Genomic DNA, 55,798 nt, shown 5'->3' on the forward strand with positions numbered 1-55,798 from the left:
GCCGCGCGGCTGGCGCGGGCCGAGGCGCAATATGCCGCCGCCCGCGCCGAAGGGCAGGCCGACGCCGCACAGGTCCGCAGCCGCGTCGCCGAGGCGCAGACCGCCGTCGCCGATGTGCAGACGCGGCTGGCGCAGCTCGAGATGCGCGCGGCTTTGCCCGGACGGCTCGACCTGCCGGACACGACCGCGCTCGAGGGCAGGTTCTTCGCCCGCGGCGACATCATCGGCCACGTCCTGCCCGAGGGCGTCCCGGTGGTGCGACTTGCGGTGCCGCAGACGCTGGCGGCGCTGGTGACACGGGAGACCCGCGACATTGCCCTGCGGTTCGCTGCCGCCCCCGACCGTGAGCTGCCCGCCGAGATCCTGCGCGTTGTGCCCGCGGGGGGTGACGTGCTGCCGTCGCCGGTGCTGGCTCTGGACGGCGGCGGCCCCTTTGCCACGCTGCCGGGGGGCGAGGGCCCGCTGCGCGCCGTGACGCAGCTTTTCCAGCTCGATCTGCGGCTGCCGGTGGACGCGCCGCGCCCGGCCTACGGCATGCGCGCGCATGTGCGCTTTGCCTTTGCGCCGAAGCCGCTGGCGGTGCGGATCGGGCGCGAGATACGGGCACTGTTCCTGAGGGCCTTCGATGTCTGACACGGCGCGTCCCTGGACCGCGCCGGACCGGGCCGACACCGCGGAACCCGAGCGCCGGCCGTCGGAGCCGCGCCGGTCGGACGAGGTGGTGCGAACGGCGCTGTCCTACCTGCGCCGCGCCAGCACGCGGCCCGGTCCGCTGACCTGGCTCGAGACCCGCGAGGTGCTGCGGCTGGGCAGATGCCTGGCGATGCTGGACGACGACGCGCTGGTCCGGACCGTCCGCGACCAGGCCCCGGCGCTGCTGGCGCGGGGCCTGCGGGGCCACCCGCTGCGGCTGGCGGCGGCGGGCGTGCGCGAGATGACCTTTCGCAAGCTGAGGATGCGCCACCATCCGGTGCAGGTCGCCGGCGGGCTGGCCCTGGCACGCGGGCGGATCGTCGAGATGGCCACCGGCGAGGGCAAGACCATCACCACGCTGATCCCGGCGGTGCTGGTGGCGCTGACCGGCACGCCGGTGCATGTGATCACCGTCAACAGCTACCTTGCTACGCGCGACGCCGAAACCCTGGCGCCGGTGCTCGACGCGCTGGGGCTAAGCCACGGGGTGATCACCGAGGCGACCGAACACCACTTGCGCCCGGGCATCTACGACAGCGACATCGTGTTCTCGACCAATTCCGACGTCGCCTTCGACTACCTGCGCGACCGGCTGGCGATGGGGCGCGAACGCTCGGCCCTGGCAAGCATCGCGCGGCGGACGCTGGGCGCCGGCGGCGGGCGCGATGCGGCGCGGATCGTCACGCGGGGCCTGGGCTTTGCGGTGATCGACGAGGTCGACAGCATCCTGATCGACGAGGCGCAGACGCCGCTGATCATCACCGCCGAACGTCCGGGCGGGGATGCGGCGCGGGCCGCGGACGAGGCGATGCTGGCGCTGGCCGCGACGCTGGAAGAGGGGCGGCACTACCGGCTCGACCGCAAGGCACGGTCGGTGCGCCTGCTGCCGCCCGTCGACGACATCCTCGCGGGGCTGGTGCCGCCGATCCCGGCGCTGATCCCCGAGGTGGCCCGGCGCGAGGCGATGGTGCAGGCGCTGTCGGCGATCCATCTCTACCAGCCCGACGAACACTACATCCTCACCGAGGATGGCCTGGCGCTGGTGGATGAATTCACCGGGCGGGTGATGGCCGACCGCCAGTGGCAGAGCGGGCTGCACCAGATGGTCGAGGCCAAGGAACGGGTGGAGCGGTCGGCCACCCGCGAGACGCTGGCGCAGATCACCTACCAGACCTTCTTTGCGCGTTACCTCTGGTTCGCGGGCATGACCGGCACGGCGGCAGAGGTGGCGCGGGAGTTGCGACTGAGCCACGGGCGCGCGGTGCTGCGCCTACCGACCCACCGGCGGGTGCGGCGGCGTCTGGCGCGCACCCGGCTTTATGGCGCGTCGGAGCGGCGGTGGGCCGCTGTGGCGCGGGATGCCGCGCGCATGGCGGCGCGGGGACGGCCGGTGCTTATCGGCACGCGGTCGGTCGCCGCCTCGGAAGACATCGCCGCCCGGCTTCGCGCCGCCGGAGAGTCGCCGGTGGTGCTCAATGCCCGCCAGGATGCGGACGAGGCCACTGTCGTCGCCGAAGCCGGGCAGCCCGGGCGGATCACGGTGGCCACCAACATGGCCGGGCGTGGCACCGATATCCCGGTGCCGGCAGAGGTCGAGCGCAAGGGCGGTCTGCATGTCATCGTGACCGAGTTCCACGGCTCGTCGCGCATCGACCGGCAGCTTATCGGCCGCACCGGGCGGCAGGGCCAGCGCGGCAGCGCCGCGGCCTATGTGTCGCTCGAGGATGCAGTGTTCCAGGACATGGCACCCGGCCTTGTGCGCCTTCTGGAACGGATCAGCCTGCGCTGGCCCGGACGCCTGCCGGGGCCACTGGCAGAACTTTTACGCAATGTGGCGCAGGCACGCTCCGAACGGCGGGGCCGCAAGCGCCGCGCCGACACGGTGCGCCGCGCGCGCCGGCAGCAGAAGGCGCTGGGGTTCCGGCCGGACAATATCTGAGGCGTCGGCAATCGGCGCCGGACTGGACTGTCAGACCACCAGTACCGGAACGTCCGTCAGGCTGGTGACCTTGTGGCTCACCGACCCCAGCATGTAGCTTTCCGACGCCCCCAGACCGCGCGACCCGAGCACGATCAGGTCGGAGGCCTGGTCGTCGGCAAAGGACACGATCGTGCGCGAGGTCTGCCCGCCCTTGATGAAGGCATGCACCTCGGGAACGCCCAGGTCGATGCACCGGGTCTTGGCGTATTCCGCCGCCTCGCGCGACGCCTCGCGCAGGGCGTCGTCGAGGCTCCCGCCCCGGTCGGTCGATCCGCGCACCATCGACAGGGACGCTTCGAGCATGGAGTGGTGCCGATAGACCGTCAGTACGGTCAGCGTGCCGCCGGTCAGCTTGCAGAGATCCGCCGCCTTGGTCAGCGCCGCATCCGCCCCCCTGGAGCCGTCGTAGGCCAGCAGGATCTTGTTGAACATCGCATCGCCTCCTCACTTGTCGAATGCCAGGTCGCGCAGGAACAGCGCGATCTGCGGGAAGAAGATCAGCAGCACCGCCACGGTCAGCAGCATGAGGATGAACGGCGGCGTGCCGCGCACGACCTCGGTATAAGGGCGTTTGAACACCGCGATGGCGGTGAAGATATCGCAGCCGAAGGGCGGTGTGGCGCTGCCGATGGCCACTTGCAGCGTGATGATCGTGCCGACCAGCACCGGGTCGAGGCCCACCGAATCCACCACCGGCGCGAAGATCGGCACAAGGATCAGGATCACCACGATCGGGTCGACGAACATGCAGCCGACGAAGAAGGCGATCGAGATCGTGAACAGCACGCCGTACTGCCCCATGTCGTCGATGCCGATGCCGCCGAGGATCTGCTGCGGGATCTGGGCAAAGCTGATGACGTAGGAAAATGCCGCCCCCGCGCCCACGAGGATGAACACGACCGCGGTGATGAGCCCTGTCGATTTGGCGGTCGAATACAGCTCTTTCAGGCTCATTTCGCGGAACACCACCATCTCGAGCAGCAGTGCGTACAGCACGCAGGCGGCCGCGGCTTCAGTGGGCGAAAAGACACCGCCGTAAATGCCGCCGACGATGATCACCGGAAACCCCAGCGGCCAGAGCGCGCGCTGGATGGCGCCGGCGCGGTCGCGCCAGGAGGTCTTCGGTTCGGTCGGCACGTTGTGCCGGATCGCGTAGATGTAGGAGTAGATCGAGAACATCACAAGGATCAGCAGGCCGGGCCCGATGCCGGCGATGAACAGTTCGGAAATCGACGTGCCGGACACCACGCCGTAGATGATCATGCCGATGGAGGGCGGGATCAGGAAGGCGATGTCGGAGGAGTTGACGACGAGCGCCAGCACGAAACTGTCCTTGTATCCCGCCTTGAGCATGCGCGGGCGGAGCGGCCCGCCGACGGCGACGACTGTCGCCTGGGTCGAGCCCGAGACGGCGCCGAAGAGTGTGCAGGCAGTGGCGGTCGACACCGCAAGCCCGCCTTTGAGATGCCCGACGAAGGCCATCACCAGGTCGATCAGCCGGTTTGCGGACTGACCGCGGGTCATGATGTCGGCGGCGAAGATGAACATCGGCACGGCGATCAGGCTCGCGGGCTGGATGCCTCCCAGGATCTGCTGCACCATCGTATCGAGCTGGCCGACCCCGCCGAAGAGCGACACGAAGCCGATCAGCGATCCCGCGATCAACGGCACCATCATCGGAAAGCCCAGAAGCAGCAGGACGATCATCACGGAAAAGATTGCGAGGGCCATGGGTCAGACCTCCTCTGCCGGGGTGTCGTCATACCCCTCGAGCGTGCTTGTCGAGAGCCAGATATCCTTGTGGATCATGTTCTTGATTGCTGTCAGCGCGTATTGCAGCCCGGTGAGGAAGAAGCCCAGCGGCGCCCAGACGATGATCCACCAGACTGGCACCTGCAGCGCCGGCAAGAGCCGCCCGCGCGACGCCTGGGCCAGCACGTAATCGACCGAGTACCAGGTCAGCAGGAACATCGCCGCGGCGGTGACCAGCGCGATGACGATCATCAGCAACTTGCGCATCGGCGGCGGCATGATGTCGAAGAAGGCCGACATGCGGATGTGCCGGCCATGCCGTGCGGCGTAGGAGATGCCCGCGAAGGTGATCAGAATGATCAGCGCGCGGTTCACTTCCTCGGAAAAGAACAGGCTCTGGCCCAGCATGAAGCGTCCGACGACGTTGGCCATGGTGTTGACCGCCATGGCAAGCACGCCCACCGCCAGCAGGATCGCCTCGATCCGGGCGATGGCCACGTCCACCACGCCCAGCACGCCGGGAAGGCCCGAGACATACTTGGAATCGTCGATGTCGTCTTCGTCGAGGGCCGGGGCCTGGGCGCGGGCCAGTACGTCGGGATCGACCTTCTCGTGGTCTTGCTGTTCCGATCGCATCGCCATTCTCCTTGTGATCTTCTTGGGCTGGCGGTGTACGCGGGCCATGCCAAAGCGGCCCGCGTTCAGGGTGGGTCATCACCTGCGGCGGCCGAAAACGGTGTACCGCAGGTGTGCAAACCGGTGGTTATTGCGACGAAACCGCTTCGAGGTCGGCCTTGAGCTGGTCGAGGATCGCCTGCGCCTGGTCGCCGCCGATCTCGAGGAACTCCTGCTCGACCGAGTCCGCCGTGTCCATGAACGGCTGGCGTTGCTCTTCGGTCAGGGTGGTGATCGTCATCGACGGCTTGGCTTCCTTGATCTTTTCAAGGGACTCTTCGGTCAGCCCGTCCTGGTAGTCGATGATGTAGTCGAAGGCCACGTCGATGGCATTGTCGACCACCGTCCTGTCCTCGTCGGACAGCCCGTCATAGAACTCCTTGTTGGCCATGACAGCGGTGGTGAAGTTGTTGTGGCCCGCGCGGGTGATGTGATCGGTCACCTCGTACATCTTGGTCGACTCGATGAAGAAGGCGGGGTTCTCCTGTCCCTGGATGATGCCGGTCTGCAGCGCGCCGTAGACCTCGCCCCAGGGCAGCGGCGTCGGCGTGGCGCCGAAGGCCTGGTAGCTTTCCACAAGCAGCGGGTTGGTCATCACGCGGAACTTGACCTCGTTGAGGTCCGCCGGCCCCTCGACCGGTTCGGTCGTGGTCATCATCACTTCGCCCTCGGGGAACATGGTCAGCAGTTCCAGACCCTGCTCGGCATAAAGCGGCGGGAACATCTCGTTTATGGCCTTCGATTCCTCGAAGAATGTCGCCAGAGTCTCTTCGTCCTGCGGCAGCAGGTAGGGCACAAAGAACACCTGCGCCTCGGGGATCAGCGCCCCGGTAAAGCCGGGCGACTGGTCGACGAACTGGAGGATGCCGGATTGCGTCTGTTCGAGGATCGAGTCGGATTCGCCCAGCGTGCCGAACGGGAAAAGCTGGACCGAGTGATCGGAATTGGCCTCGACCTCTTCCTTGAATTTCTGCGCGAACTTGCCCTGGACCTCTTCCAGTGCCTCTTCGAACGCGTAGCGCCATGTGTCTGCCATGACCGCGCCCGAACTCATCAACAGCGCCAGAACGCCGGTGGCCGCGAGTTTTGTGTAAGACATGTGATGCTCCTTGATTTTGACGCTTCGCTACAGCGCAGGCCGCGGCGAAGACCGATGCGTGCCGCGACTGCGGAATGTCCTCGCGGCTCTGTCCCAGCGTTTCGGGATGGCTATTTGAAGTCAATGCCAACCTGCAAATGCGTCAAATTCGCTGTCAGATCAGTACAAGCATCCGCATTTTTGCACGTTTGCCGGGCAAAACAGGGAAATTTTCCCTGTGCCAAGCTCGCCTTCCGAAAGCGCTTTTGTCCCGAAAGTCGCCTTTCGCGGGTCGGGCCGGCCGGCCTCGGTAGCGGAATTTAAAGACATGATGGTCTGCCCCTGCGCTCTCCGAAAGACGCAGCGCATGGAGCCGCGGAGCGAAAATCTCTCGACTCGTGGTGTGTCCGGCGCGTGATCGTAGACCACGCCGGACAGTTGGCGGAGGCCGGTGCAAGGTTCCCTGGAACCGGTTCGAAACGCTGCGCCGCGCCCCGGCAGGCGTCGTCGACCTGATCCGCCGCGTTCATTTCGATGGACGCATGCGCCTTGATCGTCGCGCGCGATGACGGGGCCGCGTGGCAAACGGGCGGCACGGTTATTGGCGCTGGGGCAATGCGATGGCATTGAACTCGCCGTCAGCCTGCGATGTCCCCGACGGGCTCTCCGGCTCGAAAAGCGGCCCCCGGCCGGACGTCAGTTCGATACCATCCAGACGGACCGCCTTCATGATCGGGTGGACATCGATCCGACATCAGGCCGCCAAGCGGCAACGCGGACGACGGCGCGGACTCACGCGAGATGCGCGCGCAGCATCCAGGCGAATTTTTCGTGGGTCTGACCGCGCGCGATGCACAGATCCTCGGTCAGCGTGTCGCCATGGCCTGCGGCAAGTTCACCGGCGCCGGCGATGGTTTCGGCCAGCGTTTCCTGCGCGTCCTTCATCAGGCGGATCATCTCTTCGGCCGTGGGCACGCCCGTCACTTCGGCGACCTTGGACCGCTTGAGCATCCCCGCGAGGGTGCCTTCGGCATGGGCGTCGAGCGCCTTGATCCGTTCGGCGAGATCGTCCTGAGCCACAAAATGGTCTTCGTAGATCTTCTGGAACAGGTCGTGCAGCGGACCGAAGGCCATGCCCGTCACGTTCCAGTGAAAATTCTGGGCCAGCATGGTGGTCACGGCGGTTTCTGCGACGCACTGGTTGAGCGCCTCGGCGATCTGGGCGGTGGCGTCGGTGGAAAGGGTCTGGGCGGTCTGGGTCAAGGGAGCCTCCTGCAACACGGAAAATCTGGCGCTGGCTGGCATCTGGCTGGCTTGCCATTTCTAAATAGGCCGCTGTTGTCGACGCGGCAAGCCACTTTAGAACTTTTCTAAATCCGAGAGAAACAGTCAGCCACGCCGCGCAGAAGGAACACCAGGTTCCGCCGTGCGTGGGTTGCGACGCGTGAGTGCAGCAGGAAGGTGGCGCTGGCCTCGTCCCCGGTCTTGAGGCTGCGCGCCAGGGCGATCAGCCACTTTTCATCGAACGAAGTTGCCGCCTCGCCGACCCGGTAGAGGACCGGGCGGCGGCCCAGGGCCTGCGACAGGCACCGGACCAGCACTTCGGAGGCAGCCTGGCGGGCGACGTCGCGGTTGCCGGACAGCGACGCGCAGGCGCCGAAAAGGTCGATGTATTCCTTGCACCGGCTGGTGCGGGCGGCATCGCGCAGGTGGTCGATCAAGGCGTGCCCCGATGTGGTGGCGGCGCGCGCGGGCGCGTCTTCGAATCCGATCGGGCGTACGGCTGCGGTCATCTGGTCCTGTCCTTGGTCGTGGGGTGGTCGATGGGCATCGCGATCAGGCGGCCTTGCCGCCGTCCAGCACCGTCAGGGCGACTTTCTTCTTCCGGCACCGCTTTTCGTAGGCCAGCTTCCAGTGGGTGTAGCGGCCCATCGCGGACTGCTGGGCGACGACAAGCTCCACGAAGGCTTCGCGGTGCTTGTCCTTCTTCAGCGCCTTGAACGTGGATTTCTGCGCCTTGGTCATGGAGCACCCGATGCAGTGTCCTTCGCGTTTGAACTTGCAGACGCTGATACAGGGGCTGGGAACTTTTGGCATGGCATCCTCGCTGGCGTTTCGGGCTCAGGTCCCGGTCTGGCTGGGGGCGTCGGTCAATGAAGGGTGCGGGGCTCGGGCGGCGGGCTGTCCTGTTGCAGACGCGGTGCCCTTTGCGCCACCTGCCGCATTGCCTTGCCGACGCGGGCCGCGAGCACCGCGATCGGTTCCGCGTGGCGCGCCGGGACAAGCAGGCTTGCGATCATCACCGCCTCCGCATGGTCGCCGCGCGCCGCCTCGCGGACCAGGGTCTGCAACAGCGCCTCGTCGGACCCGATGCAGGTGCAGCCGGGGCCATGGCGGACAAGCGGGCGGCGTGCGAAAGTGCAAAGGTCGGACAGCAGCCTCTCGAAGCCGCGCAGTGCGACGCGTCCCTCGGTGGCGCCGAGCGTCCGGGCAAAGCCGTTCCAGACCGCTGCCTGACCCTCCGGGCCGTCCATCCAGAACCGCATCGACAGGATCAGCTCGGCTTCCCAGGGCGCGATATCGGTCAGCCGCCCGACGACGCTGGCGCCAACGGTCTGCGCAACAGCCGTCATTTGGTCAGAATCAGCTTGCCGGCGCGGGTGATGCGCAGGGTATAGGTCTGGCCGTCCAGCACGATCTCGGCCTTGACGCCGTTGCGGATCAGCTCGCGCGCGTCGAAGGTCGCGGTGTCGTCGGACCGGTCCACGGAGGCGGGGGTCGGCAGGTTCTGCATCAGGCTCATCGTCCTTCTCCGGCCGAGCGCAGGCGGTCCCTTTGCAGGTCGATCAGGTGTTCGAGCGCGAAGCCGTCGATATGGGCGGGCTCGCCGGATACAAGCAGTTCGCGCCAGGTGTTGCTGGCCATCGCGGGGGCGCGTGTCTGTGTCTGGGCCTCGGGTGTCATCACGTTCTGCTCCTTTGTGTTGACGTCCGGGCTGCCTGTCACGGTGGCTGGGATCGCATCGCGTGGATGCACGAAATTTTCCGACTAAACGAGTCGGGATTTACCCCTGCTTAGATTATTCCGATATTTTTTGTCAAGAATGGAGGCGGTGCGACGCACCGGTGATCTGGGCGATCACGCCTCCCCGGATTGGTCGAGGAACCGCAGCCGGTTTCCGAACGGGTCCCAGACCACCATCTCTGCGCCCCAGGGCTGGGTTTCGACGCCGGGGCGCATGTTCGGGTAGGGCGGCAACGCGGCGTGCCAATCGCGCAGGCCGGTGACGAAAACGATGGCGGTCGAGCCGGGCGTGGCATCGCCGTGATGTTCGCTCAGGTGCAGGTGAAACGCCCCCAGCCTGAGAAAGGCGTAGAGGGGCGCGCCGGGGTGAAACCGGTGCTCTCCGGTCCAGTCGAATCCCAGCCAGTCCACGTAGAATTCCCGCGCCTTGGCTTCATCGAAGCTGCGGAAGACCGGCGCCGACCGGGTGACCTCGGGTGTCATGCGTTCTGCAGCGCGTCGATATGCTGGATCGCGGTGAAGCCTTCGAATTGCGGCGCGCCCTCGTGCAGCTTGCGCGTCTCGCCGGCGCGGGCATGAGAGGCGCGGAAAGCGTCGCTGGTCGTCCAGGCGCGGAAATGCTGCTCGGACTGCCAGACCGTGTGCGAGGCATAGAGGATGCGCCCGTCGGTCTCGGGGCCTTTCAGCATGTGGAAGGACACGAACCCGTCCATGTCCTGCAGCCGGCTTTCGCGCGACAGCCACAGCTCTTCGAAGTCGGCGGCGTTTTCCAGCGGCACGGTGAAGCGGTTCATCGCAAGGTACATCTTTGTCTCCTCAATTGGGTGTCAGGGAGTGGCAGGGATCGTCCCATTTCCAAACCGGGACGGTGCGAAGCTCGTCGAACAGAACATAAGTGTCTGCTTGAACAAAACCGAGAGCAGCATCCAGATTTCCGGTATCGGCATCGCGAGCGCATTGACCGCGGGTCCGGGTCGCGGATGCGCGGCGGCTGGCTCCTGCCATGGCACGGCGCGCCTCTCACGCAGTTGCCGCGTGCGGCAGGATATAAGGGATGTCCGCGGGCGGCGGCGCGGAGACGCGCAAGGCGCAGCCATAGGCGCGCGACAGGATGTCGTCGGTCAGCACCTCGCCCGGTGTACCGAAGGCAAGACACTGTCCCTCGGCCAGCACCGCGACGCGGTCGGCGAACAGCGCGGTCAGGTTGAGGTCATGCATGACAGCGATGACGCCGCCGCCGGCGCGGGCAAAGCTCCGGGCGATGTCCATGACCTGCAACTGATGCGCGATATCGAGGCTGGACACCGGTTCGTCCAGCAGCAGCCAGCGCGGCTGGCCGTCCGCGACCGGCGTCCAGACCTGCGCGAGGACCCGGGCCAGCATGACCCGCTGCGCCTCGCCCCCGGACAACTCCTGGAAGATCCGGTCGGCGTAATGGGCCAGCCCGACGCGGGCCAGCGCCCGCATCGGCACATCGGGGCTGTCTCCGGCGGTGCCCGATTGCAGGCCCAGCCGGACCACCTCGATCACGGTAAAGGGAAAGGCCAGCCGCGACGCCTGCGGCAGCACTGCGCGTTGCGCGGCGAGTTCCCAGGGTTTCATGGCGCCGATGTCCCGCCCGTTCAGGGTCACCGCGCCGTCGAAGGGCAGGGAGGCCGTGATCGCCCCGAGCAGGGTCGATTTGCCCGATCCGTTGGGGCCGACGATGGCGGTGACCTCGCCAGGCCGGGCGGTCAGGCTGACGCCGCGCAGCGCGGTGCGCCGGCCGTAGGAGACGCGGATGTCTTCGGCGATCAGGCTCATTTCTCGACCAGCCCCCGGCGTTTCAGGAGGATCCACAGGAAGACCGGCGCGCCAAGCACGGCGGTCACGATCCCGATGGGCAGTTCCGCGGGCGCGATGACCACGCGGGCGATCACGTCGGCGAGGACCAGCAGGATCGCGCCCAGCAGCGCCGAATTGAGCAGCAGCGTGCGATGATCCGGACCGGAGGCGAGGCGCAGCAGGTGCGGCACGACGATGCCGATGAAGCCGATCCCGCCCGAGACCGCGACGGCGGCGCCTGTGGCGCCCGCGACGGCGAGGATGGCGATGGACTTCATCCGCTGCACGTCGATGCCGATATGCGCCGCGGTCGCCTCGCCCAGGGCCAGCCCGTTGAGGCCGCGGCCGAGCATCAGGGCGGCGCCAATGGACAGCCCGATCAGCGGCCCGGCAGAGATCACCTTGGCCCAGCTGGCCCCGGCCAGCGACCCGAGGCCCCAGAAGGTCAAGTCGCGCAGTTGCCGGTCGTCGGCCATGTAGACGAGGATGCCCGACAACGCTCCGGCCAGGGCACCGAGCGCGATGCCGGCGAGCAGCATGGTCGCGACGGACGTGCTGCCGTGACGGGTCGAGACGCGGTAAAGCAGCAGCGTCGAGCCCCAGCCGCCGAGGAAGGCCGCGACGGGTACAAGCTGGTTGCCGATGAGGTCGATCATCGCGGCGGGCAGCAGTCCGCCCAGCACGATGGCGAGGATCGCACCAAGGCCCGCCCCGGCGCCGACCCCGACGATGCCCGGATCGGCCAGCGGATTGCGGAAAAGCCCCTGCATCGCCGCCCCCGACACCGCCAGCGCGGCGCCCACCAGCATCCCCATGGCAAGACGCGGCAGGCGGATGTCGAAGAGCACCACGCGCTCCATCTGGCTCAGCGCCTCGCCCTGGGCGAGCTTGGCCAGCATTGCCAGAAGGGTCACATTCGTCGCGCCGACCTGGAGGCTGACGATGCAGGCCAGCCCGAACGCCCCGGCCAGACCCCAGTGCAAGGCCCGGGCGCGGGACAGCCGGTCGCGCGGGGCGGTCTCGATTTCCGAAAGGGCGGCCAAGGATCAGGCTCCCTGACCGTAGAGCGCATCGTTCAGCTGGCGCACGGCGTCGGCGGTGCGGGGGCCGAATCCCAGCATCAGCAATCCGTCCATCCGCACGACCGACCGCGTCTGCGCCGCGGGTGTCATGCGGATCGACGGCATATCGAACAACTCGTCATCCGCCAGCCCATGATCGCCGCCCCGGTCCATCATCAGGATCATGTCAGGTGCCGCCAGCCCGACCGCCTCGTCGGTGATCTGCTTGTAGCCTTCGAACTCCGACACCGCGTTCACGCCCCCGGCCATGCGGATCAGCGCGTCGGCGGCGGTGCCCGCGCCCGAGGCGTTGATCCTGCCGCCCTGGGTCGAGAGGACGAAGAGCACGCGTTTCTTGTCGGCCTCGGGCCGCTCCGCATCGGCCATCGCCGCGGACAGAGCGGTTTCGACCTCGGCGGCCAGCCCGTCTGCCCGGTCGGCGACACCCAAAGCGTCGCCGATGACCTCGATCTTGCGCAGGATGCCTTCGGTGGTCAGCGCATCCGGCACCTCGACAAAGTCCACGTCGGCGGCGCGGATCACGTCGAGCGCCTCGGGCGGACCGGCGCCTTCTTCGGACAGGATCAGCGACGGGCCGACCGACAGCACGCCTTCGGGCGACAGCGACCGGACATAGCCCACGTCGGGCAGGTCGGTGACGCCGGGCGGGTAGCTGGAGGTGCTGTCGCGCGCCTTCAGCCGGTGCTGCTGTCCCAGGGCTGCGACGATCTCGGTCACCGATCCGCCTAGGGACAGCACGTCGGCGTGGGGGCTGACCGGCGCGGCGTTCTGCTGCGCGCTGACGGTCAGGGCGACGAAGGCGCCGAACATCGCCGTCAAGAGTGCGGCAAGCTGGCCGGACGTGCGGGTGCAGAGCCTCATGCTGCAACCTCCTCGCGCGTGGGCAGAGCCTCGACGACCCGGGTCCAGTCCGCGCGCGAATCGCGGCCTTCCTTGCCGACGCCGAAGACCTGGAAGATCAGGCCGCCTTCCGCATCGAAGGCTTCGACCGACACGGCGGGGCCGCGTTGCGTGGGTTTTTCCACCGCCCAGACCTCGGCGACCTTGTCGAGCCGCAGGTGCAGGTTGAAGCCGGGGTCCATCACGTTCTGCCACGGTCCCATGGGTTTCAAGGTCTGGACCGGACCGGTGTGGATCTGGATGCAGCCCCGGTTGCCGACGAAGACCATCACCTCGATCCCGGCGCGCTGCACCGCCTGAAGCATCGCATCGGCGGCGTCGGGCGTCAGAGGACGCACCCAGGGCGCGCCGGCGATCCGGTAGGCACCGAGCCGGTTCATCTTGAGACGGGCGCAGAGCCGCAGGAACTGATGCGTATCGGTGAGCCGCGCCCATTCGTCGCGCAGCGCATCGGCCTTGTCGGTCCGGGATTTCGCGCCTTCGACGGGCTTGCGGGCCTCGACGGGCTGGGTGTCGCCTTGGTCCGCGACGGCCAGATCCGCGACGATCGTTCCCCAGGCATCATGGGTCGACCCGTCCCGCAGGTGGATCTTGTGCACCGCGTCGCCCGCGGCATCGAAGATCTGCAAAGACCGGCGCGGGCCCTGTTCGGTTTCCACCGCGAAGGCGTGCACCCAGTGCGACGGGAAGATACGCAGGTCGATGTTCTCGGCCAGCGTCATCGCGGCATGTTCGCCCGGGTGGTAATCGCTGTAGGTCCCCACCTTTTCATGCACGCAAGCGTCGACGCGGGTCAGCGCCATGACCTCGCCCAGTCGCTCGGCGGCGGGAATGATTCCGTCGGGATGGGCGGCGATTCGGGTCGTGCCGTGACCGATCCCGGCGGCCACCAGCTGCGCCTCGGCGATGCCCAGGGCGTCGGCCGCATCGCGGGCGCGCCGTTTCGGGTTTTCGGCCAGAAAGGCACGGATCTCGGAAGGGGGGACAGCGCTCTGCAGCATCATGGGCATCCTCGGAGTGTGGTCTGTTGTCCGATGGCTGCGCCCGGAGGGAAGCGGTGCGTGGCTGTCTCTTATTACTTGACTAAATTAGTCTGATACAGTTAACGCTGCAACCCATTGCGATCCCTCGCAACGAAAAATCACCGAAATCCGCCGCGCCAGCCTTCGCGAGCTACGGCAAGACATGCATCAAGGATGGCGCACATGCTTACCTCCACCCTGCGCGGCACGACCGCGCTCGTCTGCCTGTCGCTGGCTTTGCCGGCCGCGGCACAGGACACCGATCCCGGGTTCCTCGGCACGCTGGTTCTGACCGGCGGCAAACGCGACCTCAGCTTCGGCACGGCGCTGTCGCGCACCGTGGTCGGCGAAGAGGAGATCCAGGACCGGCAGGCCAGCACCGTGGCACAGCTTATCGACTCGGTGCCCGGCGTTACGCTGGTGAACGGCACGACGCCGCAGGGCTCGGGCATCAACATCCGCGGCTTCGGCGCCAACACGACCTTCGGCACGGACCAGAAGATCGCGGTGCAGATCGACGGCGCCTCTGTCGGCTCGGAAGAGTTGTACCGCATCGGAACGCAACTCTTCACCGACCCGCTGCTCTACCGCGAGGTCGAGGTGCTGCGCGGCACCATCGGCAGCTTTGCCTATGGCTCGGGCATCGTCGGCGGCGTGGTGAAGCTGGAGACCAAGGACGCGTCGGATTTCACCGGTGGCCTGCCCGGCTTCGGCGGGTCCCAGACCTTCGAATACAGTTCGAACGGCGACGGCTGGGTCAGTTCCACGAACCTTGCCTGGATGCCTGCCGAAGGCGCCGAATTCCTGCTCAACTACTCCTTGCGGGACCAGGACAACCTGACAGCGGGCGACGGGTCGACCATCGGCAACAGCGCCTTCCGCACGCCGTCCTACCTGGCCAAGGGCCGGTTCATCTTCGGACAGGACGATGCCCATTCGCTGACCTTCAGCCATTCCAGCACCGTGGCAGACGACAAGGACGTGCCCTATGACCAGTTCGACACGACCGGCGGGTCGTTCGGCAATGTCGACCGTCTGACCGAGACGGCGCAGACCGTTCTGGAATACCGGTTCAACCCGGCCAGCGACCTGATCGATCTGCGCGCAAATCTCTCTTACGCCGACCAGCTGATCGAATATGACTACATCCCCGGCTCGTCGAGCCTTGAAGGCACGCCGACCTTTCCGTTCCTGCTGAGCACGGTGAACGCCGATCAGCGCTACGAGACCACCAAGCTGACGCTGACCAACCGCTCCCTGTTCGACACCGGCGCGGTGGGGCACGACATGCTGGCCGGGGTGGAGGCGCAGCGGCGCGTCCGTGCCGACAATACCGCGGCCGGTGCGCCGGGCGGAACGAACGACCGCTTTGCGATGTTCGTCGTCGATGAAATGACCCTTGGACAAGTCACGGTCACGCCGGCGCTGCGCTACGAAACATCCCGGCTGGAAAGCTCGGAATCCTTGGCCGGCGTGCCCGACAGCTACGAGGACGACGCGCTGATGGGCGGATTGGCGCTGGCCTATGATTTCGGCAACGGCCTGTCGGTCTTCGGCTCGGCGGCCTATACCGAGGGCCTGCCGATCATCGACGATCTGGGCACCGGGGCCAATTCGGTCCGGCGCCTCGACATGTCCGAGAAATCCCGCACGCTGGAACTGGGCGCCGAATACACCGGCGTCGATGTCTTCGCCGATGGCGATACGTTCTCGATCCGCGGCAACCTGTACCAGACGAAACTCTGGGACATCACCAGCTACACCGTGCCGGGCTCGACGACGCAGGATCTCGAGCGCGTGGAGTCGAGGGGCTTCGAACTCGAAGCGTCCTACGGGATGGCGAACGGGCTTTATCTGGATGTCGCCGGGCATCTGGGCGAGGCGACGGAATACAACCCCGACGGCAGCGACACGACCTGGCGCAACAGCCCGGCGGATCGGGCGCAGCTGACCCTGGGCCGGAAATTCGGCGACCGGCTCGATTTGAGCTGGGAAATGGTCCACGCGGTCGATCGGCGTGACGCGCTTGGCGACGATCTGCCCGACAGCACGATGCACAACCTGCGTGCGACCTGGAAGCCCGACACGCAAGGCTGGCTCGAAGGCAGCGAGATGCGCTTCGGCGTCGAAAACGTGCTGGACGCCGATTACGTGGGGCACCTGTCATCCGCTACCCGGAAAGCGCCGGGGCGGACCTTCAAGGTCTCGCTGACGAAAACCTTCTGAGACCGGCGGCCGGGGCCGCGGTCCCGGCCGACCTTTGACAGGCGGTCGCCAGCGCAGCGCGCGGTCGGCTTCTATTCTCCGGCCTGCTTGCACCGCGCCGGGGATCGTGCTTGGTGCGCCGCACGGCGCCGCCCGCGATGGCCGGAGTCGCGTTGAAGAGACGGAACGGGACATTTCGCATGACACGACATGGCGGACAACTCTTGGTCGAATGCCTTGTGGCGCTGGGCGCGCGGCAGGCCTTCGGCGTGCCGGGGGAAAGCTATCTGGCGGTGCTCGACGCGCTGCACGACACCGGCGGTCGGCTCGATTTCGTCAACTGCCGGCACGAGGGCGGTGCCGCCTTCATGGCCGCCGCCTGGGGTAAGCTCACCGGGCAGCCTGGCATCTGCATGGTGACGCGGGGGCCGGGGGCCACCAATGCGTCCATCGGCGTGCATACGGCGATGCAGGACAGCAGCCCGATGATCCTTCTGGTGGGGCAGATCGGCACGCAGATGCGCGGCCGCGAGGCGTTTCAGGAGGTCGACTACAAGGCGGTCTTCGGCACCATGGCGAAATGGGCGGTCGAGGTCGACGAGGCCGCCCGACTGCCCGAGATCCTGGCGCGGGCGTGGAAGACGGCGCTGACGGGCCGGCCCGGCCCGGTGGTCATCGCCTTGCCCGAGGACATGCTGAGCGCGGCCACGGACGTCCCCGCGCTGACCGGTCCGGCGGACTATCCCGAACCCGCCCCCTCGGCGGCGGCGCTGGAGCGCGCCCGCGACATCCTGGCCGAGGCGAAACGCCCCCTGATCCTTTACGGTGGCTGCAACTGGACCGATGCGGGCCGCACGGCGCTGCAGCGCTTTGCCGAGGCGTCGGACATACCCGTGGTCGCGGTTTTCCGCTACCAGGACCAGTTCGACAATTTCTCGCCCTGCTTCTGCGGCGATGCCGGGGTGGGCATGACGCCCGCGGTGCAGAAACTGATCCGCGAGGCGGACGTGATCCTTGGGCTCAACAACCGTTTCGGCGAGAATTCCACCGCCGCCTGGACGCTGCTAAACGTGCCGAGGCCGCGGCAGCGGTTGATCCATGTGCACGGGTCGGACGCCGAGTTGGGCAAGATCTACCAGCCCGAGATCGGCATCCACTGCGGCCCCAGCGCCTTTGTCCAGGCCATGGCCGACCAGCCGGTCAGCGGACCCTGGGCCGATTGGCGCGCGGCGGCGCGGGCGGACTGGGAGGCGGGGCAAAAGCTCGGCCCGCAGCCCGGCCCGGTGGACATGGGGCAGGTCATCGCGCATCTGCAGGAGGTGCTGCCCGAGGACGCGATCCTGACCAACGGCGCGGGGAATTTCGCGGTCTGGTCGAACCGGTTCTTCAAGTTCGGGGCGAAGGCACGGCTGCTGGCGCCGCAATCAGGGGCCATGGGCTATGGCGTGCCGGCGGCGGTGGCCGCCTGCATCGCCGAACCCGACCGGCAGGTGATCTGCCTCGCCGGGGACGGCGATTTCCAGATGAACGGGCAGGAACTGGCCACCGCCGCGCAGGTCGGGGCGAAGCCGGTGGTCCTGATCGTCAACAACGGCATCTACGGCACCATCCGCGCGCACCAGGAACGGCACTACCCGGCGCGTGTCAGCGGCACCGCGATGGCCGGCAACCCCGATTTCGCGGCGCTCGCCCGGGCCTACGGGTTTCACGCCGAGCGGGTGGAGAGCACGGCGGATTTCCCGGCGGCCTTTGCCCGGGCCTGTGGCTCGCCCACCGGCGCGGTGCTCGACCTGGTGGTGTCGCCAGAATCGCTGACCCCGAAGGTGACGCTCACGCAAATGCGCGAGGCGGCGATGAAGGCGCGGCACCAGGCGTGACGGGGCAGTAAGCCGGGCCATCGGTCACATCGGAACGCAAGCGCATCGCAGAGGCGCTCGAAGGGTCTCGCTGACAGCCGAAAAGATCGGACGGAGCAGGCACCGTGCTGCCTGTGCCTCGGCCGCCTGCGGAGCTGGGCAAACGGGTGGTCAATGCCTGCGCCGGTGCCACGGCCTCGGGGTAAGGGTGGCAAAGCCCGACCGCTCCGGTCAGGCACCTGCCGAATGCGCGGGATACGCGCCTCAGGCCCAGCGGCCCTCGAAATCCTCGGGCACCAGCAGCACATCGCGGTCGAGCGTGGTGACGTCCCGCCGGCCGCAGAGCGCCATGGTCGTATCGAGTTCCTTGTGAATGATCTCGAGCGCCTTGGTGACGCCCGCCTGGCCCATCGCGCCCAGCCCGTAGATGTAGGACCGCCCGATCATCACGCCCCTGGCCCCCAGCGCCAGCGCCTTGAGCACGTCCTGCCCGGACCGGATGCCGCTGTCGAAATGCACCTCGACCTCGTCGCCCACGGCGCGCACGATCGACGGCAGCATGCGGATCGACGACAGCGCGCCGTCAAGCTGCCGCCCGCCGTGGTTCGACACCACGATGGCGTCGCAGCCGACGTTCACCGCTTGCCGCGCATCCTCCACATCCAGAATGCCCTTGAGGATCAGCTTGCCGCCCCACTTTTCCTTGAGCCGTGCCACCGTGTCCCAGTTCAGCGCCGGGTCGAACTGCTCGGCCGTCCAGGAGCTGAGCGAACTCATGTCGCCTACGGATTTGGCGTGCCCGACGATGTTGCGGAAGGTGCGGCGGTGGGTACCCAGCATTTCCAGCCCCCAGGCCCACTTGGTCGCAAGGTTGGCGATTGTGCGCGGGGTCAGCTTGGGCGGGGCCGACAGCCCGTTCTTGAGGTCCTTGTGCCGCTGGCCGAGGATCTGCAGGTCGACCGTCAGAACCAGCGCGGAGCAGCCCGCGTTCTTGGCCCGGGCGATGATGTTGTCGACGAACTCCTCGTCGCGCATGACGTAAAGCTGGAACCAGAACGGCGCCTTGGTGGCGCCGCGCACGTCCTCGATGGAGCAGATCGACATCGTGGAGAGCGTGAAGGGCACGCCGAATTTCTCTGCCGCCCTGGCCGCCTTGATCTCGCCGTCGGCATTCTGCATGCCGGTCATGCCCACGGGCGCAAGCGCCACCGGCATGGCGACCTCTTCGCCGATCATGGTGCTGCGCGTGCTGCGGTTGGTCATGTCCGTGGCGATGCGCTGGCGCAGGCGGATCTTGTCGAAATCCGACGTGTTCTCGCGGAAGGTCTGTTCGGTCCAGGAGCCACTTTCGGCGTAGTCGAAGAACATCTTCGGCGCGCGGCGGCGGTGCAGGCGTTTCAGGTCGTCGATATTGGTGATCACCGGCATGGGGCGGACCTTTTCGTAGAGCGTGCGGACACCGCCTACTAATGACCCAAACCGTCCGATCCGTCAAAGCGCGCCATTGCCGCGGGCCGGAACCGGGGGTCCGCGATATCGTTGCCTCTTTATGTCCTTGCTTCAATCGCTACACGACACCATCGACAGCCCGGCGTTCCTGATCGGCTGGGCGGTGCTGATGATCCCCTGCCTGGTCTGGACGATCCGCGACCTTGCGACAAAGAACGCGCACCTGATGCCGCTGATGAAGTTGGTCTGGACGCTCACGGTGCTCTACTCCGGCCCGCTCGGTCTGCTGATCTACCGGGCCACCGGCCGCAAGGAGATCGCCGCCGACACGCTCTGGCGGCGGTCCTTCCGGTCAGTGGCGCATTGCTACTCCGGCTGCGGCATGGGCGAGATCGCGGGCGTGATCCTCGCCGCCGGCATCCTGTCGCTGGCGTCGCATTACGTCGCTCTTGTCACCTTTGCCTTCGCCTATATCGCCGGTTTCGCGCTGACCGTGGGGCCGCTGGTGCAGGGGGGCACGCCGCTGCGCACGGCGCTCTGGGATGCGTTCCTGGCGGAAACGCCAAGCATCACCGTCATGGAGGTCACCGCCATCGGCGTGTCGCTCTGGCTCGCGCAGGGCGCCGGCATGGGGGAGGCGGCTTTCTGGTCGTCGCTGATCGTATCGCTGAGCGCGGGGCTGATCGTGGCCTATCCGGTCAACGTCCTGCTGATCCGCTGGGGCGTCAAGGAAGGCATGATGGATCCGCGCATGACCGATCACGGCGAGGGGCATGACCACGGCGGGCACAAGGGCCACGCCGCGCGGTCCTGACCTCAGAGTGCGTCGATCCGGGACAGGGCGACCTCGGCCTGGTGGTCGCGGCCGTAGGCCACCAGCGCCACGCTTCGGATGGTGTCGCCGCTGGGCGGACGGCGCACCAGGTTTCCCGAAGGCTTGAACGCCGATAACGGGAGGGTGACTTCGGACCAGTCTGGCCCAGCGTCAAAGCCCGCCTGCCAGTATTGCCCCGGCAGCATCATGCCGCTGGTGCGGAGGTGCAGGAAATACCGCTGCCCGTTGCCCAGGGCGCGGATGCGCAGGGCGGAGGTGTCGCTTGGCAAGCCACCCGGAAGATCGTGCCGCGCCTGCACGAAGCCGCCGCGATTCTCGGTCGAGACGTCGCCTGTGATCTGCATCGCCGCTTCGCCGTCGAGCGTGCCGAAGGTCAAGGTGCCGGTCGACACGCCGCCCATCACCTGGTCGGTGAAGAAACGCCAGCGCGCGGCGGCGTCGCCGGTGAAATCGTCGATGGTCATGTCGCGCGCCTGCAAGGCCGCGGGCAGGGCGATCAGAAGTGCCAAGGCGCCGCGGCGGGTGAATCGATCAATCATGGCCTGTGACCTAGCATCCGCGGGGCAGGTTTCGACCCGTTGTGCGATGCCCGGGGCCGCCGCCGAAATTCTCGAGAATTTCGGGCCGTTTTCCTCGAGGAAAACGCGCCCCTCGGCGACGTCTCAGCCCTTGGGATAGCCCAGCTCTTTCAGCGACTCGCGAATCTCGTCGATGATCGCCGGATCGTCGATGGTGGCCGGTACCTTGACCTCGGCCCCGTCGGCGATCTGGATCATCGTCCGCCGCAGGATCTTGCCCGACCGCGTCTTGGGCAACCGGTCCACCACGGCGCACAGCTTGAAGGCCGCGACCGGCCCGATCTGGTCGCGCACCCGTTTCACGCATTCCGCCGTGATCTCGTCATGCGGCCGGTTCACGCCCTTGGTCAGGCAGACGAACCCCATGGGCAATTGGCCCTTGAGCTCGTCCGCCACCCCGATCACCGCGCATTCGGCCACGTCCGGGTGGCCGGCCAGCACCTCTTCCATGCCGCCCGTGGACAGCCGGTGCCCGGCCACGTTGATGACGTCGTCGGTGCGCGCCATGATCCAGACATAGCCGTCGGCGTCCTTCATGCCCGCGTCGCCAGTCTCGTAATATCCGGGGAAATGCGACAGATAGCTCTTGCGGAACCGGTCCTCGGCGTTCCAGAGCGTCGGCAGGGTCCCCGGCGGCAGCGGCAGCTTGATGGCGATGGCACCGAGCTCTCCGTCCGCGACCTCGCGGCCCGCCTCGTCGAGGATGTGAATGTCATACCCCGGCATCGGCACGGTGGGCGAGCCGATCTTCACCGGCAGCGGTTCGATCCCCACCGGGTTGCCGGCGATGGTCCAGCCGGTTTCGGTCTGCCACCAGTGGTCGTAAACCGGTTTGCCGGTCAGGTTCTGCGTCCATTCGATGGTGTCGGGATCGGCGCGTTCCCCGGCAAGGTAGATCGCACGCAACCCGCTGAGATCGTATTTCTTGAGGAATTCGCCCTTCGGGTCCTCGCGCTTCACCGCGCGGAAGGCGGTGGGCGCGGTGAAGAAGCTCTTCACGTCATGTTCCGCGATCACCCGCCAGAAGGTGCCGGCGTCGGGGGTGCCGACCGGCTTGCCCTCGAACACGATGGTGGTGTTGCCATGCACCAGCGGCGCATAGCAGATGTAGCTGTGGCCCACGACCCAGCCCACGTCCGACGCCGCCCAGAAGACCTCTCCGGGATCGACGTTGTAGATGTTCTTCATCGACCAGTGGAGCGCCACCAGATGCCCGGCGGTGGGGCGCACGACGCCCTTGGGCGCACCGGTGGTGCCGGAGGTGTAGAGGATATAGGCGGGATGGTTGCCCTCGACCGGCACGCAGTCGGCCGGTTCCGCGCCTTCCTGGAAGGCATGCCAGTCGAGGTCGTAGCCGTCTTCCAGCTCGCAGGGGGCCTGGTCGCGCTGCAGGAAGACGGTGAACTCGGGCTTGTGCGCGGCCTGCTCGATGGCACCGTCGACCAGGGGCTTGTAGGCCACGATGCGGCCCGGTTCGATCCCGCAGGAGGCGGCGAGGATGGCGCGCGGCTTGGCGTCGTCGATCCGCACCGCAAGTTCATGCGCGGCAAAGCCGCCGAACACCACCGAATGCACCGCCCCCAGCCGGGCGCAGGCCAGCATCGCCTCGAGCGCTTCGGGCACCATGGGCATGTAGATGATCACGCGGTCGCCCTTTTCGACGCCGCGCGCGCGCAAGGCTCCGGCCAGCCGCGCCACGCGGGTCTGCAACTCGGCATAGGTGATCCTGGACTGGGTGCCGGTGATAGGGCTGTCGTGGATGATCGCCACCTGGTCGCCGCGGCCCGCCGCCACGTGCCGGTCGACGGCGTTCCAGCAACCGTTGAGCCGCCCGTCCGAGAACCACTCGTACAGGTGCTCGCCGGTCTCGAACAGCGCCCTTGACGGCTTCTGGTCCCAGTCGATCGCCTCGGCCAGCTGCATCCAGTAGCCCTCGGGATCGTTCTGCCAGCTTTGATATACCTCGGAATAGCCCATGATCGTCTCCTCCATCCACTGCACTCAGCGATACGAAGGCACTTCCGCAGCGGCAAGGGGCTTGCCGCCTGTTAGCGACGGAAGCGGCGGGAATATTTGCGATGAGGCACATCTCTGTCCTGCAAATCTTTGCAAACCGGCGCGAAATATGGGGAAGTCTTGGGTGCAGGGCAGGTTTTGCAAAGCTGCAAACTGTCAACCGCAAAGAGGCGATTCGGCTGGTTTCGTCCGCGGAAAGAGGCTGCCGGAGCGGTCGCGAGGGGACGGACACACGCCGCCCCGGTCAGCTTTTTCCACCGGCCAAACGCGCACGCGGGTTTGGGGACGTCAGGCTTGACCGGTGGGGAATATGGCAAAATGGGCCATGCGGAGTTGAGTAAAACCCTTGCTTGGAACAATGACTCAACCTTAACGCGAGGTCACCCGCGAGTCACGATGAAAATTTCCCCTACGTCACCTTTGATCAGCCGTAATGCGACACCGGCGTGCCGGCGATGGCCGCCATATTGAGCAGTCCGCGGGCGGTGATCGACGGCGTCACGATGTGGGCGCGGTTGCCCATGCCCATCAGGATCGGCCCGACCTCGAGTCCGCCGCCCTTCATCTTGAGGATGTTGCGCACGCCGCTGGCCGCATCCGCATGGCCGAAGACCAGCACGTTGGCTGCGCCCTTCATGCGGTTGTCGGGCAGCAGGCGTTCGCGCAGCGCGGGGTCGAGCGCGGCGTCCACGTTCATTTCGCCTTCGTAGCAGAAGTCGCGTGCCTCGGCGTCCAGCAGCGCCAGCGCCGCGCGCATCCGGTTGCCGGAGCCGTCGCCCTGGTTGCCGAACTGCGACTGCGAACACATGGCGATGTTGGGCACTAGGCCGAAGCGGCGCACGTGTCGCGCGGCGGCGACCGCGGTCTCGGCCAACTGCTCGGGCGTGGGGTAGACATGCACATGGGTGTCCGCGATGAACAGCGGCCCGTCCTCGAGGATCATCATCGACAGCGCGCCGACCGGGTGCAGCGCGTCCGCCGACAGCACCTGGTTGATGTAGTTGAGGTGCCAGCGAAACTCCCCGAAGGTGCCGCAGATCATCGTGTCGGCCTCGTTGCGGTGCACCATGACCGCGGCGATGGCGGTGGTGTTGGTGCGCATGATCGCCCGGGCCAGGTCCGGGGTGACGCCACGGCGGCACATCAGGTGGTGATAGCTTTCCCAGTAATCGCGGTAGCGCGGATCGTTCTCGGGGTTCACGATGGTGAAGTCGCGGTCGGGCCGGATTTCCAACCCCATGCGCTCGCAGCGCTGCTCGATCACCTCGGGACGGCCGATCAGGATCGGTTGTTCGGTGGTTTCCTGCAGGATCGCCTGGGCGGCGCGCAGCACGCGTTCGTCCTCTCCTTCCGCAAAGACGATGCGGCGCGAGGCGGTGGCAGCCGCTTCGAAGACCGGGCGCATGAGCAGGGCGGATTTGAACACCGACGCGTTCAGATGCGCCTTGTAGGCGTTCATGTCGGCAATCGGGCGGGTGGCCACGCCGGTCTCCATCGCGGCCTTGGCCACGGCGGAACTCACGACGCTCGACAGGCGCGGGTCGAAGGGTTTGGGGATCAGGTATTCCGGCCCGAAGGTCAGCTGCTCGCCCTTGTAGACGGCGGCCGTCTCGGCGCTGGTGGTGGCGCGGGCCATGGCAGCGATGCCCTCGACGCAGGCGATCTCCATCTCGTCGTTGATCTCTGTCGCGCCGACGTCCAGCGCCCCGCGGAAGATGAAGGGAAAGCACAGGACGTTGTTGACCTGGTTGGGAAAATCGCTGCGCCCGGTGGCGATCAGGGCATCCGGGCTGGCGGCGCGGGCCAGCTCCGGCGTGATCTCGGGGTTGGGGTTGGCGAGGGCAAAGATGATCGGGCGCGCCGCCATCTTCTTGACCATCTCGGGTTTCAGCACGTTGGGACCGGAAAGCCCCAAAAACAGATCGGCGCCGTCGATCGCCTCGTCCAGCGTCCGCAGGTCGGTCGGCTGGGCAAAGGCCGCCTTCTGGTCGTTCATGTCCTCGGTCCGGCCCTCGTAGACCAGGCCGTGAATGTCGCAGAGCCAGATGTTCTCGCGCTTCACGCCCAGCTTGACCAGCATGTTGAGGCAGGCGATGCCCGCCGCCCCGCCGCCGGTGGAGACGATCTTGATCTCCTCGAAGGACTTGCCGGCGATGCGCAGCGCGTTGGTGGCCGCGGCCCCCACGACGATGGCGGTGCCGTGCTGATCGTCGTGGAACACCGGGATGTTCATCCGCTCGCGGCAGAGCTTTTCGACGATGAAGCAGTCGGGCGCCTTGATGTCCTCGAGGTTGATCGCGCCGAAGGTCGGCTCCAGCGCGCAGACGATCTCGGCCAGTTTCTCGGGATCGCTTTCGTTCACCTCGATGTCGAAGCAGTCGATGCCGGCGAATTTCTTGAAGAGCACCGCCTTGCCTTCCATCACCGGCTTCGAGGCCAGCGCGCCGATGTTGCCGAGCCCCAGCACCGCGGTGCCGTTGCTGACCACGGCGACAAGGTTGCCGCGCGCGGTGTAGTCGCGGGCGGTGTCGGGATCGGCCTTGATCTCCAGACAGGCTTCGGCCACGCCGGGCGAATAGGCGCGCGCGAGGTCGCGGCCGTTGGCCAGCGGCTTGGTGGCGCGAATCTCCAGCTTGCCGGGTTTCGGAAAGCGGTGATACTCGAGCGCCGCGTCGCGCAGCGTCTTGTCGGGCGTGTCGGCCATGGGATCCCTCGGTTCTGGTTTTGCCGCCGTTTTAATCACGTTGCGTGTCGCAGGGGAAGGCCGTTGAGCCGCCGCGGGTGCGCAGCGCCGTGTTCCTCGCGCGTCCCTGATCCCGCTTCATCTTGCCAATAAACCTCCGGGGAGCGCGAGGGGCAGCGCCCCTCGCATTCCGCCCCATCGACCCGCGCGGCACCTGCCGCAACGCCCCGCTTGCATCCGCCCCCGCCTGCACCCAGTCTGGAGCAAAACCGGAGAGACCCGATGCCGCTGATCGACGAGGCCCGCCAAGTGCGCGAAAATGCCCATGCGCCCTATTCGAACTTCAAGGTCGGCGCCGCGATCCGCAGCGCCTCCGGCGCGGTCTACCGCGGCTGCAATGTAGAGAATGTCGCCTATCCCGAGGGCACCTGCGCCGAGGCGGGCGCCATCGCCGCGATGGTGGCGGCGGGCGAGACCGAGATCGCGGAGGTCGCGGTCATCGCAGCCAGCCCCGCGCCGGTGCCGCCCTGCGGCGGCTGTCGGCAGAAGCTGGCGGAATTCGCCCGCGGCGACGTGCCGGTGACGCTGGCCACCACCGACGGGGCGACCCTGCGCATGACCGTGGCCGAGCTGCTGCCCGGCGCTTTCGGCAAGGGCCACATGGACACCGCCTGATGGACGCCCGCGCCATCATCGCAGGTTTGCGTCGCGGCGACGTGCCCGATGCGTCGGCACTGCGCTGGTTCGCGCGAGGCCTCGCCGATGGCGCGGTGAGCGATGCGCAGGCGGGGGCTTTCGCCATGGCGGTCTGCCTGCGCGGCCTCGGCGACGCGGGCCGGGTGGCGCTCACGCAGGCGATGCGCGACTCGGGCGAGGTGCTGCGTTGGGACTTGGGCGCGCCGGTGCTCGACAAGCATTCCACCGGCGGCGTCGGCGACTGCGTGAGCCTGGTTCTGGCCCCGGCGCTGGCCGCCTGCGGGGTCTACGTTCCGATGATATCGGGGCGCGGGCTGGGCCATACCGGCGGCACGCTCGACAAGCTCGAGTCGATCCCGGGCTTTGCCTGCGATCTCGACACCGCGCGGTTTCGCGCCGTGGTGGCCGAGGCGGGCTGCGCCATCGTCGCCGCCTCGCCGCGGATCGCGCCCGCCGACCGGCGGCTCTACGCGGTGCGCGACGTGACCGGGACTGTCGAGAGTCTGGACCTCATCACCGCGTCGATCCTGTCCAAGAAGCTCGCCGCCGGGCTGGACGGGCTGGTGCTCGACGTCAAGGTGGGCGCCGGCGCCTTCATGAAGACCGAGGAGGACGCCCGGGCGCTGGCGCGGGCGCTGGTCGGAACGGCTCAGGCGGCGGGCTGCCCGACGACGGCGCTGATCACCGACATGGACCAGCCGCTGGCCCCGGCGCTGGGCAACGCGCTCGAGGTCGATGCGGCGATGGCGGTGCTGGCGGGCGGCGGCTCGGCCCGGCTGACGGAGTTGAGCGCGGCCCTTGGCGGGGCGCTTCTGGCGAGCGCCGGAGAGGCCGAAAGCGCCGAGGCCGGGGCGGCGCGCATCGCCGAAGCGCTGGCGTCGGGGGCGGCGGCGGAGCGCTTCGGGCGCATGGTCGCGGGGCAGGGCGGCCCGCGAGCCTTTGTCGAGGACTGGCGCCGCTTCCTGCCCGAGGCGCCGGTGATCCGCGAGGTCGCGGCGGAGCGGGACGGCACCGTCGCTGCCATCGACGGCGAGGCGCTGGGCCTTGCCGTGGTGCGGCTGGGCGGCGGGCGGCAGGTGGAAAGCGACCGCGTGAACCCGGCGGTGGGCCTGTCGGACCTGGTGCGGCTGGGCACATCCGTCCGCCGCGGCCAGCCGCTGGCGCGCATCCACGCGGCGCGCGAGCACGAGGCCGATGCGGCGGCGGCGGCGGTGCGCGCGGCGGTGCGGCTCGGCGAGTCTCCGCGCGTCGGGCCGCTGGTGCGGGACCGAGTGGTGTCCGGGTGATGTCTCGGGTATCTGCGACGGGATGCGGGGGAGCCGTGTGCCGACTGGACGGGACGCACGCCGCGTGCCGCGGCGACGAGAGGCGCTGCCTCTCGTGCTCTCCGAGGGTTATTGAAAACCGAAGAAGACAAGGGCGTTTGGGATCTGACATGCGGGCGTTTCGGGGGGTGAAGGCTTTGGCGCGGATCTGCGGCGCGCCGGATGCGGATGCCGCTTGCAGCCGCTTTCTGCCCGTTGTCTGGGCTGGGATCGAAGCGCGCGCCGCGACCGCGGCGCCGATCGCCTTGGCCTTGTCGCGCGGGCCGGGCGCGCGGGGGATCGGCCGCTGGCCGCAAATGGAACGGCCCGGTTCCGGGGCGTTGGAGGTCTGAGATGCGGGCGTTTCTGGTGGTGATGGATTCGGTGGGGATCGGCGGCGCGCCGGATGCGCAGGCCTTCTTCAACGGCGATCTGCCCGATACCGGGGCCAATACGGTCGCGCATATCGCCCGGGCCTGCGCGGAGGGGTTGGCCGAAGAGGGGCGCAGCGGGCCATTGCGCCTGCCGCATCTCGACCGGCTGGGACTGGGGGCCGCGGTTCGGCTGGCTTCGGGTACGGAGGCGCCGGGGCTGGAGGCGCGGCCCGAGGGGCTCTGGGGCGCTGCGACGGAAGCCTCGCGCGGCAAGGACACGCCCTCGGGGCATTGGGAACTGGCCGGGCTGCCGGTGCCCTGGGACTGGCATTACTTTCCCGACCGCAGGCCGGCTTTTCCGGAGGATGTGACCCGGGCGGTCTGCGACATCGCCGGGGTCGACGACATCCTCGGCAATTGCCACGGGTCGGGGACGGTTATGATCGAGCGGTTCGGCGCCGAGCACCTGCGCAGCGGCAAACCGATCTGCTACACCTCGGCCGACAGCGTCTTCCAGATCGCCGCGCATGAAGAGGCGTTCGGGCTGGATCGGCTGCAGGACCTTTGTGCGAAGCTGGCGCCGAGGCTGCACGAGATGAAGGTGGGGCGGGTGATCGCGCGGCCCTTCGTCGGCACGGAGGGCGATTTCCGGCGCACGGGGAACCGGCGCGACTATGCCATCGCCCCGCCCGCGCCGGTACTGACCAACTGGGTTCAGGATGCGGGCCGACAGGTCACCGCGATCGGCAAGATCGGCGACATCTTTTCCATGCAGGGCATCGATCAGGTGCTGAAGGGCAGTGATGCGCAGCTGATGGATCACCTCGACGCGCAGGTCGCAGGGGCGCCGGAGGGTAGCCTGACCTTCGCCAATTTCGTCGAGTTCGACAGTCTTTACGGTCATCGCCGGGACGTCGCGGGCTATGCGCGGGCGCTCGAATGGTCCGATGCGCGGATCGGGGCGCTCTTGCCAAGGTTGCAGGACGGCGATCTCTTGTGCCTGACGGCCGATCACGGCAACGATCCGACCTGGGCCGGCACCGATCACACCCGCGAACGGGTGCCCGTGCTGATCGCCGGGCGCGGTACCGGGGAGTTGGGGCAGGTGGCCTTTGCCGACGTGGCGGCCAGCATCGCGGCGCATCTGGGCGTGCCCGCGCAGGGAATTGGAAAGAGCTTTCTATGAGGGACCGAGATACGGAGCGAGCGCCGCTGAGCGAAGAGGAACTGGACGGCATCCTGCGCCTGCCCAAGGTCGAGCTGCACCTGCATATCGAGGGCGCGGCACCGCCGGCTTTCATCCGCGGTCTGGCAAAGGAGAAATCGGTGAACCTGTCGGGCGTGTTCCGCGCCGACGGAAGCTACGACTTTCGCGATTTCGCGCGGTTTCTCGAGGTCTACGAGGCCGCGACGACCGTGCTGCGCGGCCCCGAGGATTACGCCCGCCTGACCACCGCGGTTCTGGAGCAATGCGCCGAGAACGGCGTGATCTATGCCGAAACCTTCCTCAGCCCGGATTTCTGCGGCGGCGGCGACCTGGGCGCCTGGCGCGAATACCTGCAGGCGATCCGCGAGGCAGCGGATGCGGCCGAGGCGCGGATGGGCGTGACCCTGCGCGGCATCGTCACCTGTGTGCGCCATTTCGGGCCGGACAAGGCGAAGGCCGCGGCGCGCTGCGCGGCCGAGACCGCGGACGACTGGCTGGTGGGCTTCGGCATGGGCGGGGACGAGACCCGCGGACAGCAGGGCGATTTCGCCTACAGCTTCGACATGGCGCGCGAGGCGGGGCTGCGGCTGACCACCCATGCGGGCGAATGGCGCGGCCCGAAAGAGGTGCGGGCGGCGCTGGACGACCTGCGGGTCGAACGGATCGGCCACGGCGTGCGCGCCATCGAGGACCTCGGCCTGGTCGACCGGCTGGCCGAGGACGGCATCGTGCTCGAGGTCTGTCCGGGGTCGAACGTGTCGCTGGGGGTCTACCCGAAGCTTTCGGACCACCCGATCCGGGCGCTGCGCGACCGCGGCGTGACCGTGACCGTGTCGACCGACGATCCGCCGTTCTTTCACACCACCATGCGCGACGAATACCGCAATCTTGCGCGCACTTTCGACTGGCGCGAAGAGGACTTCGTGCAGATCGCGCAAGACGCGGCCCGCGCGGCCTTTTGCGACGACGCCACCCGCGCGCGCCTGCTCAAACTTCTGGAGAGACCATGACCGATCACCTGACCATCGTCGATCATCCGCTGGTGCAGCACAAGCTGACGCTGATGCGCGAGGCTGCGACCTCGACCGCGGTGTTCCGCCAGCTTCTGCGCGAGATCAGCCAACTGCTGGCCTACGAGATCACCCGCAACCTGCCAATGACCACCCGGCCGATCGAGACGCCGATGCAGGCGATGGACGCGCCGGTCCTCGACGGCAAGAAGCTGGCGCTGATCTCGATCCTGCGGGCGGGCAACGGGCTGCTCGACGGGGTGCTGGAACTGATTCCCTCGGCCCGGGTCGGTTTTGTCGGGCTCTACCGCGACGAGGAGACGCTGAAGCCGGTGCAGTACTATTTCAAGGTGCCCGAAAGCCTCGAGGACCGGCTGGTGATCGCCGTCGACCCGATGCTGGCCACCGGCAATTCCTCGGCGGCGGCCATCGACCTGTTGAAAAAGGCCGGGGCCACAAACATCCGGTTTCTATGCCTTTTGGCGGCCCCGGAAGGTGTGGCGCGGATGAAGGAGGCGCATCCCGACGTGCCCATCGTCACTGCGGCGCTCGATGAGCGGCTCAACGAGAAGGGCTACATCGTGCCGGGGCTAGGGGATGCGGGCGACCGGATGTTCGGCACTAAATAAGGGTTTTCAACGCTTTACTTGCCCCCTGCGATCATGCATCCTTGCATGGTCATCTGTGGGGGAAGACATGAGACATGGTACGTTTTTCGCTCTGGCCGTGGTGGTCGGGGCGCTTGGGTTTCAATCCGCACCGGTGGCGGCGCAGGGGCGCATGTCGACCGAAGTGCCGGCGGAATTTCCGCCCGCCTCGTATTCCGGGCGGCAGTATGTTGACAGCCGCGGCTGTGTCTATGTGCGCGCCGGGATCGACGGAACCGTCGACTGGGTGCCGCGGGTGACCCGTGCGCGGTCTCACCTGTGCGGGGCGCAGCCGACCTTTGCCCAGGGTGCGCCGGCCCAGACCGCGCGCCGGGCGGCAGAGCCTGCGCCGGACGTCGTGCAGATCACCCTCGATGAACCAGTATCGGCGCCGGTGGCGGACACGCCCGCGCCGGAGCGGCGCGTGGTCACGACCCGCGCACCGCAGCCGCGCGCCGCGGCACCGCAGCGTGTCGTTTCTGCGCCCAGGCCGCAGTCTGTGACGGCCCCGCCCGCGCCGCGCCTGACCCTGCAGCAGGCGGCGCGCGCGGCCTGCGACCAGTCGGCAAGCGCCCGGACGCAATACACCTACGAAGGCCGCCGCTATACCGCGCGCTGCGCTTCAGAGGCGCCGGCGCCGCAGGTGGCTGCGGCCCCCGCACCGGCGCCGGTTGCCATCGCCGCGCCGCAGGCGCGCCGCACCGCGCAGGAGGTGTCGCACGTCACCATCGTGCGCAGGGGCGAAGCGCCGGGGCCGGGCAAGAACGTTTACCGTCTGCCTGGCGCGTCGATGCAGACCGCCCAGGCCTCCCAGGCGTCGCAACTGCCGGGCAGCACGCGGATTGTGCCGCGCCACGTCTACGAAAGCCGCGACGATCAGGTGGTGGTGACGCCGCGCGACTACCGGCCCGCCTTTGACGACGACCGGCTGAACCGCAAGCGGGCGAACCAGTCGATAGACGGCTACATGGCGACGCAACTTGTGTGGACCAATACGGTGCCGCGCCGGCTGATCGACCGCAGTTCGGGCCGCGACGTGACCGCGCGCTATCCCAAGCTGGTCTATCCCTACACCGATATGGCCACGCAGAACGCCGCGATGTCGACGCAGGGTCAGGTGCGGGCCGTGGCGCCGCAGCCACGGACGGCGACCAGCGCCGTGTCCGCGCCGCGCCAGCCCGCACAGGCGGCCGGGGGACGGTTCGTCCAGGTCGGCACCTTCGGCGTGCCGGCGAATGCCGAGCGAACCGCACGTCGGCTGCAGGCCATGGGCCTTCCGGTGCGGTTCAGCGCCTACAGCCGCGGCGGTCAGAACCTGCGCGTCGTCATGGCCGGGCCGTTTTCGAGCCAGTCCGCGTTGAACAGCGCGCTGTCCTCGGCGCGGCGGGCCGGTTTCGGAGATGCCTTCGTGCGCTGACGCGACAGGCGTTCGGCTAATAACGTCAGGCCTCTGCCGGATCGGCGGAGGCCGTTTCATGTCTGCGCCGCGGGGAGTGGCCCCGGGCGAAGAGGGACGGCCCTGCGCCGATCAGCCGAGCCTCGCTTCGCGGGGGAAGCGGGCGGCGGCCTTGCCTTGCGTCAGCCGCCGCAGATGCCCTGAAGTCGGACCCAGTCCGCATCGCTCAGAACCAGGGCGCTGCTGCTGCCTGCCAGCGGATCGGCCTCGATCAGCGGCAGGCTGTCTTCGCCGGTCACGTCCAGCGCGTAGGCATAGGGCGTGGTGCGCAGCTGGGCATTCTCGAAGGCGCGCAGCAGCACGTCGCGGGGCACCGGCGCCTGCGGCGTGGTCAGCAGCGTTTCGGCATAATCGTCCAGCACCTCGTCCGAGAGCGATCCGGTGGTGAGCAGTTGCAGGCTTGCCATCAGCCCGGCATGGCGCAGCAGCGCCTCGAGCGGATCGGCGCGGGCGGCGCGCACCGCTTCGGTCAGGATGTAGCCGGCGGTGACGTCCGGATCTTCGGGATCCTCGACCAGGGCGCGGTTGAGCAGAATGCGGCCGCCAGGCAGATGTTCCGTGGTCTGGACCCCGTCGGGCAGCACCACCAGCGCGTCGCGGCGGGTTTCGCCGAGAATGCGCAGCGCCAGGTGCCGCAGCGGTTCGCGCGCTTCGGGCGCGGAACAGGGCGCGCCCGAGACCCGGGTGATGCGCGCCAGCAGGTTTTCCCCGATCTCCACGCGCTTGACCATCGGCACCACCTGCACCGTGTGCCGCAGCAGCGCGTCGGGCAGCCAGAAGACCGCAAGCGCTGCGATGACGAGGCCCGCGCCGATGCTCAGCACCCAGCGCAGCTTGCCGGGGTGGGGGCGGCCGCGGTCGATGGCCTGGCGCACCTTCTCGATGGCCGCGATCATCTCGGTGGCGTCGGTGTCGAGTTCCAGCGTCTCGCCGGGATCGCCGTCGGGATGGTAGGTCACGCGGTCGTCGGTGCGGGCGCCGCGGGCCACCGCGGCGAGCGACCAATGCGCCAGGACCCGGTCCTGCAGATCGGTGATGGTCAGCGTGGCATCGCCCATCGACACCACCACCTCGCGCCGCTGTGCCTGCGGATCGGGCCGCCAGAGGCCGGTGGCTTCGAGCCTTTGGTATTGGTTCAGCGCTGTCATCGCGGGCTGCTCTGCCTCTCTTGATGGGTGAGGTTAGCATGGGCGCATCGGAGACGGCAATGCGGCAGGCGCGCCGGATCCGCCAGCGGTTGCGGGGAATGCCTGCGGCATACGAGAGACGCTGTCTCTCGTGCTCTCTGGAGGTTTATTGGCAAGATGAAGGGGCGGGTCAGCGCAGGAGCGCGGTGCAGCGATGGGAAGGGTGTGCCTCTCGCGTGACGGGGTGTGGCGGTATCTGGACAACCGGGCACGCAAGGAACGATGGACGAGACCCGCGGCAGATGAAAGGGACCGTCTGTCGCGCCGGCGCGGACCTCTCGGTCTCTGGTGCTCTGAGGAGTTTGGCCGCAAGGGGCCGTTGCGGGTCAGGGCAGCGGCGCGGCGCAGCGCTGTGCCGGGGCGTCCCATTGGTGACCGGCGGCGAGGCAGCGTTCGAGCGCGGTGGGGCCCATGATCCAGCCGGCGCCGAACTTGGCGCCGACGACCAGCAGCGCGAGCCCGAGGAAGAACAGGATCAGGGGGGTGGATCCGGTGCGGGACGCCACCGGGTCAGGCGTCCCTGGCGACCGTGCGCAGCTCGAATTTCTGGATCTTGCCGGTGGAGGTCTTGGGCAGCTCCTGGAAGATCACCTTTTTCGGCGTCTTGAAGCCGGCGAGCCTGCTGCGGACGAAGGCGATGAGTTCGTCCTCCGTGACCTCGGCGCCCTCCTTGAGCTCGACGAAAGCGCAGGGCACCTCGCCCCATTTCTCGTCCGGCTTGGCCACCACGGCGCAGAGCGACACGGCGTCATGGCCCATCAGCGTGCTTTCGACCTCGACCGAGGAGATGTTCTCGCCGCCGGAGATGATGATGTCCTTGGCGCGGTCGGCGATCTTGAGATAGCCGTCGGGATGCATGACCGCGATATCGCCGGAATGATAGTAGCCGCCGGCGAAGGCTTCGCGCGTGGCCTCGGGGTTCTTGAGGTAGCCTTTCATCACGCCGTTGCCGCGGAACATGATCTCGCCCTTGGTTTCGGCGTCGCGCGGGGTTTCGGCGAGGGTCTCGTCGGTGACGGTCACATGCTCCATGAAGGGCATCGCCACGCCCTGGCGGGATTTCTGGGCGGCGCGGTCGTCGCCCTGCAGCGGGTCCCACTTGGCCTGCCAGGTGCATTCGGTGGCCGGCCCGTAGGTTTCGGTGAGGCCGTAGACATGGGTGACGTTGAAGCCCATCGGTTCGATCTTGGCCAATGTCGAGGGCGCGGGCGGGGCGCCGGCGGTGAAGACCTCGACCACGTGGTCGAAGTCGCGGCGCTCTTCTGGCCTGGCGTTGATCAGCGTGTTCAGAACAATGGGCGCGCCGCCGAAATGGGTGACCTTCTCGTCGGCGATGGCCTTGAAGATCGCGGGCGCGGTGATGTCGCGACAGCAGACCAGCGTGCCGCCGACCGCGGGCATCATCCAGGTGTGGCACCAGCCGTTGCAGTGAAAAAGCGGCACGATGGTGAGGTAGACCGGGTTCAGCACCATGCGCCAGCTGAGCACCTGGCCCATGGCGTTGAGATACGCGCCGCGGTGGTGGTAGACCACGCCCTTGGGCTTGCCGGTGGTGCCGGAGGTGTAGTTGAGCGACAGGCTCTCCCATTCGTCCTCGGGCATCAGCCAGGCGAAATCGGGGTCGCCCTGGGCCAGCAGGTCCTCGTATGTCATGTGGCGGCCGCTGGCGGGGAAGCCCGCGTGGTCGTCCGCCACCTCGACGATCGCCGGTTTCGGGCCCTCCTGCGCGGCGATGGCCTCTTCCGCCAGCGCGAGGAACTGCGGGTCGACGAGCAGCAGCTTCGCTTCGCCGTGGTCGAGGATATAGGCCACGGTGCCCGGATCGAGCCGGGTGTTGATGGTGTTGAGCACCGCGCCGCAGGCGGGCACGCCGAAATGCGCCTCGGCGTGGGCGGGCAGGTTGGGCAGCAGGGTGGCTACGACGTCGCCCGGGGCGATGCCACGGGCCACGAGGCCGGAGGCCAGGCGGGTGCAGCGTTCGGCGTACTCGGCATAGGTCTTGCGGTGCGGGCCGTAGACCACGGCGGTGTGGTCGGCAAAGACGTCGCGGGCGCGGCTGAGAAACGACAGCGGCGTCAGCGGGGTGTAATTGGCCGGGGTCTTGTCCAGCCCGGTTTCGTCTTTCAGCCAGCCCATGCCGGTCCTCCCTGGGTGATCTTTCCCGGAGTATGCGCAGGTTTGCGGCGTCTGAAAAGCCCGCCTTCGGTGGGGGATTCCCTGCACGCGCGCGCGGCGCTAGGGTGGCGCCATGATCCTCTCGCGCGGCCGCGGCTATATCTTCGTGCATATCCCCAAGACCGGCGGCACCTCCATGGCGCGGGCGCTGGAGGCGCGGGCGATGGCCGACGACATCCTGATCGGAGACACGCCGAAAGCCCGCAAGCGGCGCGGGCGGCTGAAGGGCCTGGCGGCGCGCGGCAGGCTCTGGAAACACAGCACGCTGGCGGATATCGACGGGGTCGTGAGCTCCGAGGAGATCGCCGGGATGTTCACCTTTGCCCTGGTGCGCAACCCGTGGGACCGGCTGGTGAGCTATTACCACTGGCTGCAGACACAGGGCTTCGATCATCCCGCGGTGCATCTGGCCAAGGAGCTGGATTTTGCCGGGTTCCTGCGGCATCCGCAGACCTCCGCCAGCATCGGCGGCAGCCCCTACGGCAGCTACATGCGCTGCGCCGACGGGGTGGAGCGTGTCTCTGCCTGGCTGCGGCTGGAGCATCTGGCCGAGGACATGGCGCCACTGGCGGAGCACCTGGGGTTCGTGCCCGAGGTGCCGCATGACAACCGGTCGGATCGGTCGACCGATTACAGGCGGTATTACCCGGACGATCTGGCCGAGGTCTTGGGCGCGATCTGCGCCGAGGATATCGCGCGGTTCGGATATCGCTTCGACGGCTGAGGCCCCGTGCCCGGAATTCCCGAGAATTCCGGGCACGGGGCCGGGCGTGTGCGCCGGCCCCGCGGTGGTGTGCAGGCTCAGGCGGCCTTGTCGGCGTCCTGGCCGAAGCGGCCGTAGAAGCTCTGGCCCTTGTCGGCCATCTCGCGCAGCAGCGCCGGGCAGGCGAAGCGGTCGCCGAACTTTTCGGTCAGCTGGTCGCAGCGTTCGGCGGCATAGGGCGCGCCGATGATATCGAGCCAGGAGAACGGACCGCCCGACCAGGGCGCAAAGCCCCAGCCCAGGATCGCGCCGACGTCGCCTTCGCGGATGTCCATGAGCACGCCTTCCTCGAGCGCGCGCACGGCCTCGAGCACCTGCGCGAAGAGCAGGCGATGCTGCACTTCGATGAGGTCCGGCTGATCGTCCAGAGGCGCGTATTTCTCGCCGAGGCCCGACCAAAGGCCCTGACGTTTGCCCTTGTCGTCGTAGCTGTAGAAGCCGGCGTTCGACTTGCGGCCCAGACGCTCCTGACCTTCCATCCAGAAGATAACCTCGTCGACCGCGCCGTCGGGGTAGGCGTCGCCCATCGCGGCCTTGGTGGCGCGGGCGATCTTGGCGCCGAGGTCGATCGAGGTCTCGTCCACCAGTTGCAGCGGGCCCAGCGGCATGCCGACCATGCGCGCGGCATTCTCGACCAGCGCGGGGGCCACGCCTTCGGCCACCATGCGCATGCCCTCGTTGATATAGGGGATGATGCAGCGGTTGGCGTAGAAGAACCGCGCGTCGTTCACGACGATCGGCGTCTTGCGGATCTGGCGGACGAAATCCAGTGCCTTGGCAACGGCGCGGTCACCTGTTTCCTTGCCCTTGATGATCTCGACCAGCATCATCTTCTCGACCGGCGAGAAGAAGTGGATGCCGATGAACTGCTCGGGCCGCGACGAGGCACCGGCCAGGTCGGTGATCGGCAGGGTCGAGGTGTTGGTGGCAAAGATGCAGTCCTCGGGGATCACCTTCTCGACGTTCTGCGTCACCTCGGCCTTGATCCGCGGGTCCTCGAAGACCGCCTCGACGATCAGGTCGCAATCCCGCAGCGCGGCATAGTCGGTCGTCGCGTGGATCCGGCCAAGCAGCGCCTCCTTGCTTTCCTCGGTGGCCTTCTTGCGCTGGATGCCCTTGTCCATGTAGCTGGCGGAATAGGCCTTGCCCTTGTCGGCGGCCTCCTGCTTCTGGTCCAGCAGCACCACGTCGATACCGGCTTGCGCGCTGACCAGCGCGATGCCCGCGCCCATCATGCCGGCACCCAGCACGCCGACCTTGCGCACGCGCTGGTCGGCCACGTCGGCGGGCCGCACCGCACCTTTCTCAAGCGCCTCCTTGTTGATGAAGAGCGACCGGATCATCGCGCCCGACGAGGGGTTCATCAGCACGTTGGTGAACCAGCGCGCCTCGATCTTCAGAGCCGTGTCGAAGGGCACCAGCGCGCCTTCGTAGACCGCGGACAGCAGCGCCTTGGCCGCCGGGTAGACGCCCTGGGTCTTGCCGTGGACCATGGCGCTCGCGCCGACGAAGGTCATGAAGCCTGCGGGGTGATACGGCGCGCCGCCGGGCATCTTGTAGCCCTTGGCGTCCCAGGGTTTCACCAGGTCCGCATCCTTGGCGTTCAGGACCCATTCCTTCGCCGCTTCAAGCGGGTCGGCGACAACCTCGTCGATGATGCCGGCGGATTTCGCCTTCATCGGATCGGAAAGCTTGCCTTCGAGCAGGAAGGGCGAGGCCGCCATGGCGCCCAGCTTGCGGACCATGCGGGTGGTGCCGCCGGCGCCCGGGAAGATGCCGACCATGATTTCCGGCAGGCCGATCTTGGCCTTGGGATTGACCGAACAAAAGATCCGGTGCGTGGCCAGCGGAATTTCCAGCCCGATCCCAAGCGCCGTGCCTGGTAGGGCGGCGGCAACCGGCTTGCCACCCTTGAGCGTCTTTGGGTCCATGCCCGCCAGCTCGATTTTCCGAAGCGCGGCGTGCATCTGCATGATGCCCTCGAAGAGCCCCCGCTCGGGTTCGTCGCCGGCGTCGGACTTCATCTTGGCGATGACGTTGAGGTCCATGCCGCCGGCAAAGCTGTCCTTGCCGGAGGTGATGACGATGCCCTTGACCGCGTCGTCGGCCAGCGCCTCGTCCATCAGCGCGTCGAGGTCGCGCAGGCCCTGCATCGACAGCACGTTCATGCTCTTGCCGGGCACGTCCCAGGTGATGATGGCGACGCCGTCGTCGCCCTTGATCATGGTGAAATCGGTCATGTCTTGTCTCCGCTCAGGTGGAAAGGGATGCCGGTCCGGTATGCAGGGCCGGCGTGTTTGTGTGCGGCGCCCGCCGTCCGCTGCTTTCGCCGCGGTACAAGAGGGCTGCCGGTGAGGGCAGGGGCGGGACCGCGGGCCAAAGGCCCGGACCCGCGGCGCAGGACGCGACCCGCCGCAGGCGGGCATCCGTTGCGATATGTGTGACCCCGCGCATGGCTCATTCGGCCTCATCCGGGAGCGACGCATCGCGGATGCCGGTGTCGGCGGGCTCCGCGATGCGCGGCAGATCGAAAGGCCATTGCCGGTTCTGCACGCCAGACTCCAACGCAATTGCCCGCCACTCCGTGCCGACGCGGCGCAGGGCCGCGGTCGACTCGAACACCGGCACCACGGGGACGGTGCCGCGCAGGATGCGTGTGCTGTAGAGCCCGATCAGCAGACCGTCCCCGGTCATCTGCGCGTCATGTGCCCGGCGATTCATGTCGGTGGCGTTCTGCGCCTTCAGCATCGCGTCCCAGGCATCGAACCCCATGCGCAGGTCGGCATCGCTGCCGATCTGCATTTCGGTGGTTTTGGTGCGGATCTTCAGTGGCAGCGCAATGTGACTGGCAAACCGCGCATAATCCCCTTTCAGCATCGCGTCCCCGACCGCATCGAGCCAATCCTGGAAGATCTGAGAGAACGGAGCCGCAGTCATTGCGCGCCTCCCATCGGGCTGTGCCGCGCCATTTCAGCCAAGTGCCGCGCCGCCATGTCCGGGTTGACCGTCGGACATTCGGTGATCCGCGTCGCGGTCTCGATCCGAACCCCTTTCCAGGCCGCGTCGATCCGCAACAGGGTCATCTGATTGGTGAACGGCGCCACCAGGCAGGTGCCCCCGCGCAGGATGTAGGTAGTGTGCCAGCCGACGATGGTCCGGCGGTCGGCGTCGAGAAACTTCGCATCTTGGCAGGTGCGGTGATAGGCCTCGGCGCCGATGTCCTGCAGGTGGTCCCGAAAACGCAGCATCGCCTCGGACATCTCCTGCGGCGTGCTCAACACCACCTGCGCATCCACCGTCAACATCATGTTCGGCAGCGCGATATGATCGAGCATCGCCGCAAGGTCGCGCGCCCAAAGGGCGCGCGACACAGCCGTGAGATTGGCCTGGTAGATGTCGCGGGCAGAGGCCATGGCTCAGAGGCGCTCGATGATGGTGGCCGCACCCATGCCGCTGGCGATGCAGAGCGTCGCAAGCCCGGTGCCTTTGCCCGTGCGCTCCATCTCGTCGAGAAGGGTGCCGATGATGATCGCGCCCGTGGCCCCCAGCGGATGCCCCATGGCGATGGAGCCGCCGTTCACGTTGACCTTGTCCTGATCGACGTCGAAGGCCTGCATGAAGCGCAGAACCACGCTCGCGAAGGCCTCGTTCACCTCGAAAAGGTCGATGTCGCCGATCTCCATGCCGTTGTCCTTGAGGATCTTCTCGGTCACCGGAACCGGGCCGGTCAGCATTATGGTCGGATCGGTGCCGATCTTGGCGGTGGCCTTGATCCGGGCGCGCGGTTTCAGCCCGTGCTTTTCGCCGAATTCCTTGCTGCCGATCAGCACGCCCGCAGCGCCATCGACGATACCGCTGGAATTGCCGGCGTGGTGGATGTGGTTGATCCGCTGGAGATGCGGGTACTTCATCAGCGCGATCTTGTCGAAGCCGGGCATGACTTCGCCCATGGCCTGGAAGCTGGGGTTGAGCGATCCGAGGCTCTGCATGTCTGTGCCGGGACGCATGTATTCGTCATGATCGAGGATCGGAAGGCCGTTCTGATCCTTCACGGTGATGATCGACTTCGAAAACCGCTTGTCGTCCCAGGCGGCCTTGGCACGTTTCTGCGACTCCACGGCCAGCGCATCGGCCTGGTCGCGGGTGAAGCCGTATTCGGTGGCGATGATGTCGGCGCTGATGCCCTGCGGCACGAAGTAGCTGTCCATGGCAACGCTCGGATCGACGGCAATGGCCGCCCCGTCGCTGCCCATGGCGACCCGGCCCATCATCTCGACCCCGCCGGCGATATAGGCCTCGCCCGCGCCGCCGCGCACCTGGTTGGCGGCCAGGTTCACCGCCTCCATGCCCGAGGCGCAGAAGCGGTTGATGGCAAGGCCCGGGATGGATTCATCGAGGTCCGAGGCCAGCACCGCGGTGCGCGCGAGGCAGCCACCCTGTTCGCCGACCTGGGTGACGTTGCCCCAGATCACGTCCTCGACCGCATGGCCCGAAAGGTCGTTGCGCTCCTTCAGAGCGTTCAGCACGAGCGCGGACAGCCGCACCGAGGTCACCTCGTGCAGCGCGCCGTCCTTGCGGCCCTTGCCGCGGGGCGTGCGCACGGTGTCGTAGATATAAGCATCGGTCATTCTGGTCTCCTTCCGGCCCGGTGGTGTGGGCCTTGATCTGGCACCCTTTGCGGGCGCGGTGTTCTCAGGCGCGGTCCGCGGGGGAGCCGGGCATCAGGTCATAGGGGGCTTTCCAGCCGGGCGTGGCGCTCAGCCGGTCGAGCCAGCGGTCGATGTTGGGCCATTGGGCGCGGTCGAAGCCGAAGGGCTCGGGATAGTAGAGATAGCCGCAGCAGCTCAGGTCGGCGTTGGTAAGACCCGCGCCCACGATCCAGTCGCGCCCGTCGAGATGGTTGTCCAGTACCTGGTAGGCGGCCTTGAGCCGGCCCTGCATGAAGCCGATGACCTCAGCCGGGCGCTTGTCCTCGGGCAGGAAGTTCATCAGGAACCGGGTCATGCCGGCCTGGCTGGAAAGCTTGTGGTTGTCCCAGAACATCCAGCGCATGACCTCGCGCGCCTCTTCAGGCGTACTACCGCCAAATTTCCCGGTCTTCTCGGTGACATACATCTGGATCACCCCAGACTGGGTGATCTTCAGATCGCCGTCGACCATGACCGGCGCCTCGCCCATGACATTGACGTCCCGGCGATAATCGGCGCCGCGGGTGGCGCCGTTGAAGAAATCCACGAAGACCGGCGCCCAGTCGAGGCCCGACAGCTCGAGTGCGAGCGCCGCCTTGTAGGCATTGCCGGATTCGCCGAAGCAGTGCAGCTGGATGGTCATCGTCTTTGCGTCCTTTCGTTGCGCCCGTGGCGGCGGCGGGACCGGGGGTTTCACACCCCCGGACCCCCGTGGAGGTTTATCGGCAAGATGAAGCTTGGATCGGATTTACCCTTGCTTAACGTTAACGCGCCTATGCTCGCCCTGCGCCGACAGCTGGAGAGCGACCCGGCGTGCAAGGTGAAGCGCCGCCGTCCCGTCACGGATCCCCAAGACCGTGTGACCGGATGGCGGCGTGGACCGACTGCCGCCCGTCGCACGGCACTGGGTTCGATGCGCGGTCCCGTCTTCATCTTGCCAATAAACCTCCACGGGGGTGTGGGGGTGTGAAACCCCCACATCCGACGCTGGCCGGCTGCGGTGCGGTTTGTCATCACAGCGCCCTCGCGATCAGTTCTTTCATGATCTCGTTGGTGCCGCCGTAAATCCGCTGAACGCGGGCATCGGCCCACATCTCGCCCACGGCCGTGTCCTGCATGTAGCCGTAGCCGCCGTGCAGTTGCAGACAGGCGTCCAGCACCTCACCTTGCGTGTCGGTCAGCCAGTATTTTGCCATCGCGGCCCGCTCGACAGTCAGCGCGCCCGCGAGGTGCTCTGTCATGCACTGATCCAGGAAGGCGCGGGCCACCGCCGTCTTCGTCCGGCATTCGGCCAGCTGGAAGCGGGTGTTCTGGAACTGGGTCAGCGGGCCGCCGAAGGCCTCTCGTTCCTGGCAATAGGCGATGGTCCGGTCGACTGCGCCCTCCATCGCGCCCACCGCACCACAGCCGATGATCAGCCGTTCCTGCGGCAGCTGCTGCATCATCTGGTAGAACCCCTGACCCTCCTCCTGGCCCAGGATGTTCTCGGGCGGGATTTCCACGTTGTCGAAGAAGAGCTCGGACGTGTCGGCGGCGTGCAGGCCGATCTTGCGCAGGTTGCGGCCGCGGGCAAAGCCCGTCGCACCGTCGGTCTCGACCACGACGAGGCTCACGCCCCTGGCGCCTTCGGCCGGGTCGGTCTTGGCCGCGACCAAGATCAGGTTGGCGTGCTGGCCGTTGGTGATGAAGGTCTTCTGCCCCGAAAGCCGGTAGGCATTGCCGTCGCGCGGGGCGCGAGTCTTGATCGCCTGGACGTCTGAGCCGGTGCCGGGCTCGGTCATCGCCAGCGCCCCCACCAGATCGCCCGATACCATGCGCGGCAGCCAGCGGGATTTCTGGTCCTCGGTGCCATAGGCGAGGATGTAGTGTGCCACGATGCCCGAATGGATGCCATGGCCCCAGGAGGCGAGGTTGGCGCGCGAGGCTTCGATCAGGATCACCGCCTCGTGGCCGAAATCGCCGCCGGCGCCGCCATATGATACGGGCACCGATGGGCAGAGCAGCCCCAGTGCGCCGGCCTCGCGCCAGGTGGCGGGGTCCATCTGGCCCTGGTCGCGCCATTGGCCGAACAGCGGCGCCCATTCGGAGGTGATGAACTTTCGCGTCATCTCCGCCAGTATCGCGTGCTCGTCTGTCATCCAAGTGGATCGCATTCCGGTCTCCCCTGCCGGTCGGCGGTGTCTATCGCTTGCGGGCGTCGAGCTCCGCGTTGAAGAGGCGCAGGCGGTGTCCCAGCGCCTCTTCGTCGGTGATGCTGCCGAAGTTCTCGAACAGGAAAGACAGCGCCTCGCCTTCGTCCAGACCGGCCTCTGCGGCGAATTTCTTCAGGCCGCGGTAGCCGTCTTCGGTCATCGCGACCGGGAAGCGGCGGGTCAGGCGAAAGCGTTTCGGCATGGCGGTCTCCGGCGTCCGAGTGTCTGGTGGGGGGTGGGCCCCCACCGTCGTCTCAAAAGTTCGCCGCGTCCAGCGCCATGACGGTGTCCGCACCGGTCTGGATGCGCGCCAGGTGCATCGACGTGGCGGGCAACTGGCGGGTCATGTAGTAGCGCCCGGTGGCCAGCTTGGTCTCGTAGAACTGGGTGTCCGAGGCACCGTTCGCAAGTGCGTCGCGCGCAGCAACCCCCATGCGCGCCCACATGTAACCCAGGCAGACATGCCCGAACATGTGCATGAAGTCGTAAGACCCCGACAGCGCGTTGTGGGGGTTCTTCATGCCGTTCTGCATGAAATACATCCCCGCCGCCTGCAGGTCCTTCGACGCCGCCTTGAGCGGTTCGAGGAACTCCTTGTCAAAGGCCTCGTCCTGGCCGGCGTTGTCCTTGATGAAGGTCTTAATCATGTCGAAATAGGCCATGACGTGCTTGCCGCCTTCCTGCGCCAGCTTGCGGCCCACGAGGTCGAGCGCCTGAATGCCGTTGGCGCCTTCGTAGATCATCGCGATCCGGGCGTCGCGGGCGAACTGGGACATGCCCCATTCCTCGATGTAGCCGTGGCCGCCGTAGACCTGCTGGGCATTCACCGCCATCTCGAAGCCCTTGTCGGTCAGGAAGCCCTTGATGACCGGAGTCATCAGCGAAATGAGCCCCTCGGCCGCGGCGTCGTCGTTCTTGTGCGCGCGGTCGATCAGGTAGGCGCCCCAGTAGGTGAAGGCGCGGGCGCCTTCGACAAAGCTCTTCTGATCCATCAGGTTGCGGCGGATGTCCGGGTGCACGATGATCGGGTCGGCCGATTTCTCGGGCGCCTTGACCCCGGTCACGTCGCGGCCCTGCAGCCGGTCGTTGGCATAGGCCACGGCGTTCTGATAGGCCGCTTCGGCCTGGGCGTAGCCCTGCAGGCCGACGCCCAGCCGCGCCTCGTTCATCATGGTGAACATCGCCCGCATGCCCTTGTGCGCCTCGCCGACGAGGTAGCCGGTTGCGTCGTCGTAGTTCATCACGCAGGTCGAGTTGCCGTGGATGCCCATCTTTTCCTCGATCTTGCCGACCGAGACGCCGTTGCGCTCTCCCAGGCTGCCGTCCTCGTTGACGAGGAACTTCGGCACGATGAAAAGCGACACGCCCTTGATGCCGTCAGGGCCGCCGGGGATCTTGGCCAGCACCAGGTGGATGATGTTCTCGGCCAGGTCATGGTCGCCGGCGGAGATGAAGATCTTCTGGCCCGTCACCTTGTAGGTGCCGTCGTCCTGCGGCACGGCCTTGGTGCGCATGAGCCCCAGATCGGTGCCGCAATGCGGCTCCGTCAGGTTCATGGTGCCGGTCCATTCGCAGGTGGTCATCTTGGGCAGGTAGGTCTTTTTCTGCTGCTCGGACCCGTGGATGTGGATTGCCGTATAGGCGCCGTGGGTCAGTCCCTGGTACATGTTGAAGGCCATGTTGGCCGACACGAAGGGTTCCTGCGCCGCGGTGTGCATGAGGTATGGCAGGCCCTGTCCGCCGTAGTCCGGATCGCAGTCGAGCGCCGTCCAGCCGCCGTCGCGCATCTGGTCGAAGGCTTCCTTGAATCCGGTGGGGGTGCGCACGACACCGTTCTCGAGTTTGCAGCCCTCGGTATCGCCCACGGTGTTCAGCGGGGTCAGCACCTCGGTGGCCAGCTTGCCCGATTCCTCGAGCACCGCGGCGGTGAAGTCGCGGTCCAGCTCGTCGTAGCCGGGAATATCCTGCTCGGACGCCTTGAGAACGTCATGCATGATGAACTGCATGTCTTTGGTGGGGGCGTGATAGATCGGCATTGCGGTCCTCCGTCGGTAGCTTGTGTCGGCGGGGCGGCGGTTACTCGGCCGCCCGCTTGTGCTGGTTCATCGAGGCGATCATCTTTTCGCCCCAGGTCAGTTGTTCCTCGAGCTCGGCGATCGCCGCGTTCAGCTCGTCGCGCTGCTTGACCATGTCGCGCAGGCGGGCCTGGGCGATCTCGTAGGTCTTGTGCAGCTGGGTCTGCTGCTGGTCGCCCATGTCGTAGAGGTCCAGGAGCTGCCGGATCTCCTCGAGCGAGAAGCCGAACCGCTTCCCGCGCAGGATCAGCTTGAGCCGCGCGCGGTCGCGCCGTGTGAACAGCCGCTTCTGGCCCTGCCGGACCGGAAACAGCAGTTCCTTGGCTTCGTAGAATCGCAAGGTGCGCGGCGTCACATCGAAGCTGTCGCACATCTCGCGGATGGTCATCGTCTGGTCAGTTGTCATATCCCGTGCCTTTGTCGCCGTGGCTTTCTGCCGGACGAGATGCGTGGCGTGCCCTCTTCATACAATGGGAATTTTGGGTGACGTAACTCAGACGCCACGTCACTTTCGCGTTGACGTAACATCACGTCGCGTCAACGGGGTCGAAATGAAATTTTATTATTTGGTAAAAAATTTTTCAGCCGGTCAAAACGGCTGGAACGTCGCGGAAATCCGCCCTGCAAAGCGGTCACTTTTTCAGCGAATCGGCGGTTTCGTCGCGCAGGCGCTTGAGCTCGGCCATGGCCTCGTCCATCTGCCGGCGCTGCTCCGCCAGCTCTTCAAGCTGCCCGTCGGCCATCTTGATCCAGGTCCGCATCTGCGCTTCGGTGCCTTCCTTTTCGTAGATCAGCAGCCACTGGCGGATGTCCTCGAGCTGGAAGCCGAACTTGCGCCCGCGCAGGATCAGCGTCATGCGCGCGCATTCCTTGGGCCCGTACCAGCGGGCGCGGCCCTCGCGTTCGGGCTGCAAGAGCTCGATATATTCGTAGTATCGCAGCGTGCGGGGCGTCACGTCGAAACGGGCGCACATTTCCTTGAAGCTGAGGCGGTCTGGCATTCGCGCGTCTCTCCCTTGCCGAAAGCATAGCTGTCCTGAGGCCGAGGGCAATATCCTGCGCGCCGAGCCGCTTGCGCCGGTCTCGCCCGCGTGGTCAGTAAAGGCAAGGAGACCGCCATGACCGCAGACAAGGCCCGCATCGCCCGCCAGTTCATCGAGACCATCCCGCACGCGCGGGCGCTGTCGATGCAGATCACCGACATCGCCGATGGCGCCGCGACGATCACCATGCCCTACGATGCGCGGCTGGTGGGCGACCCGAAGACCGGTGTCATTCACGGCGGCGCGGTCTCGGCGCTGATGGACACCTGCAGCGGGGCGGCGGTGATGTCCCACCCGTCTGCCCCTGCCGGCACCGCGACGATCGACCTGCGCATCGACTACATGCGCGCCGCCACGCCCGGCCAGCCGATCACCGCCCGGGCCGAATGCTACCACATCACCCGCTCGGTGGCCTTCGTCCGCGCCAGCGCCTGGGACGACGACGCCGACCGGCCTGTTGCCGCGGCCACCGGCGCCTTCACCGTGGAAGGGGGCTGAGCCATGCCGCGCCCGCGTCCCGAACCGGTCCAGGTGGTCAAGCAGCGCCGCGATGCCGCCCTTCATGCGCTCGCAGGCGGCGTGCCCTACATCCAGTTCCTGAACATCCGCTTCGATCGCCGCGGCGACGAACTGACGGCGCTGCTGCCCTTCGACGAGATGCTGATCGGCAACCCGATGCTGCCGGCGATCCACGGCGGCGTGACGGCGGCCTTTCTCGAGGTCACGGCGCTGATCTCGCTCAGCTGGGCCTGGCTCTGGGAGGACATCGAAAGCGGCGCGCTCAGCCCCGACGCGCTCGAGGCCGGAGACCTGCCGCGCCTGCCCAAGACCATCGACTTCACCGTCGACTACCTGCGCTCGGGCCTGCCGCGCGACGCCTACGCCCGGGCCAAGGTCACGCGTTCGGGCCGCCGCTACGCCAGCGTCCATGCCGAGGCCTGGCAGGACAACCGCAGCCGCCCCTTCGCGCAAGGTACCGCGCATTTCCTGATGCCCGCGCCCGAGGCTTGAGACGATGCGCCACGCCCCCCGTTTCTCCGGTTCTAAAATACCTCGGGGGAGTCCGCGCCCCGGCGCGGACGGGGGCAGAGCCCCCGCAACGATGGGGCCGAGGTCTGGCGCGGACAGTAATCCCCTCAAAGGACGCATTTGCCGATGACCGACACCCTGGCCGATCCGCCGCGCGAGGTGACGCATGGCCGGGTGCTGAAGATCGCCATTCCCATCGTCATCGCCAATGCCACCGTACCGATCCTGGGGGCGGTCGACACCGGCGTGGTCGGCCAGATCGGCCTCGCGGCCCCCATCGGCGCGGTCGGCATCGGCGCGATCATCCTGTCGGGCATCTACTGGATCTTCGGCTTCCTGCGCATGGGCACCACCGGCCTCGCCGCGCAGGCGGCGGGGCAGGGCAACCGCGCCGAGGTTGCGGCCCTGCTGACCCGGGTGCTGATGATCGGGCTGGGCGCGGGGGCGCTGATGATCGTCTTCCAGGCGGCGCTGTTCTGGGCCGCCTTCGAGGTCGCGCCGGCCAGCGACGAGGTCGAACGCCTTGCCCGCAGCTACATGCAGATCCGCATCTGGTCGGCCCCCGCGGCCATCGCCATCTACGGGATCTCGGGCTGGCTCATCGCGCTCGAGCGCACGCGGGCGCTGCTTGTCATGCAGGTCTGGATGAACCTGCTGAACATCGTGCTGGACCTGTGGTTCGTGCTCGGGTTGGGCTGGGGGGTCGACGGCGTGGCCTTCGCCACCTTCCTCGCCGAATGGTCGGGGCTGGCGGTCGGCCTCTGGCTCTGTCGCGCAGCGTTCCGGGTGCCCGCCTGGCGCGACTGGGCGCGGGTCTTCGACCGCGCCAAGCTGACCAACATGACCCGCGTGAACTCGGACATCCTGATCCGCTCGCTGCTGTTGCAGGCGATTTTCATGTCCTTCCTGTTCCTCGCCGCGGATTTCGGCGACGTGGTGCTGGCGGCCAATCAGGTGCTGCTGCAGTTCCTGCAGATCACCGCCTACGCGCTCGACGGGTTCGCCTTTGCCGCCGAGGCGATGGTGGGCCAGGCGATGGGCGCCCGCGCCGTGCAGACCCTGCGCCGCAGCGCGATCCTGACCTCGGTCTGGGGGCTGCTGTCCTGCGCGGTCATGTCGCTCGCGTTCTGGGTCGCGGGGCCGGCGCTCATCGATCTCATGGCCGATGTGCCGCCAGTACAGGCCGCCGCCCGCGATTACCTGCCGTGGATGATCGCGGCGCCGCTGGTGGGGCTGGCGGCCTGGATGCTCGACGGGGTCTTTATCGGCGCCACGCGGACGGCGGACATGCGCAACATGATGGTCGTCTCGGCACTGGTCTACGTCGCCGCTGTGCTGGTCCTGGTGCCATGGATCGGCAACCACGGGCTCTGGGCGGCGCTGCTGATCTCCTTCGTGGCCCGCGGGGTGACGCTGGCACTGCGCTATCCCGCGCTTGAACGGGCCGCCGCCTGAGGGCCCGGAAAATTTGAATTTTCCGGGTCGTTTTTCTCGAGAAAAACGCGCCCCCGCGGGTCTGCCGCGCGTCAGAATGGCACTGGAAATCCGTAGCACACGCGCCTACAACCGGCCCCTGACCCCCTAGGGAGATGCGCGATGAACGACCTCTTCAACAGCTTCATGACCGGGCCAGACGAAAAGGGCCGCTTCGGCGATTTCGGCGGGCGCTTCGTCTCCGAAACGCTGATGCCGCTGATCCTCGAACTCGACGAGCAATACCAGCACTCCAAGAACGACCAGAGTTTCTGGGACGAGATGCACGATCTCTGGACCCATTATGTCGGCCGGCCCAGCCCGCTCTATTTCGCCGAGCGCCTGACCGAGCATCTGGGCGGGGCGAAGATCTACCTCAAGCGCGACGAGCTGAACCACACCGGTGCGCACAAGATCAACAACGTGTTGGGCCAGATCATCCTCGCACGCCGCATGGGCAAGAGCCGCATCATCGCCGAAACCGGCGCCGGTCAGCACGGCGTGGCGACCGCGACCGTCTGCGCCAAGTTCGGGCTGAAATGCGTGGTCTACATGGGCGCGCATGACGTGGAGCGGCAGGCGCCCAACGTCTTCCGCATGAAGCTGCTGGGCGCCGAGGTGGTGCCGGTGACGAGCGGTCGCGGCACGCTCAAGGATGCGATGAACGACGCGCTGCGCGACTGGGTGACCAACGTCCGCGACACGTTCTATTGCATCGGCACGGTCGCCGGGCCGCATCCGTATCCGGCGATGGTCCGCGATTTCCAGTCGATCATCGGCAAGGAAGCGAAAGAGCAGATGATGGCCGCCGAAGGCCGTCTGCCCGACACGATCATCGCCGCCATCGGCGGCGGCTCGAACGCCATGGGCCTGTTTTACCCCTTCCTTGATGACAAGGAGGTGTCGATCATCGGGGTCGAGGCCGGCGGCAAGGGCGTCAACGACAAGATGGAGCATTGCGCGTCCCTGACGGGCGGGCGGCCCGGGGTGTTGCACGGCAACCGGACATATCTGCTGCAGGACGACGACGGGCAGATCCTGGAGGGCTTCTCGATCTCCGCCGGGCTCGACTATCCCGGGATCGGACCGGAACACGCCTGGCTCCACGATATCGGCCGTGCCGAATACGTCGCCATCACCGATAAAGAGGCGCTGGAAGCCTTCACCCTCTGCTGCGAGAAAGAGGGCATCATCCCGGCACTTGAACCCAGCCACGCGCTGGCCCACGTGATGAAGATCGCGCCCGACCTGCCCAAGGATCACATCATCTGCATGAACATGTGCGGGCGCGGCGACAAGGACATCTTCACCGTCGCAAAGCATCTCGGCTTCGAGATGTAGGAACGCAGGACACCCAGACGGAGAAAGCGCCGCGCGAGGATGTCGCGCGGCGCTTTTTTCTGGCGGCTGCCGCCTGTGGATCATTTGGGGGATTGATCCTGTATGGGCAAGAACCCGGACGCCGGGCGCCCGAAGCGTTGCGGAAACATCAGAGTTTGTAGGCCTCCAGAACCTCCAGCGGCACGATGTCGAGCGCGCGGGCATGGGTGGCGGCGAGATTCACGCGCGGCGCGCAGCCTTCGTCATGGGCCTGCAGGAAACGCGCGGCGCAGAGGCACCAGCGGTCGCCGGGTTGCAGGCCGGCGAAGTCGAATTCGGGACGCGGAGTGCTCAGGTCGTTGCCGAGGTATTTCGACAGCGCCAGGAATTCCGCGGTCATCACCGCGCAGACGGTGTGGCTGCCGGTGTCCGCGGCGCAGGTGTTGCAGTGGCCATCGCGGAAGAAGCCGGTCACCGGATCGTTCGAACAGAGTTCAAGAGCGCCGCCCAGTACGTTGGTTTCGGGGTCTTTTTCCAAATCATCCTCCTGTGTCTGCGGCTGCGAGCCTGCGAAGCATGTCCAGGCTGTCGTCGAAGGCGCCGGCCTCGCGAAAGGCCCGGTCGGCGCCGGTTGTGGCGATGACCACGCCGGCCGCGCGGTCGATGTAGACATATTGGCCATAGACCCCGCGGGCCAGCACCTCGCCGGGGCGTGCATCGGCGGGGATCCACCATTGATATCCGTACTGGATTGCGCCGGGCGCCGTCGGGGCCGAGGGGTCTGTGCTTTGCGTGATCCAGTCGGCGGGCACGATCTGGCGGCCGTCATAGGCACCGCCCTGCAATACCATCTGTCCCATGCGGGCATAGTCGCGGGTGGTGAGGTTCAGCCCGCCCAGCACAAAAGCCACGCCATAACCATCTGTAATATAATAGGGTTCTGCCTCCAATCCCATGGGCGCGATAATCTTTTCGGAGAGCAGATCGGGAATGCTGCGCCCGGTGGCGCCGCGCAGCACCATGCTCAGCACATGGGTGTCGATCGAGACGTATTGCCACTGCGTGCCCGGCGCGACAAAGGTCTCGTCCAGGCCGGCGGCAAAGTCGTCCATCGACCCGCCAAGCGCAAGAACGCGGCCCATCTTGTTGATGTCGCTCCAGAAATCCAGATAGTCCTCGTCGAAGGTGACGCCCGAGGCCATGTTCAGCACGTTTCGGATGCTGGCACCGTCATAGGCGCTGCCCGCAAGCTCCGGGGCGTATTTGGTCACCGGGTCGTCAAGGCTCTCGACATGACCTTCGTCCAGCAGAACGCCGAAAAGCAATGACAAATACGACTTGGCCACCGACCAGGAAATGCGCTTGTCGCTTGTCCCGGTGCCCAGGTGATAACTTTCGTGCACCACTGCACCGTCGCGCAGCATCACCAGCGAGGTGACTGCGCGGCGGGACAGCCACTCGTCGAAATCGGCGGGCATGATCTGCGGGTCGCCCTCGGGCAATTCGCTCACCGGCCCGTCGCCGCGTGGCACGGTGACGGTGTGAAAAAGCGTGTCCATATGGCTGAAATTCCACACGATCCGGTCTTCAGCAAAAAGCGTGTTCACGGCGTTGAGCCGGACCAGCGCCTCGCGGTTCCACGCCGCGAGGGCGGCGAGGATCAGCAGCAGGACCGCGACAACGGGCAGGACGCGGCGGACGAGAAGGCGCATGACGGTCTCCTTTGCCGCCATCTGATCATCGGCAACCGTCCGAGGCAACCGGAACGCGGATCAGCGGAAGCGGTCCGCCAGCTTTTGCAGGGCGGATCGGGTGTCCTGGGGCTCGGGCTCGGCGGGCCGGGCGGCCTCCTCCGCCCTATCGGGCGGCGGCGGGGCCGCGTCGGGCCGCTGCCCGCCGGAACTGCGCGGCGGGTTCACGCGCAGCGCCACCGCGTTCTGGAACCGGCCCGCGTCGCCGTCGGCGAGATCGGGCGCGCCGTCCGCAATGCCGCGCAGCAGGTCGTCCAGCCAGTCGCCATCGGCCTTGGCGAAGTCGTGCAGCACGTAGGCCGCCACCAATTCCTTGCGCCCCGGATGGCCGATGCCCAGCCGCACGCGCCGGTATTCCGGGCCGAGGTGGGCATGGATCGAGCGCAGCCCGTTGTGGCCCGCATGGCCGCCGCCGGTCTTGACCTTGAGCTTGCCCGGCGCGAGATCGAGTTCGTCGTGAAAGACCGTCACATCGCCCGGTTCCAGCTTGAAGAAGCGCATCGCCTCGCCCACGGACTGTCCCGACAGGTTCATGAAGGTTTCGGGCTTGAGCATCAGCACCTTGCCGCCGCCCAGCCGTCCTTCGGCCGCCTGGCCCTGAAAGCGCGCTTTCCACGGGCCGAAACCATGCTCCTCGGCGATGCGGTCCAGAGCCATGAATCCGATGTTGTGCCTGTTGCCCGCGTATTTCGCGCCGGGATTGCCGAGGCCCACGAAAATTTGCATGGCGTTGCCTGCCTTTTGCCTGGTGTCGGGCACAGACATAGGCCGCGCGCGGCAGGGCTGCAACGAAAACGGCCCCGCCGGTGGGGCGGGGCCGTATGTCGGATCGGAAAAGGCCGAGGTTTATTCCTCGTCGCCCTTTTCGCCTTGTTCGGTGGCTTCGACCTCATCGGCGGCCACTTCGCCTTCGCCCTCGTCCTCTTCCTCGGCGGCGCGCAGGCCGGACGGGGCAGAGATGTTGGCGATCACGAAGTCGCGGTCGATGGTCGGCTTGGTGCCCTGCGGCAGGGTCACATCCGAAATCGTCACCGTGTCGCCGATCTCGAGACCGGCGAGGTCGATGGTGATCTTCTCGGGGATGTCACCCGCGGTCACCACCAGTTCGACCTCGGGACGCACCATGGTCAGCACGCCGCCCTTCTTGAGGCCGGGGGCGGTGTCTTCGTTGAGCACTTCAACCGGAATGAAGAGGTTGATCTTCGAATGCCGGCGCAGGCGCATGAAGTCGACATGCGTCGGCAGGTCCTTTACGACATCGCGCTGTACGTCGCGGCAGATCACGCGGACATCCTCGTGGCCATCGACCTTGAGGTTGAAGAGCGTGGACTTGAACCGGCCCTTCTTCAGGCGGGCCACCAGTGCGTTGTAGGGCAGGTTGATCGGCAGCGGCGCGTTTTCGCCGCCGAAGACGATGCCCGGAACCATGCCGTCGCGGCGTGCCTGACGAGCGGCGCCCTTGCCTGTCCCCGTCCGTTCCGAAGCGTGAAGATCAGGAATCTCTCCAGCCATGTGTATTCTCCTAAGGTTAAGCGAAGCTCCTCCAAGGCTGTAGCTTCGCGTGAAGCCCGCGCGATAGTGGGTTTCGGGCGATATGGCAAGATCAAAACCGCGCCGCACATGCGGCTACCGGCGCCAGAGATGCGCCTGGCTGGCAAACAGCCCCTGAAGTTTCGAGAGGCTTCGATTGAATGGCCCCGGAGAGGGGACGTCGCCCTGTTCCAGCCGGTCTGCGATGACCTCGACCGGGCAGGGCAGGCCCGTGACCGGATCACGGTAGCGCGGATAGGCGATGAGCGTCGCGTGCACCAGCCCCTCAAGGCTGGGCCGAGGGCCGGCGCGGCGGGCGGGCACCGGGCCAACGTCGCGCGTGAGGCCCCAACCTGCGTAGAAAGGCGCGCCAAGTGTCACCACGCGGCAGCCGCGCAAGAGCGCCTCGAACCCCATGAGCGAGGTCATGGTCCAGACTTCGTCGACGCAGGACAGCAATGCGCCCGCATCGACCCCGCGCAGGGTCATGTCGGCGTGCGTTTCGGGATGATCGATCGCTCCGGTGCGCAAGCCGGCCTCGACGTCCGGATGCGGCTTCCACAGGATCACCGCCCCGGGGTTCGCGGCCCGTGCGCGTTCCAGCAGGTCGGCGTTGCGGCGTATGTCGGGGCTGCCCAGCAGGATCGAGGCGTCGTCCTCGACCTGTCCGGGCACGAGGATGCGATGACCGGGCGGCAGCGGCGGCACCGCACCGCCGAGGTTGTATTTCGACAGCCCTCCCCGGGCGATGCGGCGGATGAGGGCGGCAGCGCGGTCGAGCTGATCGGCGGGCAGGTCGACCGAGGCGGCGATCAGCTGTTCCAGCCGCGACGCGCGGGTCGGATCGTAGTAGATGCCCAGGTCGTCGCAGACCAGCGACAGCGGGGGCACCAGTTCGGCGCCAAGCCCGCGCGAGCGGAGGAATCCGTCCTCTACGCGGGTGATAACCTCGCCCGGCGCGGCCTTGCCCGCCCAGACCATGCACGGGCGGTCGAGTGCATCGGCCCTGGCGCGGGCCTTCGCAGGGTCGTCTTCGAAGATCAGGCGCTTTTCGGCGCCGAAGAAGCGCTGTAGGGGCTCGCGTTTCCACAGGCGCATGCCGCTCGCGACCCAGCCGCGGCGGTCCTGCCGCCAGGCGGTGGCGCGGGCCTCGAGACCGGCCAGCACGTCTTCGATCTCGCACAGGCGGTCGCGATAGGGGTCATACCAGGCGGGGTAGAGGATCATCGCGGCGGCGAAAAGCTGCGCGCGGGTCAGCTGGCGTTCGCGCCGCGGCACCGGGCGGTCGTCGTCGGTGAGCCCCCAGCCGGCGTAGAAGGGCTGGCCGAAGACGCGGGGCTTGTGACCGGCGAGGATCGCCTCGAAGCCCAGTTGCGAGGACACCGTGTAGACCCCCACCGCGCCGTCGAACAGCGCCCAGGGCGACACCGGCCGGTCCAGAAGGCTGATCCGGTCGTTGCAGTCGGCGTCGATGAAATGCCCGGCGCGGTGGCCTGCGGCGGTTTCGGGATGTGTCTTTATGACGACGCGGGCGCCGGGGTGTTCCTCTTGCGCAAAGACAAGCATCTCGCGGAACCGCCCGCGATCGGCGGCGCTGGCGCGGACCGAGGCATCGCCGCGGGTCTGGTCGATGACCAGCACGTAGCCCGGTTCGGGCAGAGGCGCGTCTGGATAGACGGCGGAATACTTGGTCAGATGCGCGCGGCGCAGCCAGTGCAGGGCGGCGCGGGCGCGGGCCATCAGCGCGGAATCGTCGAGCGGATGGGTCGCGAGCAGCGTTTCCAGCTCGGACGGCGTGGCGGGGTCGAAATGCACGCCGGCGCGGTCGATCAGCAGGCCTATCGGCGGCTCTCCGTCACGTCCGGGATGCAGCGAGCGCAGGAAGGCATCCTCGATCCGGATCAGCGGCGCGCCGTGGCGGGCGGCGATGGCCTCGCCGCGGTGGGCGATGGGCGACTGGCCCCAGACGGCCACAGCATCACCGTCACGGGGCAGGCCCAGTGCCACGCGGTAGCCGGACAGCGACAGGATCCGGCGCAGGCGCGGCTGGGTCAGGAAACCGCCGTTGTAGACGCACAAACGCCGGGGAGTGCGGTCCCCGGCGTTCGCGTCGTCCTGCCCGCGTGCGGGCAGCATGGGATCAGATGCCTTCGAGGGCGGTGGAGGCCGTGGCGACCGTGCCAACCGCGCTGAGCGATCCTGTCAGGGCGGAAATCGTCTTGTCC

The 55,798-nt window shown here is 67.2% G+C and carries 54 protein-coding genes and 1 pseudogene (1 of these 55 cut by a window edge); 16 read left to right on the forward strand and 39 right to left on the reverse strand.

The annotated features are described in order from the left end of the window. Both DU478_RS22965 and DU478_RS17025 read left to right on the forward strand, forming a co-directional pair. Positions 1-633 (forward strand): annotated as a pseudogene (locus DU478_RS22965) (hypothetical protein); the annotation flags it as partial. Then, positions 626-2,632, forward strand: coding sequence for a preprotein translocase subunit SecA (locus DU478_RS17025; RefSeq protein WP_114512170.1), 2,007 nt, complete (start codon positions 626-628; stop codon positions 2,630-2,632). The pseudogene DU478_RS22965 and the gene DU478_RS17025, both read left to right, overlap by 8 nt. Positions 2,633-2,662: 30 nt before the next feature. Here DU478_RS17025 and DU478_RS17030 read toward each other — a convergent pair whose 3' ends face one another. The 16 genes from DU478_RS17030 to DU478_RS17100 all read right to left on the reverse strand — a co-directional run bounded on the left by DU478_RS17030 (position 2,663) and on the right by DU478_RS17100 (position 14,010). Beyond that, positions 2,663-3,106: a universal stress protein gene (locus DU478_RS17030; RefSeq protein WP_114512171.1), complete on the reverse strand. Its 444-nt coding sequence runs from the start codon at positions 3,104-3,106 to the stop codon at positions 2,663-2,665. 12 nt (positions 3,107-3,118) lie between these two features. Next, positions 3,119-4,405 carry a TRAP transporter large permease gene (locus DU478_RS17035; RefSeq protein WP_114512172.1) on the reverse strand — a complete coding sequence of 429 codons (1,287 nt, stop codon included), beginning with the start codon at positions 4,403-4,405 and terminating at the stop codon, positions 3,119-3,121. 3 nt (positions 4,406-4,408) lie between these two features. Beyond that, a complete protein-coding gene (locus DU478_RS17040) occupies positions 4,409-5,062 on the reverse strand; it encodes a TRAP transporter small permease (protein ID WP_114512173.1) in 654 nt (217 codons plus the stop codon). A gap of 127 nt (positions 5,063-5,189) precedes the next feature. Continuing rightward, the gene (locus DU478_RS17045) at positions 5,190-6,200 is read right to left on the reverse strand and encodes a TRAP transporter substrate-binding protein (RefSeq protein WP_114512174.1); all 1,011 of its coding nucleotides are present in this window, start codon (positions 6,198-6,200) and stop codon (positions 5,190-5,192) included. Positions 6,201-6,971: 771 nt separating this feature from the next. Then, a complete protein-coding gene (locus DU478_RS17050; protein ID WP_114512175.1) occupies positions 6,972-7,442 on the reverse strand; it encodes a Dps family protein in 471 nt (156 codons plus the stop codon). A 107-nt stretch (positions 7,443-7,549) separates the two neighbouring features. After that, positions 7,550-7,972, reverse strand: coding sequence for a hypothetical protein (locus DU478_RS17055; protein ID WP_114512176.1), 423 nt, complete (start codon positions 7,970-7,972; stop codon positions 7,550-7,552). A gap of 43 nt (positions 7,973-8,015) precedes the next feature. After that, a complete protein-coding gene (locus DU478_RS17060) occupies positions 8,016-8,276 on the reverse strand; it encodes a DUF1289 domain-containing protein (protein ID WP_114512177.1) in 261 nt (86 codons plus the stop codon). A 53-nt stretch (positions 8,277-8,329) separates the two neighbouring features. After that, complete coding sequence (locus DU478_RS17065; RefSeq protein ID WP_114512178.1) at positions 8,330-8,812, reverse strand: hypothetical protein; 483 nt, start codon at positions 8,810-8,812, stop codon at positions 8,330-8,332. Further along, positions 8,809-8,982: a hemin uptake protein HemP gene (locus tag DU478_RS17070; RefSeq protein WP_114512179.1), complete on the reverse strand. Its 174-nt coding sequence runs from the start codon at positions 8,980-8,982 to the stop codon at positions 8,809-8,811. Before DU478_RS17070 ends, DU478_RS17065 begins: the two co-directional genes overlap by 4 nt. Further along, complete coding sequence (locus DU478_RS22970) at positions 8,979-9,143, reverse strand: hypothetical protein (RefSeq protein ID WP_158545804.1); 165 nt, start codon at positions 9,141-9,143, stop codon at positions 8,979-8,981. Before DU478_RS22970 ends, DU478_RS17070 begins: the two co-directional genes overlap by 4 nt. A 174-nt stretch (positions 9,144-9,317) precedes the next feature. Then, complete coding sequence (locus DU478_RS17075) at positions 9,318-9,686, reverse strand: glyoxalase superfamily protein (protein WP_114512180.1); 369 nt, start codon at positions 9,684-9,686, stop codon at positions 9,318-9,320. After that, complete coding sequence (locus DU478_RS17080) at positions 9,683-10,009, reverse strand: antibiotic biosynthesis monooxygenase family protein (protein WP_114512181.1); 327 nt, start codon at positions 10,007-10,009, stop codon at positions 9,683-9,685. The genes DU478_RS17075 and DU478_RS17080 overlap by 4 nt, the downstream gene beginning before the upstream one ends. 214 nt (positions 10,010-10,223) lie before the next feature. Then, a complete protein-coding gene (locus DU478_RS17085) occupies positions 10,224-11,006 on the reverse strand; it encodes a heme ABC transporter ATP-binding protein (protein WP_114512182.1) in 783 nt (260 codons plus the stop codon). Then, positions 11,003-12,070, reverse strand: coding sequence for a FecCD family ABC transporter permease (locus DU478_RS17090; RefSeq protein WP_114512183.1), 1,068 nt, complete (start codon positions 12,068-12,070; stop codon positions 11,003-11,005). Before DU478_RS17090 ends, DU478_RS17085 begins: the two co-directional genes overlap by 4 nt. Before the next feature lie 3 nt (positions 12,071-12,073). Then, positions 12,074-12,970 carry a heme/hemin ABC transporter substrate-binding protein gene (locus DU478_RS17095; protein WP_233501388.1) on the reverse strand — a complete coding sequence of 299 codons (897 nt, stop codon included), beginning with the start codon at positions 12,968-12,970 and terminating at the stop codon, positions 12,074-12,076. After that, the gene (locus DU478_RS17100; RefSeq protein ID WP_114512292.1) at positions 12,967-14,010 is read right to left on the reverse strand and encodes a hemin-degrading factor; all 1,044 of its coding nucleotides are present in this window, start codon (positions 14,008-14,010) and stop codon (positions 12,967-12,969) included. The genes DU478_RS17095 and DU478_RS17100 overlap by 4 nt, the downstream gene beginning before the upstream one ends. A 204-nt stretch (positions 14,011-14,214) precedes the next feature. Between DU478_RS17100 and DU478_RS17105 the strand changes: the two genes are divergently transcribed. Continuing rightward, positions 14,215-16,257 carry a TonB-dependent receptor domain-containing protein gene (locus tag DU478_RS17105; RefSeq protein WP_114512184.1) on the forward strand — a complete coding sequence of 681 codons (2,043 nt, stop codon included), beginning with the start codon at positions 14,215-14,217 and terminating at the stop codon, positions 16,255-16,257. A 179-nt stretch (positions 16,258-16,436) separates the two neighbouring features. Then, the gene (locus DU478_RS17110) at positions 16,437-18,113 is read left to right on the forward strand and encodes a thiamine pyrophosphate-dependent enzyme (protein ID WP_114512185.1); all 1,677 of its coding nucleotides are present in this window, start codon (positions 16,437-16,439) and stop codon (positions 18,111-18,113) included. A gap of 243 nt (positions 18,114-18,356) precedes the next feature. On the opposite strand, the gene DU478_RS17115 is transcribed toward DU478_RS17110, so the two are convergent. Further along, positions 18,357-19,520, reverse strand: coding sequence for an alpha-hydroxy acid oxidase (locus DU478_RS17115; RefSeq protein WP_114512186.1), 1,164 nt, complete (start codon positions 19,518-19,520; stop codon positions 18,357-18,359). Between the two features lie 121 nt (positions 19,521-19,641). On the opposite strand from DU478_RS17115, the gene DU478_RS17120 reads away from it, so the two are divergent. Next, on the forward strand, positions 19,642-20,355 hold the full coding sequence (locus DU478_RS17120; RefSeq protein ID WP_114512187.1) for a DUF4396 domain-containing protein: 714 nt from the start codon (positions 19,642-19,644) through the stop codon (positions 20,353-20,355). 2 nt (positions 20,356-20,357) lie between these two features. On the opposite strand, the gene DU478_RS17125 is transcribed toward DU478_RS17120, so the two are convergent. The 3 genes from DU478_RS17125 to DU478_RS17135 form a co-directional block, all read right to left on the reverse strand. Further along, a complete protein-coding gene (locus DU478_RS17125) occupies positions 20,358-20,915 on the reverse strand; it encodes a CIA30 family protein (protein WP_114512188.1) in 558 nt (185 codons plus the stop codon). 123 nt (positions 20,916-21,038) lie between these two features. Beyond that, the gene (locus DU478_RS17130) at positions 21,039-22,931 is read right to left on the reverse strand and encodes a propionyl-CoA synthetase (RefSeq protein ID WP_114512294.1); all 1,893 of its coding nucleotides are present in this window, start codon (positions 22,929-22,931) and stop codon (positions 21,039-21,041) included. Between the two features lie 463 nt (positions 22,932-23,394). Further along, complete coding sequence (locus tag DU478_RS17135; RefSeq protein ID WP_114512189.1) at positions 23,395-25,674, reverse strand: NADP-dependent malic enzyme; 2,280 nt, start codon at positions 25,672-25,674, stop codon at positions 23,395-23,397. Positions 25,675-25,935: 261 nt separating this feature from the next. Here DU478_RS17135 and DU478_RS17140 point away from each other — a divergent pair, with 261 nt between their 5' ends. The 6 genes from DU478_RS17140 to DU478_RS17170 all read left to right on the forward strand — a co-directional run bounded on the left by DU478_RS17140 (position 25,936) and on the right by DU478_RS17170 (position 32,308). Further along, the gene (locus DU478_RS17140; protein ID WP_114512295.1) at positions 25,936-26,328 is read left to right on the forward strand and encodes a cytidine deaminase; all 393 of its coding nucleotides are present in this window, start codon (positions 25,936-25,938) and stop codon (positions 26,326-26,328) included. Then, positions 26,328-27,635 carry a thymidine phosphorylase gene (locus DU478_RS17145; RefSeq protein WP_199488365.1) on the forward strand — a complete coding sequence of 436 codons (1,308 nt, stop codon included), beginning with the start codon at positions 26,328-26,330 and terminating at the stop codon, positions 27,633-27,635. Before DU478_RS17140 ends, DU478_RS17145 begins: the two co-directional genes overlap by 1 nt. Before the next feature lie 372 nt (positions 27,636-28,007). Then, positions 28,008-29,213 carry a phosphopentomutase gene (locus DU478_RS17155; protein ID WP_114512191.1) on the forward strand — a complete coding sequence of 402 codons (1,206 nt, stop codon included), beginning with the start codon at positions 28,008-28,010 and terminating at the stop codon, positions 29,211-29,213. Further along, positions 29,210-30,244, forward strand: coding sequence for an adenosine deaminase (locus tag DU478_RS17160; protein ID WP_114512192.1), 1,035 nt, complete (start codon positions 29,210-29,212; stop codon positions 30,242-30,244). Before DU478_RS17155 ends, DU478_RS17160 begins: the two co-directional genes overlap by 4 nt. Beyond that, positions 30,241-30,873, forward strand: a complete 633-nt coding sequence (gene upp / locus DU478_RS17165; RefSeq protein WP_114512193.1) for a uracil phosphoribosyltransferase — start codon at positions 30,241-30,243, stop codon at positions 30,871-30,873. Before DU478_RS17160 ends, upp begins: the two co-directional genes overlap by 4 nt. A 67-nt stretch (positions 30,874-30,940) precedes the next feature. Further along, the gene (locus DU478_RS17170; protein ID WP_158545805.1) at positions 30,941-32,308 is read left to right on the forward strand and encodes an SPOR domain-containing protein; all 1,368 of its coding nucleotides are present in this window, start codon (positions 30,941-30,943) and stop codon (positions 32,306-32,308) included. Between the two features lie 161 nt (positions 32,309-32,469). Here the strand turns inward: DU478_RS17170 and DU478_RS17175 are convergent, their stop codons facing one another. The 3 genes from DU478_RS17175 to DU478_RS17185 form a co-directional block, all read right to left on the reverse strand. Then, on the reverse strand, positions 32,470-33,495 hold the full coding sequence (locus DU478_RS17175) for a hypothetical protein (protein ID WP_114512195.1): 1,026 nt from the start codon (positions 33,493-33,495) through the stop codon (positions 32,470-32,472). Positions 33,496-33,860: 365 nt separating this feature from the next. Beyond that, the gene (locus DU478_RS17180) at positions 33,861-34,040 is read right to left on the reverse strand and encodes a hypothetical protein (protein ID WP_114512196.1); all 180 of its coding nucleotides are present in this window, start codon (positions 34,038-34,040) and stop codon (positions 33,861-33,863) included. Between the two features lie 4 nt (positions 34,041-34,044). After that, entirely contained in the window at positions 34,045-35,670 is a 1,626-nt protein-coding gene (locus DU478_RS17185) for an AMP-binding protein (RefSeq protein WP_114512197.1), read from the reverse strand. A 112-nt stretch (positions 35,671-35,782) separates the two neighbouring features. Here DU478_RS17185 and DU478_RS17190 point away from each other — a divergent pair, with 112 nt between their 5' ends. Further along, complete coding sequence (locus DU478_RS17190; RefSeq protein ID WP_114512198.1) at positions 35,783-36,433, forward strand: sulfotransferase family 2 domain-containing protein; 651 nt, start codon at positions 35,783-35,785, stop codon at positions 36,431-36,433. Positions 36,434-36,510: 77 nt separating this feature from the next. Here the strand turns inward: DU478_RS17190 and DU478_RS17195 are convergent, their stop codons facing one another. The 10 genes from DU478_RS17195 to DU478_RS17240 all read right to left on the reverse strand — a co-directional run bounded on the left by DU478_RS17195 (position 36,511) and on the right by DU478_RS17240 (position 46,428). Next, positions 36,511-38,712, reverse strand: a complete 2,202-nt coding sequence (locus DU478_RS17195) for a 3-hydroxyacyl-CoA dehydrogenase NAD-binding domain-containing protein (protein WP_114512199.1) — start codon at positions 38,710-38,712, stop codon at positions 36,511-36,513. A gap of 217 nt (positions 38,713-38,929) precedes the next feature. Then, positions 38,930-39,409 carry a hypothetical protein gene (locus DU478_RS17200; RefSeq protein WP_114512200.1) on the reverse strand — a complete coding sequence of 160 codons (480 nt, stop codon included), beginning with the start codon at positions 39,407-39,409 and terminating at the stop codon, positions 38,930-38,932. Then, positions 39,406-39,885: a hypothetical protein gene (locus DU478_RS17205; protein WP_114512201.1), complete on the reverse strand. Its 480-nt coding sequence runs from the start codon at positions 39,883-39,885 to the stop codon at positions 39,406-39,408. Before DU478_RS17205 ends, DU478_RS17200 begins: the two co-directional genes overlap by 4 nt. Before the next feature lie 3 nt (positions 39,886-39,888). Beyond that, positions 39,889-41,100: an acetyl-CoA C-acetyltransferase gene (locus tag DU478_RS17210; protein WP_114512202.1), complete on the reverse strand. Its 1,212-nt coding sequence runs from the start codon at positions 41,098-41,100 to the stop codon at positions 39,889-39,891. 64 nt (positions 41,101-41,164) lie between these two features. Next, positions 41,165-41,803 carry a glutathione S-transferase family protein gene (locus DU478_RS17215; protein ID WP_114512203.1) on the reverse strand — a complete coding sequence of 213 codons (639 nt, stop codon included), beginning with the start codon at positions 41,801-41,803 and terminating at the stop codon, positions 41,165-41,167. 370 nt (positions 41,804-42,173) lie between these two features. Beyond that, a complete protein-coding gene (locus DU478_RS17220; protein ID WP_199488366.1) occupies positions 42,174-43,298 on the reverse strand; it encodes an acyl-CoA dehydrogenase family protein in 1,125 nt (374 codons plus the stop codon). A 43-nt stretch (positions 43,299-43,341) separates the two neighbouring features. Then, positions 43,342-43,554 (reverse strand): hypothetical protein, encoded by a 213-nt coding sequence (locus tag DU478_RS17225; protein WP_114512205.1) that lies wholly within the window; start codon positions 43,552-43,554, stop codon positions 43,342-43,344. Positions 43,555-43,606: 52 nt separating this feature from the next. Beyond that, on the reverse strand, positions 43,607-45,388 hold the full coding sequence (locus DU478_RS17230) for an acyl-CoA dehydrogenase C-terminal domain-containing protein (RefSeq protein WP_114512206.1): 1,782 nt from the start codon (positions 45,386-45,388) through the stop codon (positions 43,607-43,609). A 40-nt stretch (positions 45,389-45,428) separates the two neighbouring features. After that, complete coding sequence (locus DU478_RS17235) at positions 45,429-45,833, reverse strand: MerR family transcriptional regulator (RefSeq protein WP_114512207.1); 405 nt, start codon at positions 45,831-45,833, stop codon at positions 45,429-45,431. Between the two features lie 226 nt (positions 45,834-46,059). Further along, positions 46,060-46,428: a MerR family transcriptional regulator gene (locus DU478_RS17240; RefSeq protein ID WP_114512208.1), complete on the reverse strand. Its 369-nt coding sequence runs from the start codon at positions 46,426-46,428 to the stop codon at positions 46,060-46,062. A 117-nt stretch (positions 46,429-46,545) separates the two neighbouring features. Between DU478_RS17240 and DU478_RS17245 the strand changes: the two genes are divergently transcribed. From DU478_RS17245 to trpB, 4 genes are all read left to right on the forward strand, one after another. Beyond that, a complete protein-coding gene (locus DU478_RS17245) occupies positions 46,546-46,968 on the forward strand; it encodes a PaaI family thioesterase (RefSeq protein WP_114512209.1) in 423 nt (140 codons plus the stop codon). Between the two features lie 3 nt (positions 46,969-46,971). Beyond that, complete coding sequence (locus tag DU478_RS17250; RefSeq protein ID WP_114512210.1) at positions 46,972-47,481, forward strand: PaaI family thioesterase; 510 nt, start codon at positions 46,972-46,974, stop codon at positions 47,479-47,481. 144 nt (positions 47,482-47,625) lie between these two features. After that, on the forward strand, positions 47,626-48,954 hold the full coding sequence (locus DU478_RS17255) for an MATE family efflux transporter (protein WP_114512211.1): 1,329 nt from the start codon (positions 47,626-47,628) through the stop codon (positions 48,952-48,954). Between the two features lie 141 nt (positions 48,955-49,095). After that, complete coding sequence (trpB, locus tag DU478_RS17260; RefSeq protein ID WP_114512212.1) at positions 49,096-50,313, forward strand: tryptophan synthase subunit beta; 1,218 nt, start codon at positions 49,096-49,098, stop codon at positions 50,311-50,313. A gap of 148 nt (positions 50,314-50,461) precedes the next feature. Here trpB and DU478_RS17265 read toward each other — a convergent pair whose 3' ends face one another. From DU478_RS17265 to DU478_RS17290, 6 genes are all read right to left on the reverse strand, one after another. Continuing rightward, positions 50,462-50,830, reverse strand: coding sequence for a DUF2237 family protein (locus DU478_RS17265; RefSeq protein ID WP_114512213.1), 369 nt, complete (start codon positions 50,828-50,830; stop codon positions 50,462-50,464). A gap of 1 nt (position 50,831) precedes the next feature. After that, a complete protein-coding gene (locus DU478_RS17270; protein ID WP_114512214.1) occupies positions 50,832-52,004 on the reverse strand; it encodes a serine hydrolase domain-containing protein in 1,173 nt (390 codons plus the stop codon). 60 nt (positions 52,005-52,064) lie between these two features. After that, complete coding sequence (gene pth, locus DU478_RS17275) at positions 52,065-52,769, reverse strand: aminoacyl-tRNA hydrolase (protein WP_114512215.1); 705 nt, start codon at positions 52,767-52,769, stop codon at positions 52,065-52,067. 120 nt (positions 52,770-52,889) lie between these two features. Next, positions 52,890-53,555: a 50S ribosomal protein L25/general stress protein Ctc gene (locus tag DU478_RS17280; protein WP_114512216.1), complete on the reverse strand. Its 666-nt coding sequence runs from the start codon at positions 53,553-53,555 to the stop codon at positions 52,890-52,892. A 114-nt stretch (positions 53,556-53,669) separates the two neighbouring features. Beyond that, positions 53,670-55,709 carry a capsular polysaccharide biosynthesis protein gene (locus DU478_RS17285; RefSeq protein WP_114512217.1) on the reverse strand — a complete coding sequence of 680 codons (2,040 nt, stop codon included), beginning with the start codon at positions 55,707-55,709 and terminating at the stop codon, positions 53,670-53,672. A 4-nt stretch (positions 55,710-55,713) separates the two neighbouring features. Beyond that, positions 55,714-55,798: the 3' end of a polysaccharide biosynthesis/export family protein gene (locus DU478_RS17290; protein WP_233501390.1), read on the reverse strand. 1,061 nt of this gene lie beyond the right edge of the window; 85 of the gene's 1,146 nt are visible here — the last part of the coding sequence; the start codon falls outside the window, past its right edge; the stop codon is at positions 55,714-55,716.

The sequence above is a fragment of the Thalassococcus profundi genome (assembly GCF_003344785.1).
Taxonomy (GTDB): Bacteria; Pseudomonadota; Alphaproteobacteria; order Rhodobacterales; family Rhodobacteraceae; genus Puniceibacterium; species Puniceibacterium profundi.

What these genes read in the sequence shown, in the direction of transcription:
- DU478_RS17215 (WP_114512203.1), bottom strand. Translation starts at nt 41,803, where the DNA reads ATGACCATCCAGCTGCACTGCTTCGGCGAATCCGGCAATGCCTACAAG.
- DU478_RS17045 (WP_114512174.1), bottom strand. Translation starts at nt 6,200, where the DNA reads ATGTCTTACACAAAACTCGCGGCCACCGGCGTTCTGGCGCTGTTGATG.
- DU478_RS17195 (WP_114512199.1), bottom strand. Translation starts at nt 38,712, where the DNA reads ATGACCGATTTCACCATGATCAAGGGCGACGACGGCGTCGCCATCATC.
- DU478_RS17030 (WP_114512171.1), bottom strand. Translation starts at nt 3,106, where the DNA reads ATGTTCAACAAGATCCTGCTGGCCTACGACGGCTCCAGGGGGGCGGAT.
- DU478_RS17070 (WP_114512179.1), bottom strand. Translation starts at nt 8,982, where the DNA reads ATGAGCCTGATGCAGAACCTGCCGACCCCCGCCTCCGTGGACCGGTCC.
- DU478_RS17035 (WP_114512172.1), bottom strand. Translation starts at nt 4,405, where the DNA reads ATGGCCCTCGCAATCTTTTCCGTGATGATCGTCCTGCTGCTTCTGGGC.
- DU478_RS17155 (WP_114512191.1), top strand. Translation starts at nt 28,008, where the DNA reads ATGCGGGCGTTTCTGGTGGTGATGGATTCGGTGGGGATCGGCGGCGCG.
- DU478_RS17110 (WP_114512185.1), top strand. Translation starts at nt 16,437, where the DNA reads ATGACACGACATGGCGGACAACTCTTGGTCGAATGCCTTGTGGCGCTG.
- DU478_RS17160 (WP_114512192.1), top strand. Translation starts at nt 29,210, where the DNA reads ATGAGGGACCGAGATACGGAGCGAGCGCCGCTGAGCGAAGAGGAACTG.
- DU478_RS17145 (WP_199488365.1), top strand. Translation starts at nt 26,328, where the DNA reads ATGGACGCCCGCGCCATCATCGCAGGTTTGCGTCGCGGCGACGTGCCC.
- DU478_RS17120 (WP_114512187.1), top strand. Translation starts at nt 19,642, where the DNA reads ATGTCCTTGCTTCAATCGCTACACGACACCATCGACAGCCCGGCGTTC.
- upp (WP_114512193.1), top strand. Translation starts at nt 30,241, where the DNA reads ATGACCGATCACCTGACCATCGTCGATCATCCGCTGGTGCAGCACAAG.
- DU478_RS17220 (WP_199488366.1), bottom strand. Translation starts at nt 43,298, where the DNA reads ATGACAGACGAGCACGCGATACTGGCGGAGATGACGCGAAAGTTCATC.
- DU478_RS17210 (WP_114512202.1), bottom strand. Translation starts at nt 41,100, where the DNA reads ATGACCGATGCTTATATCTACGACACCGTGCGCACGCCCCGCGGCAAG.
- DU478_RS17040 (WP_114512173.1), bottom strand. Translation starts at nt 5,062, where the DNA reads ATGCGATCGGAACAGCAAGACCACGAGAAGGTCGATCCCGACGTACTG.
- DU478_RS17130 (WP_114512294.1), bottom strand. Translation starts at nt 22,931, where the DNA reads ATGGGCTATTCCGAGGTATATCAAAGCTGGCAGAACGATCCCGAGGGC.
- DU478_RS17115 (WP_114512186.1), bottom strand. Translation starts at nt 19,520, where the DNA reads ATGCCGGTGATCACCAATATCGACGACCTGAAACGCCTGCACCGCCGC.
- DU478_RS17230 (WP_114512206.1), bottom strand. Translation starts at nt 45,388, where the DNA reads ATGCCGATCTATCACGCCCCCACCAAAGACATGCAGTTCATCATGCAT.
- DU478_RS17025 (WP_114512170.1), top strand. Translation starts at nt 626, where the DNA reads ATGTCTGACACGGCGCGTCCCTGGACCGCGCCGGACCGGGCCGACACC.
- DU478_RS17055 (WP_114512176.1), bottom strand. Translation starts at nt 7,972, where the DNA reads ATGACCGCAGCCGTACGCCCGATCGGATTCGAAGACGCGCCCGCGCGC.
- DU478_RS17100 (WP_114512292.1), bottom strand. Translation starts at nt 14,010, where the DNA reads ATGCTGCAGAGCGCTGTCCCCCCTTCCGAGATCCGTGCCTTTCTGGCC.
- DU478_RS17085 (WP_114512182.1), bottom strand. Translation starts at nt 11,006, where the DNA reads ATGAGCCTGATCGCCGAAGACATCCGCGTCTCCTACGGCCGGCGCACC.
- DU478_RS17170 (WP_158545805.1), top strand. Translation starts at nt 30,941, where the DNA reads ATGAGACATGGTACGTTTTTCGCTCTGGCCGTGGTGGTCGGGGCGCTT.
- DU478_RS17140 (WP_114512295.1), top strand. Translation starts at nt 25,936, where the DNA reads ATGCCGCTGATCGACGAGGCCCGCCAAGTGCGCGAAAATGCCCATGCG.
- DU478_RS17185 (WP_114512197.1), bottom strand. Translation starts at nt 35,670, where the DNA reads ATGGGCTGGCTGAAAGACGAAACCGGGCTGGACAAGACCCCGGCCAAT.
- DU478_RS17255 (WP_114512211.1), top strand. Translation starts at nt 47,626, where the DNA reads ATGACCGACACCCTGGCCGATCCGCCGCGCGAGGTGACGCATGGCCGG.
- DU478_RS17075 (WP_114512180.1), bottom strand. Translation starts at nt 9,686, where the DNA reads ATGACACCCGAGGTCACCCGGTCGGCGCCGGTCTTCCGCAGCTTCGAT.
- DU478_RS17240 (WP_114512208.1), bottom strand. Translation starts at nt 46,428, where the DNA reads ATGCCAGACCGCCTCAGCTTCAAGGAAATGTGCGCCCGTTTCGACGTG.
- DU478_RS17125 (WP_114512188.1), bottom strand. Translation starts at nt 20,915, where the DNA reads ATGATTGATCGATTCACCCGCCGCGGCGCCTTGGCACTTCTGATCGCC.
- DU478_RS17135 (WP_114512189.1), bottom strand. Translation starts at nt 25,674, where the DNA reads ATGGCCGACACGCCCGACAAGACGCTGCGCGACGCGGCGCTCGAGTAT.
- DU478_RS17270 (WP_114512214.1), bottom strand. Translation starts at nt 52,004, where the DNA reads ATGCGCCTTCTCGTCCGCCGCGTCCTGCCCGTTGTCGCGGTCCTGCTG.
- DU478_RS17280 (WP_114512216.1), bottom strand. Translation starts at nt 53,555, where the DNA reads ATGGCTGGAGAGATTCCTGATCTTCACGCTTCGGAACGGACGGGGACA.
- DU478_RS22970 (WP_158545804.1), bottom strand. Translation starts at nt 9,143, where the DNA reads ATGACACCCGAGGCCCAGACACAGACACGCGCCCCCGCGATGGCCAGC.
- DU478_RS17105 (WP_114512184.1), top strand. Translation starts at nt 14,215, where the DNA reads ATGCTTACCTCCACCCTGCGCGGCACGACCGCGCTCGTCTGCCTGTCG.
- trpB (WP_114512212.1), top strand. Translation starts at nt 49,096, where the DNA reads ATGAACGACCTCTTCAACAGCTTCATGACCGGGCCAGACGAAAAGGGC.
- DU478_RS17065 (WP_114512178.1), bottom strand. Translation starts at nt 8,812, where the DNA reads ATGACGGCTGTTGCGCAGACCGTTGGCGCCAGCGTCGTCGGGCGGCTG.
- DU478_RS17080 (WP_114512181.1), bottom strand. Translation starts at nt 10,009, where the DNA reads ATGTACCTTGCGATGAACCGCTTCACCGTGCCGCTGGAAAACGCCGCC.
- pth (WP_114512215.1), bottom strand. Translation starts at nt 52,769, where the DNA reads ATGCAAATTTTCGTGGGCCTCGGCAATCCCGGCGCGAAATACGCGGGC.
- DU478_RS17205 (WP_114512201.1), bottom strand. Translation starts at nt 39,885, where the DNA reads ATGGCCTCTGCCCGCGACATCTACCAGGCCAATCTCACGGCTGTGTCG.
- DU478_RS17235 (WP_114512207.1), bottom strand. Translation starts at nt 45,833, where the DNA reads ATGACAACTGACCAGACGATGACCATCCGCGAGATGTGCGACAGCTTC.
- DU478_RS17095 (WP_233501388.1), bottom strand. Translation starts at nt 12,970, where the DNA reads ATGAGGCTCTGCACCCGCACGTCCGGCCAGCTTGCCGCACTCTTGACG.
- DU478_RS17190 (WP_114512198.1), top strand. Translation starts at nt 35,783, where the DNA reads ATGATCCTCTCGCGCGGCCGCGGCTATATCTTCGTGCATATCCCCAAG.
- DU478_RS17060 (WP_114512177.1), bottom strand. Translation starts at nt 8,276, where the DNA reads ATGCCAAAAGTTCCCAGCCCCTGTATCAGCGTCTGCAAGTTCAAACGC.
- DU478_RS17285 (WP_114512217.1), bottom strand. Translation starts at nt 55,709, where the DNA reads ATGCTGCCCGCACGCGGGCAGGACGACGCGAACGCCGGGGACCGCACT.
- DU478_RS17245 (WP_114512209.1), top strand. Translation starts at nt 46,546, where the DNA reads ATGACCGCAGACAAGGCCCGCATCGCCCGCCAGTTCATCGAGACCATC.
- DU478_RS17175 (WP_114512195.1), bottom strand. Translation starts at nt 33,495, where the DNA reads ATGACAGCGCTGAACCAATACCAAAGGCTCGAAGCCACCGGCCTCTGG.
- DU478_RS17225 (WP_114512205.1), bottom strand. Translation starts at nt 43,554, where the DNA reads ATGCCGAAACGCTTTCGCCTGACCCGCCGCTTCCCGGTCGCGATGACC.
- DU478_RS17250 (WP_114512210.1), top strand. Translation starts at nt 46,972, where the DNA reads ATGCCGCGCCCGCGTCCCGAACCGGTCCAGGTGGTCAAGCAGCGCCGC.
- DU478_RS17200 (WP_114512200.1), bottom strand. Translation starts at nt 39,409, where the DNA reads ATGACTGCGGCTCCGTTCTCTCAGATCTTCCAGGATTGGCTCGATGCG.